This is a genomic window from Curtobacterium sp. MCBA15_013 (genome assembly GCF_001865095.1).
GTDB lineage: Bacteria > Actinomycetota > Actinomycetes > Actinomycetales > Microbacteriaceae > Curtobacterium.
In genome coordinates this window covers 438,653-493,623 of record NZ_MJGQ01000045.1, presented here as the reverse complement: position 1 = coordinate 493,623, position 54,971 = coordinate 438,653, and the positions used below count along the sequence as shown (strand labels likewise).

At 72.1% G+C, this 54,971-nt stretch carries 59 protein-coding genes (1 of these 59 cut by a window edge); 32 read left to right on the top strand and 27 right to left on the bottom strand.

Annotation, left to right across the window (positions count from 1 at the left end; all coding sequences use genetic code 11):
* Positions 1-613: the start of a MocR-like transcription factor YczR gene (yczR, locus tag BIV01_RS16255; RefSeq protein ID WP_071303509.1), read on the bottom strand. It extends 839 nt beyond the left edge of the window; only the first 613 of its 1,452 coding nucleotides appear in the window; the start codon lies at positions 611-613; its stop codon lies beyond the left edge, outside the window.
* A gap of 60 nt (positions 614-673) precedes the next feature.
* Here yczR and yczE point away from each other — a divergent pair, with 60 nt between their 5' ends.
* The 3 genes from yczE to BIV01_RS16240 all read left to right on the top strand — a co-directional run bounded on the left by yczE (position 674) and on the right by BIV01_RS16240 (position 2,890).
* Entirely contained in the window at positions 674-1,339 is a 666-nt protein-coding gene (gene yczE / locus BIV01_RS16250; RefSeq protein WP_071303508.1) for a membrane protein YczE, read from the top strand.
* Between the two features lie 76 nt (positions 1,340-1,415).
* Complete coding sequence (locus BIV01_RS16245; RefSeq protein WP_071303507.1) at positions 1,416-2,312, top strand: DUF4097 family beta strand repeat-containing protein; 897 nt, start codon at positions 1,416-1,418, stop codon at positions 2,310-2,312.
* The gene (locus BIV01_RS16240; protein ID WP_071294482.1) at positions 2,309-2,890 is read left to right on the top strand and encodes a PadR family transcriptional regulator; all 582 of its coding nucleotides are present in this window, start codon (positions 2,309-2,311) and stop codon (positions 2,888-2,890) included. The genes BIV01_RS16245 and BIV01_RS16240 overlap by 4 nt, the downstream gene beginning before the upstream one ends.
* A 69-nt stretch (positions 2,891-2,959) precedes the next feature.
* On the opposite strand, the gene BIV01_RS16235 is transcribed toward BIV01_RS16240, so the two are convergent.
* Positions 2,960-3,748 (bottom strand): MerR family transcriptional regulator, encoded by a 789-nt coding sequence (locus BIV01_RS16235; RefSeq protein WP_071303506.1) that lies wholly within the window; start codon positions 3,746-3,748, stop codon positions 2,960-2,962.
* Positions 3,749-3,878: 130 nt separating this feature from the next.
* On the opposite strand from BIV01_RS16235, the gene BIV01_RS16230 reads away from it, so the two are divergent.
* The 4 genes from BIV01_RS16230 to BIV01_RS16215 all read left to right on the top strand — a co-directional run bounded on the left by BIV01_RS16230 (position 3,879) and on the right by BIV01_RS16215 (position 7,733).
* Positions 3,879-6,092, top strand: coding sequence for an APC family permease (locus BIV01_RS16230; RefSeq protein ID WP_071303505.1), 2,214 nt, complete (start codon positions 3,879-3,881; stop codon positions 6,090-6,092).
* 11 nt (positions 6,093-6,103) lie between these two features.
* Positions 6,104-6,841, top strand: a complete 738-nt coding sequence (locus BIV01_RS16225) for a hypothetical protein (protein WP_071303504.1) — start codon at positions 6,104-6,106, stop codon at positions 6,839-6,841.
* A 78-nt stretch (positions 6,842-6,919) separates the two neighbouring features.
* Complete coding sequence (locus tag BIV01_RS16220) at positions 6,920-7,183, top strand: DUF3072 domain-containing protein (protein WP_071303503.1); 264 nt, start codon at positions 6,920-6,922, stop codon at positions 7,181-7,183.
* A gap of 109 nt (positions 7,184-7,292) precedes the next feature.
* Entirely contained in the window at positions 7,293-7,733 is a 441-nt protein-coding gene (locus BIV01_RS16215) for a DoxX family protein (protein WP_071303502.1), read from the top strand.
* Positions 7,734-7,837: 104 nt separating this feature from the next.
* Here the strand turns inward: BIV01_RS16215 and BIV01_RS16210 are convergent, their stop codons facing one another.
* Entirely contained in the window at positions 7,838-9,001 is a 1,164-nt protein-coding gene (locus tag BIV01_RS16210; protein WP_071303501.1) for an NAD(P)-binding domain-containing protein, read from the bottom strand.
* Positions 9,002-9,159: 158 nt separating this feature from the next.
* Here BIV01_RS16210 and BIV01_RS16205 point away from each other — a divergent pair, with 158 nt between their 5' ends.
* The gene (locus BIV01_RS16205; protein WP_070417000.1) at positions 9,160-9,381 is read left to right on the top strand and encodes a DUF3073 domain-containing protein; all 222 of its coding nucleotides are present in this window, start codon (positions 9,160-9,162) and stop codon (positions 9,379-9,381) included.
* A gap of 429 nt (positions 9,382-9,810) precedes the next feature.
* On the opposite strand, the gene purM is transcribed toward BIV01_RS16205, so the two are convergent.
* Complete coding sequence (gene purM, locus BIV01_RS16200) at positions 9,811-10,905, bottom strand: phosphoribosylformylglycinamidine cyclo-ligase (protein WP_071303500.1); 1,095 nt, start codon at positions 10,903-10,905, stop codon at positions 9,811-9,813.
* A 73-nt stretch (positions 10,906-10,978) separates the two neighbouring features.
* Here purM and purF point away from each other — a divergent pair, with 73 nt between their 5' ends.
* A complete protein-coding gene (purF, locus tag BIV01_RS16195; RefSeq protein WP_071303499.1) occupies positions 10,979-12,436 on the top strand; it encodes an amidophosphoribosyltransferase in 1,458 nt (485 codons plus the stop codon).
* A gap of 86 nt (positions 12,437-12,522) precedes the next feature.
* Here the strand turns inward: purF and BIV01_RS16190 are convergent, their stop codons facing one another.
* Positions 12,523-12,918, bottom strand: a complete 396-nt coding sequence (locus BIV01_RS16190) for a hypothetical protein (protein ID WP_083295078.1) — start codon at positions 12,916-12,918, stop codon at positions 12,523-12,525.
* Between the two features lie 107 nt (positions 12,919-13,025).
* On the opposite strand from BIV01_RS16190, the gene BIV01_RS16185 reads away from it, so the two are divergent.
* Positions 13,026-15,599 carry a helix-turn-helix transcriptional regulator gene (locus BIV01_RS16185; RefSeq protein WP_071303498.1) on the top strand — a complete coding sequence of 858 codons (2,574 nt, stop codon included), beginning with the start codon at positions 13,026-13,028 and terminating at the stop codon, positions 15,597-15,599.
* Positions 15,600-15,973: 374 nt separating this feature from the next.
* Here BIV01_RS16185 and BIV01_RS16180 read toward each other — a convergent pair whose 3' ends face one another.
* Positions 15,974-16,336 carry a sterol carrier family protein gene (locus BIV01_RS16180; RefSeq protein WP_071303605.1) on the bottom strand — a complete coding sequence of 121 codons (363 nt, stop codon included), beginning with the start codon at positions 16,334-16,336 and terminating at the stop codon, positions 15,974-15,976.
* Between the two features lie 57 nt (positions 16,337-16,393).
* On the opposite strand from BIV01_RS16180, the gene purD reads away from it, so the two are divergent.
* Together purD and BIV01_RS16170 are read left to right on the top strand one after the other, a co-directional pair.
* On the top strand, positions 16,394-17,662 hold the full coding sequence (gene purD, locus BIV01_RS16175; protein WP_071303497.1) for a phosphoribosylamine--glycine ligase: 1,269 nt from the start codon (positions 16,394-16,396) through the stop codon (positions 17,660-17,662).
* A complete protein-coding gene (locus BIV01_RS16170) occupies positions 17,659-18,528 on the top strand; it encodes a phosphoribosylaminoimidazolesuccinocarboxamide synthase (protein WP_071303496.1) in 870 nt (289 codons plus the stop codon). Before purD ends, BIV01_RS16170 begins: the two co-directional genes overlap by 4 nt.
* A 441-nt stretch (positions 18,529-18,969) precedes the next feature.
* Here the strand turns inward: BIV01_RS16170 and BIV01_RS16165 are convergent, their stop codons facing one another.
* Positions 18,970-20,163, bottom strand: a complete 1,194-nt coding sequence (locus tag BIV01_RS16165) for a SpoIIE family protein phosphatase (protein WP_071294472.1) — start codon at positions 20,161-20,163, stop codon at positions 18,970-18,972.
* 138 nt (positions 20,164-20,301) lie between these two features.
* Here BIV01_RS16165 and BIV01_RS16160 point away from each other — a divergent pair, with 138 nt between their 5' ends.
* Genes BIV01_RS16160 through BIV01_RS16140 form a run of 5 tightly spaced genes read left to right on the top strand, consistent with a single transcriptional unit; the run spans position 20,302 to position 24,208 of the window.
* Positions 20,302-21,237 (top strand): ABC transporter ATP-binding protein, encoded by a 936-nt coding sequence (locus BIV01_RS16160; RefSeq protein ID WP_071303495.1) that lies wholly within the window; start codon positions 20,302-20,304, stop codon positions 21,235-21,237.
* Positions 21,234-22,004 (top strand): ABC transporter permease, encoded by a 771-nt coding sequence (locus BIV01_RS16155; protein WP_175473755.1) that lies wholly within the window; start codon positions 21,234-21,236, stop codon positions 22,002-22,004. The genes BIV01_RS16160 and BIV01_RS16155 overlap by 4 nt, the downstream gene beginning before the upstream one ends.
* A gap of 23 nt (positions 22,005-22,027) precedes the next feature.
* Positions 22,028-23,251 carry a sensor histidine kinase gene (locus tag BIV01_RS16150; protein ID WP_071303494.1) on the top strand — a complete coding sequence of 408 codons (1,224 nt, stop codon included), beginning with the start codon at positions 22,028-22,030 and terminating at the stop codon, positions 23,249-23,251.
* Complete coding sequence (locus BIV01_RS16145) at positions 23,248-23,874, top strand: response regulator transcription factor (RefSeq protein ID WP_071303493.1); 627 nt, start codon at positions 23,248-23,250, stop codon at positions 23,872-23,874. Before BIV01_RS16150 ends, BIV01_RS16145 begins: the two co-directional genes overlap by 4 nt.
* 10 nt (positions 23,875-23,884) lie before the next feature.
* Positions 23,885-24,208 carry a hypothetical protein gene (locus BIV01_RS16140; RefSeq protein ID WP_139199461.1) on the top strand — a complete coding sequence of 108 codons (324 nt, stop codon included), beginning with the start codon at positions 23,885-23,887 and terminating at the stop codon, positions 24,206-24,208.
* Positions 24,209-24,269: 61 nt separating this feature from the next.
* Here BIV01_RS16140 and BIV01_RS16135 read toward each other — a convergent pair whose 3' ends face one another.
* The 3 genes from BIV01_RS16135 to BIV01_RS20280 form a co-directional block, all read right to left on the bottom strand.
* The gene (locus BIV01_RS16135) at positions 24,270-25,085 is read right to left on the bottom strand and encodes a helix-turn-helix transcriptional regulator (protein WP_071303491.1); all 816 of its coding nucleotides are present in this window, start codon (positions 25,083-25,085) and stop codon (positions 24,270-24,272) included.
* A gap of 121 nt (positions 25,086-25,206) precedes the next feature.
* The gene (gene lepB / locus BIV01_RS20285) at positions 25,207-25,824 is read right to left on the bottom strand and encodes a signal peptidase I (RefSeq protein ID WP_071294468.1); all 618 of its coding nucleotides are present in this window, start codon (positions 25,822-25,824) and stop codon (positions 25,207-25,209) included.
* Positions 25,821-26,384 carry a hypothetical protein gene (locus BIV01_RS20280; RefSeq protein WP_071294467.1) on the bottom strand — a complete coding sequence of 188 codons (564 nt, stop codon included), beginning with the start codon at positions 26,382-26,384 and terminating at the stop codon, positions 25,821-25,823. The genes lepB and BIV01_RS20280 overlap by 4 nt, the downstream gene beginning before the upstream one ends.
* 154 nt (positions 26,385-26,538) lie before the next feature.
* On the opposite strand from BIV01_RS20280, the gene BIV01_RS16120 reads away from it, so the two are divergent.
* Positions 26,539-27,408: a VOC family protein gene (locus BIV01_RS16120; RefSeq protein WP_071294466.1), complete on the top strand. Its 870-nt coding sequence runs from the start codon at positions 26,539-26,541 to the stop codon at positions 27,406-27,408.
* A 42-nt stretch (positions 27,409-27,450) separates the two neighbouring features.
* Entirely contained in the window at positions 27,451-28,017 is a 567-nt protein-coding gene (locus BIV01_RS16115) for a GNAT family N-acetyltransferase (RefSeq protein ID WP_071303490.1), read from the top strand.
* Between the two features lie 137 nt (positions 28,018-28,154).
* Here BIV01_RS16115 and BIV01_RS16110 read toward each other — a convergent pair whose 3' ends face one another.
* Entirely contained in the window at positions 28,155-29,684 is a 1,530-nt protein-coding gene (locus tag BIV01_RS16110; RefSeq protein WP_071303489.1) for a catalase, read from the bottom strand.
* 117 nt (positions 29,685-29,801) lie between these two features.
* Positions 29,802-30,245 carry a Fur family transcriptional regulator gene (locus tag BIV01_RS16105; RefSeq protein ID WP_070417017.1) on the bottom strand — a complete coding sequence of 148 codons (444 nt, stop codon included), beginning with the start codon at positions 30,243-30,245 and terminating at the stop codon, positions 29,802-29,804.
* Positions 30,246-30,328: 83 nt separating this feature from the next.
* On the opposite strand from BIV01_RS16105, the gene BIV01_RS16100 reads away from it, so the two are divergent.
* From BIV01_RS16100 to BIV01_RS16090, 3 genes are all read left to right on the top strand, one after another.
* Positions 30,329-31,120, top strand: coding sequence for an aquaporin (locus tag BIV01_RS16100; protein WP_071303603.1), 792 nt, complete (start codon positions 30,329-30,331; stop codon positions 31,118-31,120).
* Positions 31,121-31,317: 197 nt separating this feature from the next.
* Positions 31,318-32,625, top strand: coding sequence for an acyltransferase family protein (locus BIV01_RS16095; protein ID WP_175473754.1), 1,308 nt, complete (start codon positions 31,318-31,320; stop codon positions 32,623-32,625).
* A gap of 35 nt (positions 32,626-32,660) precedes the next feature.
* Positions 32,661-33,587 (top strand): cytochrome c oxidase assembly protein, encoded by a 927-nt coding sequence (locus BIV01_RS16090; protein WP_254791857.1) that lies wholly within the window; start codon positions 32,661-32,663, stop codon positions 33,585-33,587.
* Positions 33,588-33,801: 214 nt separating this feature from the next.
* Here the strand turns inward: BIV01_RS16090 and BIV01_RS16085 are convergent, their stop codons facing one another.
* Positions 33,802-35,442, bottom strand: a complete 1,641-nt coding sequence (locus BIV01_RS16085; RefSeq protein ID WP_083414090.1) for a DHA2 family efflux MFS transporter permease subunit — start codon at positions 35,440-35,442, stop codon at positions 33,802-33,804.
* Positions 35,439-36,053: a PadR family transcriptional regulator gene (locus tag BIV01_RS16080; RefSeq protein WP_071303488.1), complete on the bottom strand. Its 615-nt coding sequence runs from the start codon at positions 36,051-36,053 to the stop codon at positions 35,439-35,441. The genes BIV01_RS16085 and BIV01_RS16080 overlap by 4 nt, the downstream gene beginning before the upstream one ends.
* Positions 36,054-36,197: 144 nt before the next feature.
* On the opposite strand from BIV01_RS16080, the gene purS reads away from it, so the two are divergent.
* From purS to BIV01_RS16060, 4 genes are read left to right on the top strand one after another with little or no spacing between them, the layout of a single operon-like run.
* The gene (gene purS / locus BIV01_RS16075) at positions 36,198-36,449 is read left to right on the top strand and encodes a phosphoribosylformylglycinamidine synthase subunit PurS (RefSeq protein WP_070417019.1); all 252 of its coding nucleotides are present in this window, start codon (positions 36,198-36,200) and stop codon (positions 36,447-36,449) included.
* A 5-nt stretch (positions 36,450-36,454) separates the two neighbouring features.
* Positions 36,455-37,150, top strand: coding sequence for a phosphoribosylformylglycinamidine synthase subunit PurQ (gene purQ, locus BIV01_RS16070; protein WP_031263015.1), 696 nt, complete (start codon positions 36,455-36,457; stop codon positions 37,148-37,150).
* Positions 37,151-37,197: 47 nt separating this feature from the next.
* Positions 37,198-39,579, top strand: coding sequence for a phosphoribosylformylglycinamidine synthase subunit PurL (gene purL, locus BIV01_RS16065; protein ID WP_254791856.1), 2,382 nt, complete (start codon positions 37,198-37,200; stop codon positions 39,577-39,579).
* A gap of 40 nt (positions 39,580-39,619) precedes the next feature.
* On the top strand, positions 39,620-40,540 hold the full coding sequence (locus BIV01_RS16060; protein WP_071294462.1) for a 2-hydroxyacid dehydrogenase: 921 nt from the start codon (positions 39,620-39,622) through the stop codon (positions 40,538-40,540).
* A gap of 12 nt (positions 40,541-40,552) precedes the next feature.
* On the opposite strand, the gene BIV01_RS16055 is transcribed toward BIV01_RS16060, so the two are convergent.
* From BIV01_RS16055 to BIV01_RS16045, 3 genes are read right to left on the bottom strand one after another with little or no spacing between them, the layout of a single operon-like run.
* Positions 40,553-40,966 carry a GNAT family N-acetyltransferase gene (locus BIV01_RS16055; RefSeq protein WP_071294461.1) on the bottom strand — a complete coding sequence of 138 codons (414 nt, stop codon included), beginning with the start codon at positions 40,964-40,966 and terminating at the stop codon, positions 40,553-40,555.
* Positions 40,967-40,976: 10 nt separating this feature from the next.
* A complete protein-coding gene (locus BIV01_RS16050; RefSeq protein ID WP_071303486.1) occupies positions 40,977-42,080 on the bottom strand; it encodes a lactonase family protein in 1,104 nt (367 codons plus the stop codon).
* Positions 42,077-42,400, bottom strand: a complete 324-nt coding sequence (locus tag BIV01_RS16045) for a chorismate mutase (protein WP_070417024.1) — start codon at positions 42,398-42,400, stop codon at positions 42,077-42,079. The genes BIV01_RS16050 and BIV01_RS16045 overlap by 4 nt, the downstream gene beginning before the upstream one ends.
* 112 nt (positions 42,401-42,512) lie before the next feature.
* On the opposite strand from BIV01_RS16045, the gene BIV01_RS16040 reads away from it, so the two are divergent.
* The gene (locus BIV01_RS16040; RefSeq protein ID WP_083295407.1) at positions 42,513-42,917 is read left to right on the top strand and encodes a DUF1304 domain-containing protein; all 405 of its coding nucleotides are present in this window, start codon (positions 42,513-42,515) and stop codon (positions 42,915-42,917) included.
* A gap of 104 nt (positions 42,918-43,021) precedes the next feature.
* Here the strand turns inward: BIV01_RS16040 and BIV01_RS16035 are convergent, their stop codons facing one another.
* Complete coding sequence (locus BIV01_RS16035) at positions 43,022-44,029, bottom strand: iron-siderophore ABC transporter substrate-binding protein (protein ID WP_071303485.1); 1,008 nt, start codon at positions 44,027-44,029, stop codon at positions 43,022-43,024.
* Positions 44,030-44,088: 59 nt separating this feature from the next.
* On the opposite strand from BIV01_RS16035, the gene BIV01_RS16030 reads away from it, so the two are divergent.
* Positions 44,089-44,952 carry a shikimate dehydrogenase family protein gene (locus BIV01_RS16030; protein WP_071303484.1) on the top strand — a complete coding sequence of 288 codons (864 nt, stop codon included), beginning with the start codon at positions 44,089-44,091 and terminating at the stop codon, positions 44,950-44,952.
* 7 nt (positions 44,953-44,959) lie between these two features.
* Here the strand turns inward: BIV01_RS16030 and BIV01_RS16025 are convergent, their stop codons facing one another.
* From BIV01_RS16025 to BIV01_RS16015, 3 genes are read right to left on the bottom strand one after another with little or no spacing between them, the layout of a single operon-like run.
* Complete coding sequence (locus BIV01_RS16025; RefSeq protein ID WP_071303483.1) at positions 44,960-45,913, bottom strand: SDR family NAD(P)-dependent oxidoreductase; 954 nt, start codon at positions 45,911-45,913, stop codon at positions 44,960-44,962.
* Between the two features lie 29 nt (positions 45,914-45,942).
* Positions 45,943-46,329, bottom strand: a complete 387-nt coding sequence (locus BIV01_RS16020) for a YchJ family protein (protein ID WP_071303600.1) — start codon at positions 46,327-46,329, stop codon at positions 45,943-45,945.
* Between the two features lie 10 nt (positions 46,330-46,339).
* Positions 46,340-46,765, bottom strand: coding sequence for an organic hydroperoxide resistance protein (locus tag BIV01_RS16015; protein ID WP_071294457.1), 426 nt, complete (start codon positions 46,763-46,765; stop codon positions 46,340-46,342).
* Between the two features lie 135 nt (positions 46,766-46,900).
* Here BIV01_RS16015 and BIV01_RS16010 point away from each other — a divergent pair, with 135 nt between their 5' ends.
* The 3 genes from BIV01_RS16010 to BIV01_RS16000 are packed head-to-tail and all read left to right on the top strand — an operon-like array spanning position 46,901 to position 49,071.
* Positions 46,901-47,566, top strand: a complete 666-nt coding sequence (locus BIV01_RS16010; protein WP_071303482.1) for a hypothetical protein — start codon at positions 46,901-46,903, stop codon at positions 47,564-47,566.
* Complete coding sequence (locus BIV01_RS16005; RefSeq protein ID WP_071303481.1) at positions 47,559-48,281, top strand: hypothetical protein; 723 nt, start codon at positions 47,559-47,561, stop codon at positions 48,279-48,281. The genes BIV01_RS16010 and BIV01_RS16005 overlap by 8 nt, the downstream gene beginning before the upstream one ends.
* Positions 48,282-48,330: 49 nt before the next feature.
* Complete coding sequence (locus BIV01_RS16000) at positions 48,331-49,071, top strand: SOS response-associated peptidase (RefSeq protein WP_071303480.1); 741 nt, start codon at positions 48,331-48,333, stop codon at positions 49,069-49,071.
* 9 nt (positions 49,072-49,080) lie between these two features.
* Here the strand turns inward: BIV01_RS16000 and BIV01_RS15995 are convergent, their stop codons facing one another.
* The 4 genes from BIV01_RS15995 to BIV01_RS15980 form a co-directional block, all read right to left on the bottom strand.
* Positions 49,081-49,662 carry a hypothetical protein gene (locus tag BIV01_RS15995; RefSeq protein WP_071303479.1) on the bottom strand — a complete coding sequence of 194 codons (582 nt, stop codon included), beginning with the start codon at positions 49,660-49,662 and terminating at the stop codon, positions 49,081-49,083.
* Positions 49,663-49,773: 111 nt separating this feature from the next.
* A complete protein-coding gene (locus BIV01_RS15990; RefSeq protein ID WP_071294452.1) occupies positions 49,774-50,118 on the bottom strand; it encodes a hypothetical protein in 345 nt (114 codons plus the stop codon).
* A gap of 90 nt (positions 50,119-50,208) precedes the next feature.
* Entirely contained in the window at positions 50,209-50,538 is a 330-nt protein-coding gene (locus tag BIV01_RS15985) for a hypothetical protein (protein ID WP_071303478.1), read from the bottom strand.
* Positions 50,539-50,748: 210 nt separating this feature from the next.
* Positions 50,749-51,525, bottom strand: coding sequence for an AraC family transcriptional regulator (locus BIV01_RS15980; RefSeq protein WP_083403142.1), 777 nt, complete (start codon positions 51,523-51,525; stop codon positions 50,749-50,751).
* Positions 51,526-51,579: 54 nt separating this feature from the next.
* On the opposite strand from BIV01_RS15980, the gene BIV01_RS15975 reads away from it, so the two are divergent.
* Entirely contained in the window at positions 51,580-52,827 is a 1,248-nt protein-coding gene (locus tag BIV01_RS15975; RefSeq protein ID WP_071303477.1) for an MFS transporter, read from the top strand.
* Between the two features lie 94 nt (positions 52,828-52,921).
* Here BIV01_RS15975 and BIV01_RS15970 read toward each other — a convergent pair whose 3' ends face one another.
* Positions 52,922-53,479, bottom strand: a complete 558-nt coding sequence (locus tag BIV01_RS15970) for an arsenate reductase/protein-tyrosine-phosphatase family protein (protein ID WP_071303476.1) — start codon at positions 53,477-53,479, stop codon at positions 52,922-52,924.
* A 2-nt stretch (positions 53,480-53,481) separates the two neighbouring features.
* Positions 53,482-54,780, bottom strand: a complete 1,299-nt coding sequence (locus tag BIV01_RS15965; protein ID WP_070417034.1) for an adenylosuccinate synthase — start codon at positions 54,778-54,780, stop codon at positions 53,482-53,484.
* Between the last annotated feature and the right edge of the window lie 191 nt (positions 54,781-54,971).

Here is a 54,971-nt window from a genome sequence, read left to right as displayed (position 1 = left end):
AGGTCGGGGACTCGACGAGGACGGCGTCGCCCCGGCGGACGAGCACCCGGGCGAGCAGGGCGATCGCGTGCTGCGCCCCGATCGTCACGACGACCTGGGACGGGTCGGTGGGCAGGCCGCGTTCGGTGTACCGCTCGGCGATCGCCGCGCGCAGCCCGGGGTCCCCGACGGTGTCGTACCCGATGCCGGCGAGCGCCGCGGGCACGTGCCGCACCGCGCGCTCGACCGCCTCGGCGATCCCGGGAGCCGCGTGCAGTGCGGCCTTGCGGAGGTCGAGCAGGTCGTCGTCGACGACGCCGCCGAGCCGTTCCGGGTCCGGTCGGCCGATCAGCCCGGCCGGGAGCCGGACCACGCTGCCGGACCCCCGGAGCGACACCACGAAGCCGTCGGACCGGAGCCTCGAGTACGCGTTCGCGACGGTGGTGCGCGAGACACCGAGCGCGGTGGCGAGGCCGCGCTCGGCGGGCAGCCGCACGCCCTGCGGGATCCGGCCGTCGATGACGAGCACGCGCAGCGCGTCGGACAGCGCCTCGTACGCGGGGGCGTCGGTACCGGCGCGCCAGTCGGTGAGGAGGAGCGCTGCGGATCGGGCACTGAGGAGGACCGGAGTCATGGATCCACGGTAGCGGAATTGGCTCTCGACCCGCAGTCCAATCTCCACGACGATCGAGCCATGCCCCGCTCCACCGCCCTCACGCTCCGCTTCGTCCAGCTCTTCGTGGGTCTGTTCCTCTACGGCGCCTCGACGGCACTGCAGGTGCGTGCAGTCGTCGGGGTCTCGTCGTGGACGGTCCTCACGGAGGGGCTCGAGAACGTGGTGCCGTGGTCCTTCGGCGTCATCACCGTGGTGTCGAGCGGCGTCATCCTGCTGTTCTGGATCCCGCTCCGCCAGAAGCCGGGCATCGGGACGCTGCTCAACGCCCTGGCGATCGGACCGAGCGCCGACCTCGTGCTCTGGCTCGTCCCGACACCGTCGGAACTCCTCGGCCGGGTCCTCCTGTTCGTCGCCGGGCTGGTGCTCCTGGCGGTCGCCACCGCGTTCTACATCGGCGCCGGCTTCGGCACGGGCGCTCGTGACGGCCTGATGGTCGGCCTGCACGAGCGCCTCGGCTGGCCGGTGTGGGTGGCGCGGACCGTCATCGAGGTCTCGGTCGTGATCGTCGGCTGGTTCCTCGGCGGCGACGTCGGAGCCGGCACCGTAGTCGCGGCGTTCGCGATCGGTCCGATGGTGCAGCCGCTCATGCCGGTCTTCCGCCGGTTCCCGTGGAGCCCGGAACGGACGCGTGCCACCACACCGGTCCAGGAGGCGCGGGTCGCCGCCGCCTCGGAGGTCGCCTAGAGCCCTTGCGTGCGTCCAGGTCGCGATATAACGTGTCTGCCACAGACGCGATACATCGCGAGTTCGAGGAGGCAACATGGCCCAGGAGAAGTGGCTCGTCGAGGAGCCGAAGGTGATCGACACCGGGATCGTCCGCCGCTTGCGCGTGGGCCTCGCCGGAGGACAGGTGGACGTCGTCGCGCACGACGAGCCGACCGCCCGCGTCGAGGTGCACAGCGTGTCCGGCAAGCCGATGAAGATCGAGCTCGACGGCGACACGCTCACGATCGACCACCCGCAGGTCCGGTGGGACGACCCGATCGGCTTCCTGAAGTCGTTCCGCGGCAAGGCCCACGCCGACGTCAGCGTCCTCGTGCCCCGCGACGCCATCGTCACCCTCGGCGTCGTCTCGGCCGGGGCCCTGCTGTCCGGCACGAACCGCGGCGCCACGCTCAACACGGTGTCCGGCGACCTCGTCGTCGACGACGTCGCGGGTGACGTCACCGTGAACGCGGTGTCCGGCACGACGACCATCCGCGAGCTCGACGGCGCCCTGACGGTCCACACCGTGTCCGGCGACGTCGTGGCGACCGGGGCGATACCGCGGTTCTCGGCCGACGGGGTGAGCGCCGACGTGGTGCTCGACCTGCACGGCACCCCCGACCAGGCCCGCGTCAACACGGTGTCCGGTGCGGTGAGCGTCCGACTCGAGGACGGCGTGCCCTACCAGTGCACCGTCAGCACCGCCTCGGGCAAGCTGCAGTTCGACGACTCGGAGATCCGCGGCGTGCGGGGGTCCTACGTCAAGCAGGGCGGCGAGCTGTCCGGGCAGTGGCTCGACCTCAAGGTGAACTCGGTGTCCGGCGACATCGCGGTGCTGCACGCCCCACCCGTCGCGGAGCCGACGGCACCGACGACACCGACGACACCGACCGCGCCGGCTGCGCCGACCACGCCCGCGGCCCCGGTGAACGACGGCGAGGTGCCCGAATGAGCCCCGTCTTCGCGCACGGCCACCTGCGCCTCTACCTGCTCGTGCTGCTGGCGGACCACCCGATGCACGGGTACGAGGTCATCCAGGCCCTCGGCGACCGCTTCGGCGGCACCTACGTCCCGAGCGCCGGCACCGTGTACCCGCGGCTCGCCAAGCTCGAGGAAGAGGGACTCGTCACGAAGTCCGCCGACGGTCGGAAGACCGTCTACGCCATCACCGACGCGGGCCGTGCCGAGCTCGACGCCCGTGCCGACGAGATCGCCGCGGTCGAGAACGGCGTCAACGACTCGGTGAAGTCCCTCGCCGACGGCGTCCGCGCCTCGGTGGGCGAGGCGATGCGGTCGCTCCGTGCCGACCTCGCGGCGAGCGCGCAGGCACCGCGGGGCCGGACCGCCGACGAGCCCGTGGACGTCCCGTCCGAGGGCGCCCGCGCCCTGCGCGAGGTCGAGATGGTCCTGTCGTCGTTCCGGCAGCAGGTCCGGGCGGACCTCCGCCGTCGGGCGACCCGCGGCACGCTCGGTGCGGACACGGTCACGCGTCTGCGCGACGGCCTGGAGGCGCTGCGCAAGTCCCTCTGACGACCGGCGGCCGACAGACGGTGACGACCCGCGCCTCCAGGCAGTCCACCAGGAGGCGCGGGTCGTCCCTCACAGACCGCGGTCGGCCAGGGCGTGCATCGCGTCCCGCAGGGCGCGGGCGGCACCCGCGCCCGCCCACTCGTAGGCGTGCGTGAACCGCTCGTCCTGCACGTACATGTCACCGAGCGTGCGGAACCGGTCGGCGGTGAGCTCGGCCGGGGGCGTCGCCTCGGCGAGCCAGGCGAACTGACGCCGTGCGAGTGCTGCGCCGGCCTCCGATGCCGGACCCGCGCCCGACGCGGCGAGCGCTGCGGCGTCCTGCGCGATCGCCCGCTGTTCCGCCTGGAAGGCCTCCTTCGCGGCGGGGTCCTTCGACTCCCACCAGCGTGCGCCTCGGTCCCAGGCCGCGGGCCCCCAGCGCTCCTCGACCTCCTGCCGGAAGCGCGTCTGGTCGAACCCGTCGAACGTGTCGGTGGCGTTCATGTCCTGTCCTTCCTCGATCCTCGTGATGGTGGTCCGCACGGCCGCGAGCTGCCGCGCGAGCCGGTCGCGCTCGCGTTCGAGCCACGCGACGTGCGCCGTGAGGGCCGTGACGTCGTCCTGCTCGCCGTCGAGGACCCGGCCGACGTCGGCCAGCCCGAGTCCGAGCCCGCGCAGCAGGAGGATCCGTTGCAGCCGGACCAGCGCGCGGTCGTCGTAGCGTCGGAGCCCGCCCTCGCCGACCGCGGTCGCGGGCAGCAGGCCGATCGCGTCGTAGTGCCGGAGCGTGCGGCTCGACACACCGGCGGAACGCGCCACGTCGGCGATGCCGTGCGGTGCTTTCGCAGCTGCGGCCGCTGTGTCTGTCGAATCCCTCATGCGGGCTACGGTAGAGGTTGACGCAGCGTCAACCGCAAGGGGTTTCCGGGGTGCGCCCGACCCGAACCGGCACGGACGGGGAATACCACCGGGGTCGGCCGTGTTGACTCGCGCCCGGAAATGAGTAGGTTTGCCGCTCGTGACGAACGAGATCCGGTCGTTGAAAGCGCGACTGATCGGGGATCCCCTTCCCTCCGAGAAGCTCGAGGGACAGCTCCTCCCGAAGCACCTGGCACTGCCGATCTTCGCGAGTGACCCGCTGTCCTCCGTGGCGTACGCGCCGCAGGAACTCCTCATGATCCTGCTGCTCGGCGGGATGGCGTTCCTGACGTTCGCCCCGTGGGTCGCCGCCCTCGTCGTGCTGCTGCTCGTCGTGGTCGTCGCGTCCTACCGACAGCTCATCAAGGCGTACCCGTCCGGCGGTGGCGACTACGAGGTGGCGCACCGGAACCTCGGCGAGAAGGCGGGGCTCGTCGTGGCCTCCGCACTGCTCGTCGACTACGTCATGACGGTGGCGGTCTCGGTCGCGTCGGGCGTGGACAACATCATCTCCGCGCTCCCGTTCCTCAACGAGTTCCGGGTCGAACTGGCCCTGGTGTTCGTCGTGCTCCTCGCCGCCGCGAACCTCCGGGGTGTCCGCGAGTCGAGCAAGGCCTTCGCCGTGCCGACCTACCTCTTCGTCGGCAGCGTCTTCGTGATGGTCGTCGTCGGGCTCGTCCGGGCCGCGGCCGGCAACGCCCCGGTCGCGGAGTCCGCCGCCTACACCGTGCAGAACGTCGAGCACACGACGCAGGCAGCGTTCATCCTGCTGCTCCTCCGCGCGTTCGCGTCCGGCTGTTCGGCGCTGACCGGTGTCGAGGCGATCGCGAACGGCGTGCAGGCGTTCCGCCGCCCGAAGATCAAGAACGCGCAGATGACCCTCGTGTTCATGGGGTCGATCGCGATCGTGCTGTTCGTCGGCCTCATCACGCTCGCCCTCATCTCCCGCGTGCACTACGCCGAGAGCGCGTGCGATCTGCAGGGCTTCGCGCAGTGCGCCACGACGCCGCAGCGTTCCCTGATCGCGCAGATCGCGGCCGCGACGTTCGGCGACAACACGGTCCTCTTCTTCGTGATCCAGGCGACCACCGCGGCGGTGCTGCTGCTCGCCGCCAACACGGCGTTCAACGGCTTCCCGCTGCTGGGGTCGATCCTCGCTCGCGACTCGTACGCCCCGAAGGCCCTGTCGACCCGCGGCGACCGGCTCATCTACTCGAACGGCGTGATCGTGCTCGCCCTCGTCGCGGCGGCGCTGCTGATCGTGTACCGGGCGAACGTCACGAGCCTCATCCAGCTCTACATCATCGGTGTGTTCGTGTCGTTCACGCTCGGGCAGACCGGGATGATCGTGCACTGGACGCGGTTGCTGCGGGCGGACCGGGCGGGCACCGCGGACGGTCCGGTCAACCGTGGGCAGGTCATGCGCTCCCGCGCCATCAACGCCACCGGGGCGACCTTCACGTTCGTCGTCCTCGTCATCGTCACGATCACGAAGTTCACGCACGGCGCCTGGCTCGTGTTCCTGATCATGCCGATCCTGTTCGTGCTCATGCTCGGCGTGAACCGGTACTACCGCGACGTCTCGCACGAGATCGAGGCCGACGAGGAGACCCGGTTCGGCGCGACCGGCGACCACGCGATCGTCCTGGTGAACAAGCTGCAGAAGCCCGTGCTCAAGGCCCTCGACTACGCGATCGCCGCGAAGCACGCGAGCTTCGAGGCCCTGCACGTCGCGATCGACGACGCCGATGCGGCCCGGCTCCGGGCGCAGTGGGAGGAGTACGGCATCGAGGTCCCCCTGACCATCGTGCCGAGCCCCTACCGCGACATCTCGATGCCGCTCATCAAGTACATCAAGGCGCACCGGATGGAGCACGGCTCCGAGGTCGTGACCGTCTACACGCCGGTCTTCATCGTCGGCCACTGGTGGGAGACCTTCCTCCACAACCACCGCGGTCGCCGCATCCGGAAGAAGCTGCTGCTCGTGCACGGCGTGACCGTCGCGCTCGTGCCCTGGCTGCTCGACTCCTCCGAGCTCCTGTACGGCCGGCGATCCCGCCCGCTCCCCGGCCAGGAGCGTCGCGGCGAGCCGATCCGCCCCGCACTCCGCCGCTCCCCGCACGGCGTCGTCCAGCACGACGCCGAGGACGACCGTCTGCTCCGGTCGGCCCAGCGGAACAGCCTGCAGCCGCGCCGCGCGACCCGTCCGGCCGGTCCCGCCGAGGGCGTCGACCCGACCCAGTGCACCGGTGAGATGCACGTCCTCGTCCCGTCGCCTCCACGCGGCGACGGTCGCTCGTCGTAGCATCTGTCGTCATGACGATCTCCGACCTGCGCACGTTCGCCACGTTCGACGGGCACGGCGGCAAGGTCTCGAAGCGCGTCGAGGTGCTCGACCACGAGCCGACGCCCGGCGGCCCGCACGAGGGACTCGTCGCCGTCCGCGGCCCGCACCCCCTCGGTGCACTCGACGAGCAGGCGGCCGAGGACTCGACGCACCGCATCGGCTGGGTCGACCCGGCGACGCTCCGCGACTGGTACCGCCCGGACCGCGTGGTGGTCACCCGGATCGAGGCGCGTCGGTCCGGCATCGAGCCCGGCACGTACGCGGATTCACGCGGTCGCGGTCGGGTCCGGATCGACGGCCTGGAGGCGCGGCTCGCCCCCAACGGTCGGCCCGCCTTCCGCGCACTGGCGGGTTCCGCGGACGACCCGGTCGTCGACGTGCCGCTCCCCACGGACCAGGCGGTGCGGCTCGTGGCGGTGCGCGCGGTCGACGAGGGCCTCGAGATCGTGACCACCCCGGTGTCGCCGTTCCTGTCGCCCGGTCGGTACCCGGCCTTCGGCGACGACGTCGTGGGGCTGCCGCCGCGCTCGGGCACCGGGCACGTCCTGGTCCGCGCTGCCGTCCTGATCGACGGCACCCTGCACGAGGTCGAGCGGATCGACGAGCGTGCCGCGACGATCTGGATCCGCCGCGAGGACCGGTCGGTCCCGATCGCGGTGAGCTCGGTCGGTCCGGACCTGGTGCGGTACACCGCGGTCGCGGACTGACCGCGGACGTGGGTGCCGTGTGTCCGGGGGACGCCACGGTGGGCGTTCCGGTCGGGGGTGCGGCGTAGCGTCCACGCCATGAGTGACGCAGACCCGATCGACGACCGTACCGACCAGCCCGAGACCCTCGGCGGCCCCCGACCCGACCCCAGCACCGACGCCAGCAAGGACCCCGAGCAGTGGGTCACCGGTGACGAGCCCATGACCGGGCCGCAGCGCAGCTACCTCGACACCCTCGCCCGCGAGGCCGGCGAGGAACTCCCGGCCGACCTCACCAAGGCCGAGGCATCGGAGCACATCGACCGCCTGCAGCAGCAGACCGGGCGCGGCGCCGATTCCTGAACGCCGGTCCGCGCTTCTGCGGACCCGCGCCTGGGCATGTTCTGGTGATGTCCGGGAAGTCCCCCGGACGCGGGTGGATGATGACGCGTCACCGGTTAGCTTCGACGGCATGCGAACGACATCGACCTCCATCGGCCTGACCGCGCTCCGCATCGTCCTCGGCGTGGTGTTCATCGCCCACGGCGCCCAGAAGTTCGCGCAGGGGATCGGCTCCGTGTCCCAGGGCTTCTCCGGCATGGGCGTCCCCCTCGCCGAGGTCGCGGCGCCCCTCGTCGCCGGGCTCGAACTCGTCGGCGGGGTCTTCCTCGTGCTCGGCGTCGCGACCCGGATCGTCGGCGTGCTGCTCGCGGTCGACATGGTCGTGGCCGGCCTGCTCGCGCACGGGTCCGCGGGGTTCTACTCGCAGGACGGCGGGTTCGAGTACGTGCTCGTGCTCGCGGTGGCGTCCCTCGCGGTGGCGCTGACCGGGCCGGGGCGGTTCTCGCTCGACGCCGTGTTCCTGCTGGCCTCGCGCCGGCGTCGTGGCGTCGAGGAGCCCCTGCCCGTCTGACGCGTGCGCCAGTGTGCGAGGTTCCGCGCTCCGTGGGACGGCCTGCGCCCCGCACCGGGCGCGGAACCTCGCACGGTGCGTCGGCGAGGTCGCACCGTGCGAGGTCAGTCGGACCCGACCGCCGGCGTCGATCCCGCATCGTCACCCGCGAGCACGTCCATCACCTGCCGGGCGATCCGCCGCCCGGCACGGTTCGCTCCGATCGTCGACGCCTGCGGTCCGTACCCCGCGAGGAACAACCGCGGCTGGTCCACCGACCGACCGTCCTCGACCACGATGCCCCCGGCCGCGGTCCGCAGGTGCAGCGGCGCGAGGTGCCGCAGGTCCGCACGGAACCCGGTCGCCCAGATCACGGCGTCGGCGTGCACGTGCTCCCCGTCGGCCGTGACCACACCGGTCTCGTCGAGCCGGGTGAACATCGGCGAGTCCTGCAGCACACCCCGCTCGAGTCCGGCACGGATCCGGCGCGACACGGGGACACCGGTGCCGGAGACGATGCTCGGCAGGGTCTCCCCCGCCCGTGCGGCCCGGTCCTGCTCGTCGACCGCCGCCACCGCGGACTCGAGGTCGAGCGCCGCCGACTCCGACCACACCACCGGCCGCCGGGTGAACCACCGGGTCCGCGCGGCGACGCCGTCGAGCTCGAGCAGGAACCCGATCGCGCTCGTGCCACCGCCGACGACCACCACGTCCTGACCGGCGAACTCCGCCGCGCTCCGGTACTCCGTCGTGTCCAGCTGCCGACCCCCGAAGGCATCGCGACCCGGGTACCACGGGACGAACGGCGTGCCCCACGTCCCGGAGGCGTTCACGACGACCTCGGCGCCGATCCTGCTCGTGCGCCCGTCGGCGGTCCGGACGGTGACGCACAGGCCTCCGGACGCTCCGGGGCTGTCCCCGATGCGCGACACGGACGACACCGAGACCGGACGGCGGACCCGCAGGTCGTAGCGCTGCTCGAAGCGCCGGTAGTACTCGCCGACGACGTCCCGCGCCGGTCGCGATCGGTCGGCGTCGTCGAACCGGAGCCCCATCGCGTTCATCCCGGGCAGGTCGTGCACGCGGTGCGCGGCTCCGAGGCGGAGGGCCTCCCACCGGAACTGCCAGGCTCCACCCGTGCTCGGCGCCCGGTCGAGCAGCACCAGATCGCTCCCCGGCGTCAGGCCGAGCCGACGGAGGTGGTATCCCACGGAGAGGCCGGCCTGACCCGCGCCGATCACCACGACCCGGGCGTGCTGGTCGGCCGGGGCCTGCGCGTCGTCTGTCATCACTTCGATTCTGCTGTGGGCGGGGCCGTCGCGGCGACGTCCAGATCGGGGTACATGGTAGAGTGATCGGCAGATTTCAAACCACGAAACCGTTCGGTTCCCCGGGTGACTCCTCTCCCGCCAGGACCGGACCAGAGCCGATCACGAGGGGGTCACGCATGGGGCGCGGCCGTCAGAAGGCGAAGCACACCAAGGTCGCCCGGGAACTGAAGTACTTCAGCCCGGAGACGAACTACGGTGCGCTCGAACGAGAGCTCTCCGCCGGGCAACACTCGGACGAGAACTCCTACGTCGACCGCTGGGCAGACCAATACGGTGATGACCAGCTCGAAGAAGACGACGAGTTCGAACCGCAGCAGGACCAGAACAAGTCCGCCTGACCCAGGCTCGATGACGACGCCGCGCACCCTCCGGGGCAGCGCGGCGTTTCGTCGTGCGTGCCGCCCAGTGCCGCCCAGTGCCGCCGTGCCGCCCGCGTCTGACGTCGGCCGGGGCCCCGCGGACTCGGAACGACATCCTCGACGTCGTACGACAGCGACGATGTCGCACCCGCGCGCCCGCAACGACCCGCGCACGCAACGAACGACGAATCCGACGTCGTACGACAGCAACGATGTCGCACCCGCGCGCCCGCAACGACCCCCGCACGCAACGGACGACCAACCCGAGGTCGCACGACCTGCCGCGCCCGTTCTGCCCCGGTCGCACGAACTGCCGCCCGGAAGGAGTCCGGACGGCAGTTCGTGCGACCTCGAGCCCGCGCGGCCCGCGCGGCCCGCGCGCGGCCCGCGCGCTCCGGGCGCCCGCGCTCAGCCCGCGTACGCCCCCACGAGCCGCACCGCGCCACCGTCGACGCCCTTCGCGCCCTGCTCGAACCCGTCGAGGTCACGCGCCGACGTCGAGATCGTCCCGACCGCCCACGACGGCAGCCCGGCAGCCCCGAGCGACGCGATGACGTCCGACGCCGCAGCGGCCGACACGACCGCGAGCATGCCGATGCCGAGGTTCCAGGTGCCCTCGGTGTCCTCGATGGGAGTGCCCGCCATCGACGCGAGCACACGGAAGACGGGGAGCGGCTCCCACGTGGAGCGATCGACCTCGACCCAGGACCCGACGGGCAGCACGCGCGCCAAGTTCGCCGCGATGCCACCACCCGTGACGTGTGACAGCGAGTGCACGGCGCCCGGGTGCTGCTCGATGAGCGACAGCAGCGGCGACGTGTAGAGGCGCGTCGGCTCGAGCAGGGCTTCCCCGACGAGGCCGCCGAGCTCCGGCAACGAGTCGGTGTACCCGACGCCCCGCGACGACAGGATGTGCCGCACGAGCGAGTACCCGTTGGAGTGCAGCCCGGAGGACTCGATCGCCACGACGACGTCGCCGTCCTGCACGAGGTGCGCGCCGAGCTGCGACCCGGCCTCGACCGCACCGACCGCGGCACCGGCCACGTCGTAGTCGTCCGGCCCGAGCAGCCCGGGGTGCTCCGCCGTCTCGCCCCCGACCAGCGCGGTGCCGGTCTCCGAGCAGCCGCGGGCGATGCCGGCGACGATGTCCGCGATGCGCCCGGGGACGACCCGGCCGCAGGCGATGTAGTCCGTCATGAAGAGCGGCTTGGCGCCGACCACGACGATGTCGTCGACGACCATGCCGACGAGGTCCTGCCCGATCGTGTCGTGCTTGTCGATCGCCTGCGCGATGGCGACCTTCGTCCCGACGCCGTCGGTGGAGGTCGCGAGCAGCGGCCGTGAGAAGTCCTTCAGGAACGAGACGTCGTAGAGCCCGGCGAAGCCACCGACGCCGCCCAGGACCGACGGGGTGTGGGTGGCCGCGACTGCGGACTTCATGAGTTCGACGGCCAGGTCACCGGCGGCGGTGTCCACTCCGGCTTCGGCGTACGGGTTGGGCATGCTGAGTCCTTCGCGGTGACATGGCAGACTTGTTCGGTACCCCCCGATTCTACGGTCTGGAGCACACCCGCGAATGTGCGGCATCGTCGGCCTCGTTGCACAGGGCCCCGCCAACCAATCCATCTACGACGCACTGCTCCTCCTGCAACACCGGGGACAGGACTCGACGGGCATCGCCACGGTCGAGGGTCACATCCACCACATGCACAAGACCCGCGGTCACGTGCGGGAGTCCTTCCGCACCCGTGACATGCGCGCCCTGCTGGGCACCATGGGCCTCGGGCACGTCCGGTACGCCACCAAGGGCGCCGCCAGCAACGAGGAAGAGGCCCAGCCGTTCTACGTGAACGCGCCCTACGGCATCGTCCTCGTGCACAACGGCAACCTGACGAACACGCGGGAACTCACCCGTGAACTGTTCGACATCGACCGGCGGCACCTCAACACGAGTTCCGACACCGAGCTGCTGGTGAACGTGCTCGCGCACGAGCTCCAGGGCCAGGTGCGCGGCAAGGACCTCGACCCCGGGCAGGTCTTCGACGCCGTCGAGCGCGTGCACGAGCGGGTCGAGGGCTCCTACGCCGCCATCGCGACCATCGCCGGGCACGGGCTGCTGGCGTTCCGCGACCCGTTCGGCATCCGCCCGCTGATCCTCGGGCACAAGTTCGACGAGGCCGGCAAGCCGGAGTGGGTCGTCGCCTCCGAGTCCCTCGTGCTCGAGTCCGGCGGCTACGAGATCGTCCGCGACGTCGCCCCCGGTGAAGCGATCTTCATCGAGATGAACGGCCAGATGCACGCCCGTCAGTGCGCGAGGAACCCGCGCCTGGTGCCGTGCTCGTTCGAGTACGTCTACCTCGCCCGTCCCGACTCCGTCATGAACGGCATCTCGGTGTACGACGCCCGCCTCCGGCTGGGCAACCGTCTGGCGGACACGATCGCGCAGTACGCCCCCACCGGAGACATCGACGTGGTCATGCCGATCCCGGACTCGAGCCGCCCGGCCGCGATGCAGGTCGCGCAGAAGCTCGGCATCGAGTACCGCGAGGGCTTCTACAAGAACCGCTACGTCGGCCGCACGTTCATCATGCCGGGGCAGGCGGAGCGCAAGCGGTCGGTGCGCCAGAAGCTCAACGCGATGTCGTCCGAGTTCAAGGGCAAGAACATCCTCATCGTCGACGACTCGATCGTGCGCGGCACCACGAGCCGCGAGATCGTCGAGATGGCCCGCGCCGCCGGTGCGAACGAGGTCACGTTCACGAGCGCCGCTCCCCCGGTCCGGTACCCGCACGTCTACGGAATCAACATGCCGACCCGCGCGGAGCTCATCGCCCACGACCGGAGGATCCCGGAGATCAACAAGGTGCTCGGCAGCGACCACCTGATCTACCAGGAGATCGGCGACATGCGCGACGCGATCATCGAGGGCTCCGACGTCACGGACCTCGAGATGAGCTGCTTCACGGGCGAGTACGTCACGGGCACGGTCAGCCCGGAGTACCTGTCCTGGGTCGAGGCCAACCAGCTCAGCTGAGCGCAGGTCGCGAACGCGACGGCCTGACGGACGGGAGGCGCGGTGCCAGCTGGCACCGCGCCTCCCGTCCGTTCGTCCGGTCGCGTCTACCGCGCCTGGTCGCCGTGGTCCTCGATCTCGCCGTCCACCGTCTCGGGCGGCAGCTCGACCTCGACGCGCTCCGCCGTCAGGCGGGCCGCACGGCGCGAGAACACGCGGTCCAGGACGACGGCGACGACCGCGCCGACGAAGGCGCCGATCGTGACGCCCCACAGGCTGAAGTACCCCACCAGGCTGCCGAAGCTCGCGGTCTCCTGCGTGTCCCCGCGGTCGATGTCCATGGTGAGCGACACCACGATGAGGGTCGCGATGAAGCCGAGCACCGCACCGCCCACGATGAAGACGCCGAACTTCGGGGCGCGGCGGATCGTCACCTCGTCGGAGGAGGAGACGGCGTTCGGCGCCGGAGCCGGTCGTTCGTCGGGTCGATCGGTGTTGCTCACGGTCCCATTGTCCCCCACTGTGGGACGTGCTCCGGTCTGTGCGGCCAGGTCGATCCGGGAGAGGATGGTCCCTACCGATCGGTATCCACGGGGAGGAGGTACGGCAGATGCGCGAACGGACCACTCGTGGTTCCCGGATCCCGGCGCGGATCGGCTGGCCGATCCTCCAGCGTCGCGAGGAGGACCGAGCCGTCTCGGTCGTCGCCGAGCACCGGTGGAGCGTCGCGCTCGTCGGGGCTCCCGGTCTCGGCAAGAGCTCGGCGGCGGTGCGGGTCACCGACCGCGTCTCCGGGCGTGACGCCTCCGGGCGCACCCTCGTCGTGCCGATCACCGCCGTCGCCGCCAGCCGCTCGATGCCGTTCGGCGCGGTGGCCGAGCGCTTCGGGGAGCTGCCCGGGTCGCTCGCCGAGCTCGTCGGTGCCGGCGGTGCCGAGCAGCGCCTGCGCGAGAGCGAGGAGCTCACCGACCGCGACGTCCTCCTGCGCGTGGACGACGCCGACCACCTCGACGCGATCTCGGCGCGGTACGTGGCGTGGCTCGTCCGCGAGCAGGGCGCCCGTCTCGTGCTGACGTGCCGCGACTTCACCGCGCTCCCCGAACCCCTGCGCGCCCTGTGGCAGGACGACCTGCTGGAGCGCATCGACCTCGAACCGCTCGACCTGCACGAGACCTCGTCCCTCATCGCCGAGGCGCTCGGTGCCCAGCTCGAGACGGCGTCGGCGGAGCGGGTGCACCGCGCCACCGCCGGCAACCCGCTCTACATCCGCGAGGTCGTCAGGTCCGCACTCGCCTCCGGTGCCCTCGACCAGACCGCGACGGGCTGGTACTGGCGGGGCCGGGTGACGGCGTCGAACAGCCTCGCCGACATGTACCGGACCGAGCTCGGCTCGCTGCCGGAGGACCTCCGCGACGTGGTCGACATCGTCGCCCTCGCGGACCCGATCCCCCTCGCGCGGCTGATCGGGCTCGTCAGCGGCGGGGACGTCGACCGGGTGGTGGCGCTCGGCCTCGTCCGCATCGACTCGCTCGACGACGGCGCCGCGGTCGTCCGTCCGTCGCACCCGCTCGTCGGCGAGGTCGTCCGGGCACTCGTCCCGGTCGCCCGGCGCACGGCGCTGTTCGCCCGCGCCAACGCGTTCCGCACCGACCGCCCCGAGGGCGCCCCGCCGGCGGCCCGGCTCCGTGCCGCGCTGTGGTCGCTGGAGTGCGGCGTGCTGCCCCCGGTCGACCAGTTGCTCGACGCCGCCCAGGTCGCCGTCCGGCTGCAGGAGCACGAGAGCGGCATCGCCCTCGCCTCGGCGGCCCTGCGCACCACGCTCAGCCCGAGCGAACGGGTCGCCGCGCACTGCCTGCGGTCGCTCGCGCACTCGTACAGCACCGGTCGCGAGGCCGGTCGCGCCGACGCCGAGGCCGCCTGGGCCGTGGTGTGCTCGGCCCCGACCGAGGTCGACGACCACGCCGTGATCGAGGCGTGCGAGACCCTCGCGAACATCCGGCAGTTCCACGACGACGACGTCCTCGCCGCGGTGGCCCTCACCGACGTCGCCGCACGGTTCGTCTCCGGCGACGCCGTCGAACGGCTCCGGCTGCTGCGGCTCGCCCACCTCGGCTGGGGCGGCAGCTTCGACGAGGTCCGCGCCGAACTCGAGCGCTCGGGCATCGTGCACGCGGCGACGGTGCCGTTCGCCTTCCTCTGCCTGGCGCCGTGCGCGGTGATGGCCCTCGCGACCGGGGGTCGACTGGACGAGGCGGCGGCGTTCGGCCGGGCCTGCCTGGCGACCGCGGTCGAGCACCTCGAGGACGCCCCCTGGAGCGTCGGCGAGATCGTCTCCGTGCTGCACCAGCTGCAGGTCTGGCGGGGGGACATCGCCGACCTCATCACCGAGGTCCCGGTCCGACGCTCCAGCCCCTACCTGAAGTACGACTTCACGCTCGAGCTCATCGGGGAGGGCAACCTCGCGCTCGGCCAGCGGCGCTGGGACGACGCCATCGCCGCGTTCTCCGCCGCCTGCGAGCGGTACGACGTGGCGGACCACGGCGGGTTCGCGGCCTACCCGTGGGCACGGCTCGCGATGTCGTACGCCTACGCCGGCCGCGCCGAGGATGCGTCCGCTGCGCTCGACCGCGCCCGCTCGACGCCACTCCGGGCGATGCGGATCATCGGCGAGCAGGTCGCGGTGACGATCGCGTGGACCGAAGCGGTGCTCGGCAACCCGGCGGGCCTGCGGCACGCGGACGACATCATCGAGCGCGGGACGGCGAGCGGGTCCTGGACGCACGTCATGTACGCGCAGACGCTGCACTACACGAACGACATGCTGAACGGGCGGGACTCCGCCGCGTCCCTCGAGCGGATGCGCGACGCTGCCGCACGGGTCGACGGGCCGCTCGCGGGAGCCATCGTCGAGTACGCCGAGGCGATCCGCGCCGACGAACGGACCCGGATCATCGCGGCCCAGGGCGTGCTCGCGTCGCACGGGATGGCGGTGTCGGCCGGACGGGTGAAGCCACCGCTGACCAACCGCGAGTACGAGGTCGCGGAGCTCGCCGCGCAGGGCATGAGCAACCGCCGCATCGCCGAGGTGCTCGGCCTGAGCGTGCGCACGATCGACGCCCATCTGTCGCGGGTGTTCACGAAGTGGGACCTGCACGCGCGCACGGAGCTCGCCGAGCTGCTCTGATCGGCGAGTCGTCCGGGCGCAACCGCGCCTCCGGAAGCCGCAGGGTCGTTGCGGAATGCAGCACGACTCGCCGGAACGGTTGACAGGATGTACGGAATGTCGCGTACCTTTGACTCTGTCGCCGGGTTCGGACCCGTTCGGGTCGGGTCCGAATCCCGGCGACTTCTACGGTATTCGCCGGGTCGGTGACGTCACATCAGTAGGTACTACCTAATTCGGTGAGGCCGTCTAAGTACTTGCGTCCGTATGGACCAGGAGGCGCGGGGCGGGCTGGCACCGTTCCTCCCGTCCGGCACACGCGACCGTCTGCTGTCCGCGCCGGGCCGTCTGCTGACCCGCGTCTCGACCGCCTGTGGTCCGTGTCGGCGGCCGTCTCAGACGGCCAGACGCACCGGCAGGAAGTCCGTCAGGTCCGCACGTGATCCGGACGCGCTGACGCGCGACTGCGCGACGGCCTCGTCCCAGCGCAGCACGCCGGTGGCGAGCGCGAGCCACGTCGCCGCGTCCGTCTCGACCACGTTCGGCGGCGTCCCACGGGTGTGTCGGGGGCCGGGGACGGCCTGGACCGCCGCGAACGGCGGGACCCGCACCTCGACGCTGTTGCCGGGCACGTCCTCCGCGAGGCGCTGCAACGACCACCGCACCGCGGTCGCCAGGGTCGGCCGAGCGGTGGCCCCCTGCTGCACGGCGGTGAGCGCGGCGCGGCCCTCCGCGTCCTCGATCCTCCTGGGTGGCATGTCCACAGGCTAGCCGTCGCATCGCAACGGGCGAGTCGGGATCGGTAGGGTGATCGGGTGCGAATCCTCGTCCTCGGTTCCGGTGCCCGCGAGCACGCGATCATCACGGCCCTCCTCGCGGAGCAGGCCGGTCACGTCATCACCGCAGCGCCGGGCAACGCCGGCATCGCGGCCGACGTCGAGACCGTCTCGATCGACCCGACGAACGGTGCCCTCGTCGCCGAGTACGCGCTCGAGAACGGTGTCGAACTCGTCGTCGTCGGGCCCGAGGCGCCGCTCATCGCCGGTGTCGCCGATCCGGTCCGCACGCGGGGCATCCCGGTGTTCGGTCCGAGCAAGGCCGCCGCGCAGCTCGAGGGCTCCAAGGCCTTCGCGAAGCGGATCATGTCCGAGGCGGCGGTGCCCACCGGGCGCCCGGTGTACGCCGGCACCGTCGACGAGGCCGTCGCCGCGATCGACGAGCTCGGCGCCCCCTACGTCGTGAAGGCGGACGGGCTCGCCGCCGGCAAGGGCGTCCTCGTGACCGAGGACCGCCAGGCAGCGATCGACCACGCCACCTACTGGCTGCAGCACGGCCACGTCGTGGTCGAGGAGTTCCTCGACGGCGAAGAGGTCTCCCTGTTCTTCCTGAGCGACGGGCACGACGTCCGACCGCTCAGCCCTGCACAGGACTACAAGCGACTGGGCGACGGCGACGTCGGGCCGAACACCGGCGGCATGGGCGCGTACTCGCCGCTGCCCTGGCTCGCAGACCGCTGGGCGTCCGAGCAGGCCTTCGTGGACGAGGTCACCGACCTGGTCGCGCTCCCCACCGTCCGCCAGCTCGAGCACGAGGGCACGCCGTTCGTCGGCCTCCTCTACTGCGGGCTCATCGTCACCGAGCAGGGCGTCCGGGTCATCGAGTTCAACGCGCGCTTCGGCGACCCGGAGACCCAGGTCGTCCTCCCCCGCCTGGCGACCCCGCTGAGCGGGCTGATGCTCGCCGCGGCCACCGGGCAGCTCGGGGGCACCCCGGCGCCGTCGTTCCGCGACGAGGCCGCCGTGACGGTCGTGCTCGCGAGCGAGGGCTACCCGGAGAACCCGCAGACCGGTCGGCCGATCACCGGGATCGACGCCGCGAACGCGCGCGCGGGGGTCTCCGTCGCGCACGCCGCCACCGGGGTCCTCGACGACCAGCTCGTCGCGACCGGCGGGCGGGTGCTGAGCGTCGTCGCCACCGGGTCCTCCTTCGCCGAGGCCCGCGACCGCGCCTACGCCGGCCTGGGTGACATCACGCTCGCGGGAGCGCAGTTCCGCACCGACATCGCCGCGAAGGTCGCCCGATGAGCCCGGCGCCCGTCCTCGACGGCTGGCAGCACGTCTCCTCCGGCAAGGTCCGCGAGCTCTACGTCCCCACCGGCACCGCCGACGTCGCGAGCGCCACCGAGCTGCTCCTCGTCGCGTCCGACCGGGTGAGCGCCTACGACTTCGCGCTCGAGCCGCCGATCCCGGGGAAGGGCGAGCTCCTCACCCGGCTGTCCCGCTTCTGGTTCACCCAGCTGGCCGACGTGCCGAACCACCTCATCGCGCCGTCTGCCGGCGGGACCCCGGTGCCGTCGTCGGTGGCGTCGCGCTCCATGCACGTCATGCCGCTCGAGATGTTCCCGGTCGAGTGCGTCGTCCGCGGGTACCTCGTCGGCAGCGGGTGGGTCGAGTACCAGCAGTCCGGCAGTGTCTGCGGCGTCCCCCTCCCCGCTGGTCTGTCGAACGGCGATCAGCTGCCCGAACCGATCTACACGCCGGCGTACAAGGCGCCCCAGGGCGAGCACGACGAGAACATCTCCTTCGAGCAGACGGTCGACCTCGTCGGGTCCGACGTCGCGACGCAGCTGCGGGACCTCTCGCTCCGCGTCTACTCCGAGGCGGCGGCGATCGCGCTCGACCGCGGGGTGGTCATCGCGGACACGAAGTTCGAGTTCGGGCGTGATGCCTCGGGGCAGATCCGGATTGCCGACGAGGTCCTGACGAGCGACTCCAGCCGCTACTGGGACGCCCGGTCGGGGAACCGCACGGAGTCGTTCGACAAGCAGATCGTGCGGGACTGGCTCAGCGCGAACTGGGATCGGCAGGGGACGCCGCCGGTGCTGCCCGAGGCGATCGTGGCGCGGACGGCCGAGCGCTACCGCGAGCTCATCGAGCGCCTGGGCGCGTAGCGCCCGCGCCGGGCGGCCGCGGCCGCGAGGGGGCACAACACGCCGCTCACGTCCGCCGAGGGCGCACGAAGTGCCGCCCGCCGCGCGACCGCCGGGCGGGAGGAGCGGCGCCAGGCCGACCCGCGCCTCCAGGCCGCACGCACGCCGGACGACCCGCGCGCGGGCACAACACGCCGCTCACGTCCGCCGAGGGGGCACGACGTGCCGCCCGCCGGTGCCGAGCGCGACAGAACGTGCCCTCTCGGCGCCTGACCCGCACTCGCGCCGGACGGGAGGCGCGGCGCCAGGCCGACCCGCGCCTCCAGGCCGCACGCACGCCGGACGCCGCCGCGAGCGGGCACGACACGCCGCTCACGTCCGCCGGGGGCGCACGAAGTGCCGCCCGCCGGCGCCGAGCGCGACAGATTTTGCACTCTCGGCGCCCCCGCCCGCCCGCGCCCGTCAGTCGCGCGCGACGACCACGACCGTCAGGTCGTCCCCCGGGTCGTGCGTCGCCGCACGCGCCCGCACCCGCCCGAAGAACACGTCGAGCTCCGGCGCGTCCCGCCACATCGCCCCGAGCGCACCGAGGGACGCGAGCGTGGAGTCCCACAGCTCGAGCGCCCCGTCGCTCACGACGATGAGGACGTCCCCGCGCTCCAGCTCGAGCGTCCCGGTGACCCGCGCGGCACCGACCGGGTGCAGCCCGATCGGCAGGTCGTACGAGCGCAACACGGTCTCGGTGCCGTCCGCGTGCAGGTGCAGCACGAGACCGTGCCCGGCGTCGGTGAACTCCATCCGCCCGGTCGAGGTCGTCAGGCGGCCGTGGAACAGCGTCGCGAAGGACTCGGCACGACCGAGGTCCGGGGCGACCTGGGCCTCGAGCGCCGCCACGGCATCACGGGACGACGACGTCCCCCGGGCGAGCAGCGCTCCACGGATGGTCGCGGCGAGGAGCCCGGCGGACATCCCCTTGCCCATGACGTCGGCGACGGTCACCGAGAGCGACGCCCCGTCGACGTGCCAGTCGTGGAAGTCACCGGACACGACCCCGTGCGGCTTGGACATGCCGCCGACGCGGTACCCGGGCAGGTCGACACCGGCTGGTTCGAGTCCGGCGAGCACCGAGCGGAGACGGTCCTCGTCGGCGCCGGCGGCGAGCTCGCGCTCCGCCCACACGCCGAGCTCCTGCAGCAGCGCGAGGTCGTCGTCGTCGAGCGTGCGCGGTGCCGGGTCGATGAGGCAGAGCGTGCCGACCTTGACGTCGTCGTCGCCCACCCGCAGGGGCACCCCGGCGTAGAACCGCACGTTCGGGTCGTCGACGACCATCGGCATGTCGGAGTACCGGACGTCGGCGCGGGCGTCGGGGACCACGACGGGACCGTCGACCGCGAGGGTCCGGCCGCAGAACGTGTCGTGCAGCGGGATGGTCGGGCCGAACACCGTGTCGCTCTGCTGCGACTTGATGAAGACCTCGGACTCCCCCGCGAGGTTGAGGAACGAGCCGGTGACGCCGAACGCTTCGCGCGCGATCCGCGTGATCCGTTCGAAGCGTTCCTCGGGCCCGCCCTCGACCACGTCCAGCGCGGCGAGGAGCGCTGCCCGCCGGACGGCGTCCGTGGCGGGTCGGTCGGTGACGACGGGCTCGTGGTGCATGCACCCACGCTAACGCGCCTACCGGACAGTGGCCGTCCCCAGTACGGAGGACGCCGGGGTCGGCCGTGACAGATGTCATGCCCGCTCCGTGACGCACGGCAGAGGGCCGCGAACCCACCTCGCGCCAGGCTCGGAGCCATGAACGACACACCGGTCATCCAGCTCCGCGACCTCCGCAAGCGCTTCGGCGCCGTGGCCGCGGTCGACGGCGTCGACCTGACGATCCGTCCGGGCGAGGTCGTCGCCCTCCTCGGCCCGAACGGCGCCGGCAAGACCACGACCGTCGACCTCGCGCTCGGGCTGTCCACGCCGACGACCGGCCAGGCCCTGCTCTTCGGCGAGGAGCCCCGCGCCGCGGTCGTCGCCGGCCGGGTCGGCGCGATGCTCCAGGGCGGCGCACTCCTGCCGGACACGACGGTCCGGGACGCGGTCGCGCTCGTCGCCGCGGCACACCGGCGTCCGATGCCGGTCGACGATGCCCTCCGGCGAGCGCGGTGCACCGAGATCGCCGGACGCCGGGTCAACAAGCTCTCCGGCGGGCAGCTGCAGCGCGCACGGTTCGCCGTCGCCGTGGTCTCGGACCCGGACCTCCTGGTGCTCGACGAGCCGACTGCGGCGATGGACGTCGAGGCCCGGCACACGTTCTGGTCGTCGATGCGCGAGTTCACCGACGCGGGGCGCACGGTCGTGTTCGCGACGCACTACCTCGACGAGGCCGACACCTTCGCTGACCGCATCGTCATCATGCGCGCCGGCCGGATCGTCGCGGACGGCACGCCCGCCGAGATCAAGGCGATCACCGCCACGCGCGCGGTCCGGTTCTCCGGGCTCGGCACCGACGCGCACGTCGCGTTGCGCGGTCTGCCGGGAGTCGTCTCCCTGGAGGCGCGGCACGACTCCGTCACGCTCCGCTCGGACCGCAGCGACGACACCCTCAGGGCCCTGCTCGCCACGTTCCCCCAGGCGCACGACATCCAGGTGGTCGCCTCGACCATGGACGACGCCTTCCTCGCGCTCACCGCCGACCCCGCCGCAGCTCCCACCGACACCGCTCCCGAAGGAGCCCTCGCATGACCACCGCCACCGCCTCCGGCCGCCTGCCGATCCGCTACGTGTACCTCGAGACGAAGCGGCAGCTCCGCAACGTCCGCGCGATGGTCTTCACCTTCGCCGTCCCGGTGATCATGCTGCTCGTGTTCGGCTCGGCGTTCGGTTCCCAGACCGATCCGACGACACACCTGCAGTACCTCACCGTCACGACGCTGCAGATGGCGTCGTACGGCGCGATGATGGCCGCGCTCAGCCAGGCGTTCGCGATCGTCAACGAACGGTCGATCGGCTGGAACCGGCAGCTCCGCGTGACGCCGCTGTCCGGGTGGGGCTTCATGGTGTCGAAGGTGATCGCCGCGATGGCCTTCTCCGCGGTGTCGATCGTCATCACGGTGCTGGTCGCGACCGTGGTCCTGCACGCCTCGCTCGACCCGCTGCACTGGTTCGCCGCCGGGTTCGGCATCTGGTGCGGGGTGATCCCGTTCGCCCTCATCGCGATCCTCATCGGGCAGTTCGCGAAGCCGTCGTTCGCGCAGCCGCTCTTCATGGTGGTGTTCATGGGTCTGGCGATCCTCGGCGGCCTCTGGGTCCCGCTGTCGGTGATGCCGGGCTGGATGGGGAGCGTCGCGCACCTGCTGCCCTCGTACTGGCTGAACCGGATCGGGCAGATGGGCGCCGGGGCGACCGGGTCCTCGGGCATGACCGAGCCGGCGATGGTCCTGGCGGGCTGGGCGATCGTCCTCGCCGCGGTGATCGTGTGGCGCTACCGCCGCGACGCCGCACGACAGTGACCGACGGTCCTACGCTGGCACCGATGTCCGAGGCGACCAGCACGACCGAGGCGCGTGGTGCGGAGCACGCACCACGCGCCTCCAGGTCGTCCCGCCCGTCACCCCGATCGTTCCCGTGGGCCGTCCCACCGGGCGCGAGCGACGACGACATCCGCGTCGGGCGGCGCCGCTGGTACACCGGTGCGGTGTTCGCGCTCCTCTGGCAGGTGCTCGAGATCATCGCGGTCTGGGGCGACGGCCGGAGCCTCCGGGCGCACGTCCTCTCCACCGTGGCCCTCGCCGTCGTCTACGCGGCGTACCTGTTCGCACCGGAGCTGATGTGGCGGCGGAGCCTGCGCGGACGAGTCGTGGTCCTCGCCGTGGTTGCCCTGCTCGCGGGGCTGCTGCTGTTCGTGGTCGGGCCGCTCGCCGTCTGGACCTGGCTGCTCGTCGCCGCACTGTCCGGGTTCGTCGCGGAACGGTTCTGGGTCGCCGGCGTCGTCGTGCTCGCGATCCTCGGCGCACAGTTCCTCGTCGCCGCGAGCACCGGCTGGGACACGGCGGTGAACAGCGGCATCCTGTTCGCCCCGGTCATCACCGTGTCCGTCGGAGCGTCGATGCTCTTCTTCGGCCGGCAGCGCGAAGCGGAACAGCGGCTCGGCGTCGCGCAGGACGAGATCACCCGGCTCGCCGTCGTCGAGGAGCGCGCACGGTTCTCCCGCGACCTGCACGACGTCCTCGGCCACTCGCTCACCGTCGTGGCGATGAAGTCCGAGCTCGCCGCACGGCTGGTGGACGTCGACCCGGCCCGGGCGAAGGCCGAGATGCAGGACGTCGAGCGGCTCTCCCGCGAGGCCCTGCATGGGCTCCGGCGCGCGGTGAGTGGCTACCGGGAGGCCGACCTCGACGCCGAACTCGTGTCGGCGCGGGCGGCGCTCGAGGCCGCGGCGATCGACGCGGTGCTCCCCCGCGACGGCGACGCGGCGGCCGACGATGTCCGGAGCCTGTTCGCGTGGGTCCTGCGCGAGGGCGTCACGAACGTCATCCGCCACGCGGCCGCCAGCCGGGTCCGGGTCACGCTCGCCCGGTCCGCCCTGACGATCGAGGACGACGGCACGGGCCTGCTCGACCCGGACGCCGCCTCCACCACCCCGGGCAACGGGCTGCGCGGGCTCCGCGAGCGCGCCGACGCCGTCGGGGCGACCCTGACCACCGGCACGAGCGACCTGGGCGGCTTCCGGCTGCGGGTCGAGAGGAACCGACGATGACCGAGACCATCCGTGTGCTCCTCGCCGACGACCAGGCGCTCGTCCGCGGTGCGCTCGCGTCCCTGCTGTCGCTCGAGCGGGACATCGAGGTCGTCGCCCAGGTGGCTCGCGGCGACGAGGTACTCGAGGCAGCACGGTCGTCCGGCGCCACCGTCGCACTGCTCGACGTCGAGATGCCCGGCGCCGACGGGCTCAGTGCCGCCGCTGCCCTCGCCCGCTCGCTGCCCACGTGCCGGTCCCTCATCGTGACGACGTTCGGCCGGCCCGGGTACCTCCGGCGCGCGCTGGAGGCCGGGGCCGCGGGCTTCGTCGTGAAGGACACCCCCGCCGAGCAGCTCGCCGACGCCGTCCGACGTGTCGCGGGCGGGTTCCGGGTCGTCGACCCCGTGCTCGCCGCGGAGTCCCTCGCCGCCGGCCCGTCCCCGCTCACCCCGCGGGAGACCGACGTGCTCATCGCTTTCCGCACGGCGCCGACCGTGGCCGGGGTCGCCGGGTCGCTGCACCTGTCGGAGGGCACGGTCCGCAACCACCTGTCGTCCGCGATCGGGAAGACCGCCGCGCGCAACGCGACCGAGGCGCTCCGGGTCGCGGCGGACAACGGCTGGCTGCTCGGGACGGCGTAGCCTTGCCGACGTGCTCCGACGTGTCGCCCCCGTGTTCGTCCTCGGCGTCGCCGCGGCCCTGACGCTCACCGGCTGCGGTGCGCACGACTCCACCGGCCAGCTGTCCGTGACCGTGTCGGCCAACGCCGCGGACCACCCCTACGAGGTGAAGGTCTTCACCGCCGAGACCGGGAAGCTCTCCGAGCACCAGCGGGTGTTCCCGGGCGGCACCGCGGACTTCGCCGGGGTTCCGCTGGGCAAGGTGACCGTGCGGGCGAACGAGCTCTGCCCGCAGGAGGCGACCGTGTCGAACGGCGAGGTCGCGACGGTCACGCTGACGACGACGGGCTGCTGACGCACAGGAGGCGCGGTGCGGGTCGGACCCGCACCGCGCCTCCTGGACGGGGTCCGGCTGGTCAGCCCTCGGATCGGCCCGACCGTCGGAGCGTCTGGTGCGGACTCTCGCCGAACCGCTGCCGGTACGAGGCCGCGAACCGGCCGAGGTGCGCGAAGCGCCAGCGCCGGGCGATGTCGCGGACCGTCACGACCCCGCCCCGGCGGGACGTGAGTTCGAGGTGCACGCGGTCGAGGCGCACCTCGCGGAGGTACCGCATCGGCGTGACCGCGAGCCGTCGGCGGAAGAGGTCCTGCAGACCCCGTTCGCTGAGCTCCGCACTGGCGGCGATGTCCGCGACCTCGAGGTCTTCGTCCGCGTGGTCGTGGACGAAGCGGATGGCGCGACGCAGCCGGTGCTCGACGTCGGAGCGGGACCGGGTGAACGTCGACAGCACGACCGTGGCCACCCGCCGGTTCAGCGCTGCCCGCTCGGCGGCGTCGAGGTCGGGGTCGAGGATGCGGTCGGTCACCTCGCGCAGCAGGGTCAGCAGGGGCTCGACGCCGGGGTCGGCGGCGTCCGGTTGCACGAACTCCGACGGCTCCTCGGCGTCGCCGAGCATCGCGGGCGCGACGTGCAGGAGCGTCATCGCGGTCGCGTCGGTGTCGAACGCGTACGCGACGGGTGCCGACAGCATCATCGGTCGTCCGGGCCCGACGTCCCACTCGCTGCCGTCGTCGGCGGTCAGCGTCGCCCGTCCGTTGGCGAGCACGAAGACGACGTGGTCGGGGCGGGGGCCGATCGTGCCGGCCTGCGGCCCACCGGTGCGGATCTTCCGGAGGGAGACGTGCTCGTCGCCGCCGGAGCGGTAGTCGAACGGCTGGTCGGAGGACGTCACGAGAGCCTCCGTTCGACGATCCGCGCGCCGGGTCCGGCGGGCCACCGAACGCTACCGTGACCGTCCGGCGCACGCGAGACCCCCGTCCGCGTCGCGCAACGGGTCGGCCGTTCGCCGTCGATCACCGGTCCGGGACCGCGTCCCAGACGTCGCCGTGCCGTGACAGCACCGTCCACCGCGACACCGGCCAGGTCGTGACGAACGCCCGACCGACGACGTCCGACACCGGGACGGTCCCGTGCGCCCGGGAGTCGGCGGAGTCGTACCGGTTGTCGCCCATCACCCAGAGCCGGCCCTTCGGCACGGTCACCGAGAAGTCGGTCAGCGCGACCCGGTCGGAGCCGGGCTGCAGCACGACGTACGACTCGTCGACCGCGTGACCGTTCACCGACAGGCGCCCCTGCGCGTCGCAGCACGAGACGGTGTCGCCGGGCAGGCCGATCACCCGCTTGATGAGGTCGTTCCCCTGCCCGGGCCCGAGCCAGCCGCCCGGGTCCTCGAAGACGACGACGTCGCCGCGTCGGAGCGGCACCACTCCGGGGACGAGTTCGTTGACGAGCACCCGGTCGCCGACCAGGAGCGTGTTCGCCATCGACAGTGAGGGGATGAAGAACGACCGGACGAGGTACGACTTCACCAGGAAGGACGCCAGCAGCGCGACGACCACGATGATCGCGAGGTCACGGAGGAACTTCCAGCGGGCACGCCTGCGGGGCTCGGGGACGGCTTCGTCACTCAATGCGTCAGCACCACCTTGACGACACCGATGACGAACGCGACGGCGGCGAGCACGATGCCGCCCCAGAGCCCGAGGAACGTCGGCCGCTTGCCGCTGAACCGCTGCATGAACACACCGACCATGCCGATGCGGACCACGAGGATCACGAGCGCGGCCGTCTGCGCCCACGACGCGGGCAGCCAGCCGATCCACGCGACGGCGTACAGCACCGCGGGGATGAGGCCGGACGTGGCGATCGGGTTCGCGTTGCGGACGATGGTGACCACGGACTCGCGACGGACGTCGTCGGACGCGTCGTCGTCCCCGAGCCCGTGCGCGACCAGGTGCGACAGCACGTGCGCGAGGTACGTGAGCACCGCGGTGCCGAGGACCGCCCACACCGCCGAGCCGTGGTGGATCGCGGCGGGGTCCACGGCGATCGCGGCGGCGAGCACGGTGATGTTGCCGTAGACGTACGACGACATCCGGTCGCGCATCTGCTCGATCGGCAGGTCGCGGCGGTCCGGACGGCCACCACCGCGCCCGTCCACTCGGTCCGGCAGTCGTCGTGTGCGTGGCATCCCTCCATCTTGGCCCTGCCCGGGGCCGCGCAGCCGACAGGACACCGAGTGCGATGGCACACGCCGTGCTCGCGATGGCACGCGCCACGCTTGCGATGGCAGACGTCACGCCCATTTGGTTGACGCGTCAACCAAATGGGCGCACACTGGTCGCATGACCACGCAGGACCTCCTCGCCGCCGACACCTCGATGGGCGCCGTGACGCTCCGGGTCGCCGACCTCGACCGCATGATCGGCTACTACCGCGACGGCGTGCGGCTGTCCCTCCTGTCGAACGAGGGCGGTGTGGCGGTGCTCGGGCGCGGCACGACCCCGATCGTCATCCTCGAGCACGCGCCGTCGATGCAGCACGCCGGGCCGCACGACGCCGGCCTGTTCCACACCGCGATCCTGTTCGACACGAAGGCCGACCTGGCCGCCGCGCTCTACTCCGTCGCGACCCGGTACCCGCAGACCTTCACGGGCAGCGCCGACCACCTCGTCAGCAACGCCTTCTACTTCACCGACCCCGAGGGCAACGGCGTCGAGCTCTACTGGGACCGCGACCGCACCGAGTGGTCGTGGACGCACGGCATGGTCGACATGGCCACCATCTCCGTCGACCCGAACGCCTTCCTGCAGGAGCACCTCACGCAGGACGCCCTCGACGGCGCAGCAGCACGCCCCGGACGTGTCGGCCACGTGCACCTGTCGGTCGGGGACGTCGCCACCGCCGAGGAGTTCTACGTCGACCGGCTCGGCTTCGCGACCACGGCCGGTTGGGGTGAGGCACTGTTCGTCAGCGCCGGCGGCTACCACCACCACATGGCGATGAACACGTGGAACTCGCGCGGGGCCGGACGTCGCCAGCTCGCGCTCGGACTCGGTCTCGTCCGGATCGAGGTCCCCGGTGCGGACGACCTCGGCGCCCTGGTCGAGCGGATGCACGACTCCGGGGTGCGGTCGGCGGACGACGGCCGGACGGTCGCCTTCGAGGACCCGTGGGCGAACCGGATCGAGGTCACGGCGCCGGGTCGCGGCTGACCCCACCGCGCCGGGACGGACGGTCTCCGGCAGGATGGACCCGTGACTGAGGACATCCGGTGGGAGGTGGTCGAGGAGAGCACGCTGTCGCTCCCCGACCACGAGGCGATCGCAGCGCTCCTGGGGCAGGCGTTCCCCGACTGGTCGCACTGGTACGTGGGCGGCCGCAGCTGGGCGGGCATGCAGCCCGAGCGGCGCGTGCTCGCCCGTGACGCCGACGACGTCGTCCTCGCCCACGTCGGGATCCGCCGGATGTTCATCACCGTCGGCGGCCGGGACGTGCTCGTCGGCGACACCGGCCTCGTCGCGGTGTCGCCACGACTGCAGGGCACCGGCAAGGGCCGCGACCTGATGGAGCGTGCGCACGCTGTGCTCGAGGGGCTGGCGGTGCCGTACGGGTTCCTCGGTGCCGGTGAGAACCGGGTGCCGTTCTACGCGAACCTCGGCTGGCACGTGTTCGACGACGTCGTCGCGGACTACACGGCGTTCACGGCCGAGGGCGCCGGGCTGCCGATGACCGACCAGGGCGGCTGGATGGTGCTCCCCGTGGCCGAGCGGCTCGAGGACTGGCCGGCCGGCCCCATCTGGCTGAACGGCCAGCAGGTCTAGGAATCGCACCGGACCTGCGCAGCAGGACGACGACTGCACGCGGTGGACCGTGCGCAGTCGTCGTGGGACCGCGCACAGACGGGAGGCGCGGTACGGGTTCGACCCGCACCGCGCCTCCCGTCTGGTGAGAGCGGGGCTTACGCCTCGACCGCGACCTTCTCCGGGTCCTCGTTCGAACCGGGCGCGCTCGGCGTGACCGCTGCGCGCACGCGCGCGCCGAGGTCGGCGTCGACGTTCGTCCAGTAGGCGAACACCCGCTCGCGCAGGTCGTCGCGCGTCACCTTCGAGACGTGCCCGGCGATGTTGCCGACCAGGCGCTCACGGGCGGCGTCGTCGAGGACCTCGCGCACCAGGGTGCCGGCCTGACCGAAGTCGTCGTCCTCGGGGTGGAGGGTCGCGGCGGAGCGCTGCAGCGCGCCGTCGGACTCCCAGCCGGGGGTCTCGTCGGTCGCGGCCGGGTCGGCGTGCGCACCGCCGAGGGAGTTCGGCGCGTAGACCGGGACCTCGGACTGCTGGAAGTCGAAGCGCATCGCGCCGTCCTTCGAGTACGAGTGCACCTCGTTCTTCGGGGCGTTCACGGGCAGCTGCGCGTGGTTCGTGCCGACGCGGTAGCGGTGCGCGTCCGCGTAGCTGAAGATGCGCGCGAGGAGCATCTTGTCGGGGCTCGCCGCGATGCCGGGGACGAAGTTCGAGGGGGCGAAGGTCGCCTGCTCGATCTGCGCGAAGTAGTTCTCCGGGTTGCGGTTGAGCTCCATCGTGCCGACCTCGATGAGCGGGTAGTCCGCGTGCGGCCACACCTTCGTCAGGTCGAACGGGTTGAAGCGGTAGCCCTCGGCGTCGGCGTAGGGCATGACCTGCACCTTGAGGGTCCAGCGCGGGTTGTCGCCGCGCTCGATGGCCGCGTGCAGGTCACGGATGTGGAAGTCCGCGTCCTCGCCGGCGATGCGGTCGGCGTCCTCCTGCGTCAGGGTCTTGTGGCCCTGCTCCGTGAGGAAGTGGTACTTCACCCAGAAGCGCTCGCCCTCGGCGTTGATCCACTGGTAGGTGTGCGAGCCGAAGCCGTCCATCTCGCGCCAGGACGCCGGCAGGCCGCGGTCGCCCATCAGCCACGTGACCTGGTGGGCGGACTCGGGCGACAGGGTCCAGAAGTCCCACTGCATGTCGTGGTCGCGCAGGTGCGAACCCGGCAGGCGCTTCTGCGAGCGGATGAAGTCCGGGAACTTGATGCCGTCGCGGATGAAGAACACGGGGGTGTTGTTGCCGACGAGGTCGTAGTTGCCGTCTTCGGTGTAGAACTTCAGCGCGAAGCCGCGCGGGTCGCGCCAGGTGTCCGGGGAGCCCTGCTCGCCGGCGACGGACGAGAAGCGGGCGAGCATCTCGGTCTGCTTGCCTGGCTGCAGGAACGCGGCACGGGTGTACTTGCTGATGTCCTGCGTGACGGTGAAGGTACCGAAGGCACCGCCGCCCTTGGCGTGGACGACCCGCTCTGGGACGCGCTCACGGTTGAACTGGGCGAGCTTCTCGACCAGGTAGTGGTCGTGCAGCGCGAGGGGGCCGTCGGCGCCGACACCCATGGAGTGCTGGTCGCTCGACACCGGCGCGCCGGAGTTGGTGGTCGTGGTGGGGGTGCCGGCCGGCTGGCCGGGCGTCGTGTTCTGGTCGGACACGGTTCCTCCTTGGGTGGAACGGTTGGTTCGGTCAGGGGTGCTCGGGTTGCTCGTGGTCCCGGTTCGGTGCCGGGAGCGGGAACGACTGCGGTCGTCCCCGGGTCGGGGTGTCGGCGGTCAGGCCGGGACGGCCACGGTGTCGTCGCGTTCGGCGGCGGCACACTGTTCGCAGATGCCCCAGTAGGTGACCTCGGCCGTGGTGACGGCGAAGCCGTGCGTCTCGGACGGGGTGAGGCACGGCGCGTGGCCGACGGCGCAGTCGACGTCCTCGATCGCGCCGCACATCGTGCAGACGATGTGGTGGTGGTTGTCGCCGGTCCGTCGCTCGTACCGGGCGGGGCTGCCCGCGGGCTCGATGCGCCGGACCAGTCCGACGCCGGTCAGTGCTGCGAGGACGCCGTACACCGCCTGGTGACTCGTGGTGGGCAGCTCGGCGGCGAGCGCGGTGACGATGTCGTCGGCGGTCGCGTGCGGCATGGTCTCCGTCGCGCGGAGGACCGCCAGCCGTGGTGTCGTGACCCGGAGACCGGAGGCGCGGAGCAGGTCGGCGTCGACGTCCATGCTGAGCCTTTCTTTTGCAGAGATCAAGACAACACCGCCACTGTACACCAGGCGATCCGATGGTCGAGCGCGAACGGTGGGGCATGACAGATGCACCACCAGTCGCTCCCGCCCCAGCCGCGCTCCCCTCCCGCCTCGTCGCCGAGGCCGCGGGGAGCTTCCTGCTCGTGTTCGCCCTCGTCGGCGCCGCGACCTCCACCGCCGTGTTCCCCGACGAGCACAACACGCTCGGGATCGGGCTGCTCGGTGTCGCGCTCACCCTCGGCCTCGTGGTGATGATCGGCGCGAGTGCGTTCGGTCCCGTCAGCGGGGGACACTTCAACCCCGCGGTGACGATCGGCCTCGCGGTCGCCGGCCGGCACCGGTGGGCGGACGTCGTCCCGTACCTCGTCGCTCAGTTCGTCGGCGGCACGGCCGGGGCTGCCGTCCTCGTCCTGTTCGCCGGGCTCGGACCGGCCACCGCCCTGCAGAGCACGCTCGACGGCGGCTTCGCCTCGAACGGCTTCGACGCGCAGAGTCCCGGCGGTTCCAGCCTGCTCGGCGTCGCCCTCGCCGAGACGATCGCGACCGCCGTCTTCGTGACGGTGATCCTCCGCGTGACCGGAGCCCGCGGGAGCGCGGTCCCGGCGCCCGTGGTCATCGGCGCGACCCTCACGATCCTGCTGCTGACGCTCATCCCGATCTCGAACGCGTCCCTGAACCCGGCGCGGTCGTTCGCCACCGCGGTGTTCGCGGGGCCGGACTGGCTCGCGCAGTGGTGGGTGTTCCTGGTCTTCCCCGTGCTCGGCGCCGTCGTCGCGGGAGCGATCGGTCGGATCGGACGGACGTCACGCGCGGACGACACGACAGTGGAGCTGGACGCACCGCGGGCCTGAGCCGACCCGGGGCGCGGGTGGGCCGGTCGACCGGCTCGACCCGCGCCTCCCGGCCCTCGTGCGCGCCGACGCGACGTGCGGGACGCATGCCGGACGCTGCCGGACGCATGCCCTTGGCGGAATACGATGTGTCACGATCCGATCGCGATCGGCTGGAACGACGCTGGGAGGGCGGGAACCCGCGCTACCGTCCCGCCATGTCCATGCAGCAGGGCCTGCCGCAGCAGGCGCACAGCGCTCAGGACGCCCGGGGGATCATCGCGCAGCGGGACCTGGTCGTCGACCTCATCCGGACGGCCTGCGTCGTCCTCGTCGTCTTCGTGCACGTCACGATGGTCGGTGTCGCCGTGGGGGCGGGCGGCATCGCGGTGACGAGTCCGCTCCAGGAACTCCCCTGGTACGTCGCCGCGACCTGGATCGGCCAGGTGATGCCGCTCTTCTTCGTGGTCGGCGGCTTCGCCAGCGCCGTGGGGTGGCGTTCCACGGTCGCGCGCGGCGGCGGCGCGCGGGACTTCGTGGCGACGCGGCTCGTGCGGCTCTTCCGGCCGGCGATCCCGCTCTTCGCGGTGCTCGCGCTCGGCCTGGGCGTCGCCACGCTGCTCGGCACGCCGCCGGGGCTCCTCGCCGAGGTCGCGTTCGGCATCGGCTCCCCGCTCTGGTTCCTCGCCGCGTACGGGATCACCCAGTGCTGCGTGCCGGTCATGATGCGACTCCACGAACGCGCTCCGTGGCGCACGCTCGGCGCACTGCTCGTGCTCGCCGCGGCCGTCGACGGCGTGCGCTTCGCCACCGGGTCGGCAGAGGTCGGTCTCCTCAACCTCGGCCCGGTGTGGCTCTTCGCGCAGCAGCTCGGCTTCCTCTGGGCCGACGGCTGGTTCGCCCGACGATCGCGCGTGCTGCTCGTCGCCGTCGCCGCGGCCGGGTACGGCGTGCTCGTGCCCCTGACGTCGATCGGGCTCTGGGCTCCGGACATGCTGCAGGACCTCAACCCGCCGATGCTCCCGCTCGCCGTCCTGGCGATCGCCCAGGCCTGCCTCGTCCAGGTCGTGCACGCCCCGCTCACCCGGCTGATGCGCACCCGCGCGGCCCAGGGCGCCGTCTTCCTGCTCGGCCGGGACGGGATGACGATCTACCTCTGGCACCTGCCGCTGTTCATCGCGCTGAACGGGGTCGCCCTGCTCGTCGGCGTGCCGTTCCCGGCGCCGGGGTCGCCGACGTGGTGGGCGACCCGTGGGGTGGCCCTCGTCGTCCTCCTCGCGGTCGCCCTCGGCACCGCCCGGGCGCTGCGTCGGTTCGACCGGCCGCTCCCCCGGCTCGTCCCCGGCACCGATCGCCCGGCCTGGCCCGTGCTCGCCGTCGCGGCGCTCTGCACGATCGGGCCGGCCTTCGCGGTGATGCAGCTGCACCTGTCGTTCGGGGTCGCCCTGCTCGGTGCACTGGCCGTGCCGGTGGGGGTCCGGCTCCTGACGAGGACCGTGCCGACCCGGAGCGCCGCCCGGATCTGAACCGGTTCTCACCGGCAGGGGCTGCTCCGGGGCGCGTGCCGGGCGGAGGATTGTCGTCGGCCGCACGATCCTCGAGGAGGCACCCCACGCCGTCGACACCCGAGTTCTGGAGCACGTGGCACCTCGACCCGCTCGCGGCCGTCCTCATCGCCGTGGCCGCGGTCACCTACGGCTGGTGGGTCGTCGGTGCCGCCAGGCGGGGCACCCGGTGGCCGTGGTGGCGGACGCTCGCCTTCGTCGGGGCGCTCATCTTGTTCGGCATCCTGCAGTTCGGGATCGTCGGCATCCACGACCAGGACCTCCGGTGGGCGTTCGTGCTGCGGTTGGCCCTGCTCTTCTTCGCGGTCCCCACCTTCGCCGCGTTCGCCGCGCCCGTCTCGTTACTCCGCTCGGGAGGCCCGGCTCGCCTCGCGCAGGCAGCCTCCGCAGCGCTCGCATCGCGTCCGGCACGGGTCCTCGGCAACGCGGTCGTCTCGCCGCTGATCGCCCTCGCGCTGTTCTGCGTGCTGCTCACCCCGTTCTCGGCGACGATCCGCGAGTCCCCGGTCTGGGCGACGGCGATCACGGTGTTCGTGCCGATGCTCGGGTTCGCCCTGCTGACCCCGCTGTCCGAGCCGGGGATCCTCCGCTCGTCGACGTTCGTCACGATGGAGTTCCTGCTCGCGTTCGTCGAGCTCATGGCGGACGCGATCCCGGGCATCGTGCTCCGGATCACGAACCACGTGCTCGACGGATCGGTCACGGCGGCGGTCGGGCAACCGTGGTTCCCGTCGCCCCTGCGCGACCAGCACCTCGCCGGGGACCTGCTGTGGTTCATCGCCGAGGTCGCGGACGTGCCGGTGCTCATCTCGCTGTTCATCCGGTGGCAGCGGTCCGACCGCCGCGAGGCCCGCACCGTCGACGCCCTCACCGACGAGGAGATAGCGGAGCTCACCCGGGCGCACCTGCAGCGCCGCGGGTGACGCGGGGGGGTCGGTGTCGGTCGTGACGCCGCGACATCGACATCGTGCCGGTCGATCGACGGGTGTCTTGTCGACCGATGTACACGCAGTGGATGCACGCGCAGAGAACGACGTTCCACGAGTCGATCACGACGTGTCTTGTCGCGAAGTCGCCCCGCACGCGACGGAGCCCCGCGCCGCACGAGTGCGACACGGGGCTCCGGGCTGGCTCGGACTAGGCGTCGGCGTGCCGCCCGTGGTGGTCGGTCGCGGCGAGCTCGGCCTCGGCGGTCTCCGGAGCGGGCGCCGCGGCGTGGACACCGTGACGCTGCTCGGACCCCACCACGCTGCCGTCGGACGCAGACGCGGGCGACCCGTCGGACGTGCCGCCGGTCTGCTGCCACGCCACGGTCTGCTTCGGCTTCGCCAGGAACAGCGCGGCGACGATCCCGATGCCGAGCACCACGGCGGGCAGGACGAGCGACTGCCCCATAGCGGTGGCGAACGGCTGCTGCAGGAAGGCCGGGAGCGCCCCGACCTGCTGCTCCGCACCGCCGGCGCTCGTGCCGCCGGTGGACGCCGGGAAGTTGGCCGTGATCCGCGCCTCGATCAGCGCCGCGATGCCGGCCGAGCCGAGGACGGCACCGATCTGCCGCGTGGTGTTGTAGACGCCCGAGCCGGCGCCGGCGAGCTTCGGCGGCAGGTTGCGCGTCGCGGAGACCGAGAGCGGCCCCCACATGCAGGCGTTCGCGAGGCCGAGGAGCGTCGACGGCAGGAGCACCCAGCCCCAGTCGGCACCCGATGCCAGGAGCGACCCGAACCAGAACAGCGCGCCGGAGAAGCAGGCGAGGCCGAACGCCGCGACCCAGCGGAGGCTCCACCGGTTGAGGTTCTTGCCGACGAGCGGGGCGAGGCCGGCCGAGAGCACGGCCTGCGGGACGAGGAGCAGCGCAGCCTGGGTCGGGCTGAACGTCAGCACGTCCTGCGCCCAGAGCATGATCGGCAGGGCGAACGACGAGATGGCGACGCCGACCGCGGTGATGGCGATGTTCGCGAGCGTGAAGTTGCGGTCCTTGAAGAGGCCGAGCGGCAGGAGCGGCTCACCCTTCTGCACGCCCTGCCACACCACGAAGGCGATGAGCACGACGATGCCGGCGATGATGAGCGACCAGACCGAGATCGGGCCGGTGATGGTGCCCCAGTCGTAGGTCTCGCCTTCCTGGATGCCGAAGACGAGCAGGAACATGCCGACGGCGCTCAGGACGATGCCGAGGGTGTCGAAGCGGTGCCCGTGCCGGTCGAACGACGGGACGAAGCGCTGCGCGAGCACGAACGCGACCACACCGACCGGGACGTTGACGAAGAAGATCCACTCCCAGCCGAAGCCGTCGACGAGCAGGCCGCCCACGATCGGGCCCACGAGCGAGGCGACACCGGCGACGGCACCCCACAGACCCATCGCCGCGCCGCGGTTCTGCGGCGGGAAGATGCGCGTGATCACGGCCATCGTCTGCGGCGTCATCATCGCCGCACCGAGCCCCTGGACCACACGGGCGACGATGAGCACCTCGATCGAGCCGGCGAGCCCGCACCAGAGGCTCGAGAGCGTGAACACCACGAGCCCGATCTGGTACATGACCTTCGGCCCGAAGCGGTCACCGAGCCGGCCGGTGATGAGGAGCGGCACGGCGTAGGCGAGCAGGTAGGCGCTCGTCACCCAGATGACGGAGTTGATGCTGGCGTCGAGCTTCGCGGCGATGGTCGGCGTCGCGACGGACACGATCGTCGAGTCGACGAGGATCATGAAGAAGCCGACGACGAGGGCCCAGAGGGCCGGCCACGGCTTCTTCTCGGTGGTGGTCGAGACGGAGGTCATCGAGTGGGTTCCTTGCTGTTCGTGGTGGTGCCTGTGTCGGTGGGGACGGCCGGGCCGTCCCAGGGGATGTCGCCGCTCGCGATCCGGTCGGCCGCGGCGTCGAGCCACTCGATCTGCGCGGTGAGCATGGCACGGACGTACGACACGTCCAGCCAGAAGCGGTCCGCGAGACGCTTGGCCTGGAGGCCCGTGGCGGCTTCGTCGTACTGCTCGCGTTCCGTCCGGAGTGCGCGGGCGCGGGCGCGCAGGGCGGTCGCCGCGTCCTCGGCGCTCAGGTTGTCGACGTGCGAGACCGCGAGTTGGAACTCCGGGTACTCGTCGGCGGGTTCGGCGATCATGCGGCGAAGGCCGTCCTCGAGCGCGGTGCGCCCGTGGTCGGTGATCGCGTAGGTGGTGCGTTCCGGTCGGTTGCCCTCCCGCGCGGTGCCGAGCGCCTCGGCGTAGCCGAGGTCCACCAGGCGACCGATCTGGTGGTAGAGCGTGCCCGGTCGGACCTTGACGTTCTGGTCCTCGCGACGCTGCAGCATCGTCTGGAACATCTCGTAGGGGTGCATGGGTGACTCCGCGAGGAGCCCGAGCGCGGCGAACGCGAGGGGCGTGAGCGACGCCATCCGTGCCTCCTGGACTGGTCCGTACCGATTATTCCAAGTGGAATGTACGCCTTCGAACAACCGAGCGCAAGCGCGTCCGACGCGCCGCGCGCGCCCCGTAGACTGTTCGCGTCCCACCCATCCCCGAAGTGCTGGAGTGAACACGTGCCAACGATCGTCGTCGAGGTCATGCCGAAGGCCGAGATCCTCGACCCCCAGGGCAAGGCGGTGGGCAACGCCCTCGCCCGTCTCGGCAAGGCAGACCTGACCAACGTCCGCATCGGCAAGCGCTTCGAGGTGGCCGTCGACGGCCCGGTCGACGACCAGAAGCTGGCCGAGGTCCGCGAGATCGCCGCCGACGTCTTCTCCAACGCCGTCATCGAGGACGTCGTGTCCGTGACGGTCGAAGGCGAGTGACACCGGTGCGCATCGGCGTCATCACGTTCCCGGGCTCGCTCGACGACCGCGACGCCCAGCGCGCGGTCCGCCTCGCCGGCGCCGACCCCGTCGCGCTCTGGCACGGCGACCACGACCTGCAGGGCGTCGACGCGATCGTCCTCCCCGGCGGGTTCTCCTACGGCGACTACCTGCGTGCCGGTGCGATCGCGGCGAAGGCCCCGATCATGGCCGAGGTCATCGACGCCGCCGGCAAGGGGATGCCCGTGCTCGGCATCTGCAACGGCTTCCAGATGCTCGCCGAAGCACGACTGGTCCCGGGCGCGCACACCCGCAACGCACACCAGCAGTTCATCCGGCGCGACCAGAAGCTCCGCGTCGAGACCACCGCCACGGCGTGGACGAGCGGCTTCACGGCCCAGCAGGAGATCACCATCCCGCTGAAGAACGCCGACGGCCGCTTCGTCGCGGACGCCGACGAGATCAAGCGCATCGAGGACAACGGCCAGGTCGTGTTCCGCTACGTCGGCGTGAACCCGAACGGGTCGATCGACGACATCGCGGGCGTCTCCAACGAGCGCGGCAACGTCGTCGGCCTGATGCCGCACCCCGAGCACGCGACGGAGCCCGGGTTCGGCCCGGACACCCCCGCGGCGATGGCCTCCGGCACGGACGGCCTCACCTTCTTCACCTCCGTGATCGAGTCGACGCTCGTCAAGTGACGACCACGCCGACGAACACGACTCCAGTGACAGGGAACGACACCACCGTGACGACACACGTCCGCCCGAAGCCCGACACCGTCCAGGACGCCGCAGCCACGCCCGACAAGGAGCAGCCGTACGAGGCGCTCGGGCTGAAGGCCGACGAGTACGCGAAGATCCGCGAGATCCTCGGCCGCCGCCCCACCTCGGGCGAGCTCGCGATGTACTCCGTGATGTGGTCCGAGCACTGCTCGTACAAGTCCTCGAAGAACTACCTCCGGCAGTTCGGCAAGAAGGTCACGCCGGAGATGACGAAGAACCTCATGGTCGGCATGGGCGAGAACGCCGGTGTCATCGACGTCGGCAACGGCTGGGCGGTGACCTTCAAGGTCGAGTCGCACAACCACCCGTCCTACGTCGAGCCGTACCAGGGCGCCGCGACCGGTGTCGGCGGCATCGTCCGCGACATCATCTCGATGGGTGCCCGCCCGGTCGCCGTGATGGACCAGCTCCGCTTCGGCGCGATCGACCACGAGGACACGCAGCGCGTCGTCCACGGTGTGGTCGGCGGCATCTCGTTCTACGGCAACTGCCTCGGCCTGCCGAACATCGGCGGCGAGACCTACTTCGACCCGGTGTACCAGGGCAACCCGCTGGTGAACGCCCTCGCGGTCGGGGTCCTCCGCCACGAGGACCTGCACCTCGCGAACGCCTCGGGTGCCGGCAACAAGGTCGTGCTCTTCGGTGCCCGCACCGGTGGCGACGGCATCGGCGGCGCGTCGATCCTGGCCTCCGACACCTTCACCGAGGGCGGCCCGACCAAGCGTCCCGCCGTCCAGGTCGGCGACCCCTTCGCCGAGAAGGTGCTCATCGAGTGCTGCCTCGAGCTGTTCCAGAAGGAACTCGTCGAGGGCATCCAGGACCTCGGTGCCGCCGGCATCTCCTGCGCCACGAGCGAGCTCGCGTCGAACGGCGACGGCGGCATGCACATCTCGCTCGACGACGTCCTGCTGCGCGACCCCACGCTCACCGCCGAGGAGATCCTCATGTCGGAGAGCCAGGAGCGCATGATGGCGGTCGTCCGCCCCGAGAAGCTCGACGAGTTCCTCAGCGTCGTCGGCAAGTGGGAGGTCGAGACCAGCGTCCTCGGCGAGGTCACCGGCACCGGCCGGCTCGTCATCGACTGGCAGGGCCAGGAGATCGTGAACGTCGACCCGCGCACGGTCGCCGTCGACGGCCCGATCTACGACCGCCCCGTGGCCTACCCGACCTGGATCGATGCGCTGCAGGCCGACTCGGCTGCATCGCTCGACCGCCCGGCCGACGGACCCGCCCTCAAGGCGCAGTTCCTGCAGCTGCTCGGCTCCCCGAACCTGGCGTCGAAGAACTGGGTGACGAACCAGTACGACACCTACGTGCTCGGCAACACGGCGCTCTCCTTCCCCGACGACGGCGGCATGATCCGCGTCGACGAGGAGACCGGGCTCGGCGTCACGATCGCGACCGACGCGAACGGCCGCTACTGCCAGCTCGACCCGAAGCAGGGCGCCCGGCTGGCCCTCGCCGAGGCCTACCGGAACGTCGCCGTCACCGGTGCCGTCCCGGCCGCCGTGACCGACTGCCTGAACTTCGGCTCCCCCGAGAACCCCGAGGTCATGTGGCAGTTCTCCGAAGCGGTCGAGGGCCTCGCCGACGGCTGCATGGAGCTCGGGATCCCGGTCACGGGCGGCAACGTGTCGTTCTACAACCAGACCGGCACCACCCCGATCCACCCGACCCCGGTCGTCGGTGTCCTCGGCGTGATCGAGGACGTCGCGCTGCGCGTGCCCTCCGGCTGGCAGGACGACGGCCACAACATCTACCTGCTCGGCACCACGTCGCTCGAGCTCGACGGGTCGGCCTGGGCCGGCACCGTGCACGGACACCTCGGTGGCCGTCCGCCGGCGGTCGACCTCGAGCGTGAGAAGGCCCTCGCGGACCTCCTGCACGCCGCGGCGAACGAGCAGCTGCTCACGAGCGCCCACGACCTGGCGGACGGCGGCCTCGGCCAGACCCTCGCCGAGTCGGTTCTCCGGTTCGGGCTCGGTGCCCGCGTCGTGCTCGACGAGCTCGAGGCCCGCGACGGCGTCGACACCGCCACCGCACTGTTCTCCGAGTCGACCGGCCGCGTCATCGTGACCGTCCGGCGCGAGGACGACGTCCGCTTCCAGGGCCTCTGCGACGGCCGCGGCTTCCCGGTGCTCCGCATCGGTGTCACGGACGCCACGAGCGGGTCGCTCGAGGTCCAGGGTGCGTTCGAGGCGACGATCGACGAGCTGCGCGGCACCCACGGCGCCACGCTCCCGAGCCGCTTCGGGGACGTCATCGTCGAGGACGTGACCGAGGGCTACGTCGGTCGGGGTCCGCTCGACGACCACGGCTCGTTCTCGCCGCGGACCGACTCCTGAACGGGTCGGACCGGAGCGCCACGACGACGGGCACCGACTGATGCCCGTCGTCACCCTGCCGTTCCGTGGACTCGTCGATCGCTTCGGCCCCGTGCCGGAGGGCATCGAGCTCGACGTGTGGGACGTCGAGGCACCGTACGGACGCCCCGACGACGTGGCCATCGCGTTCCTGCCGTTCTACTTCGGTGGCCGGCACCGGTGGCAGTACGTGCACGACCTGCCGAACCTGCGGCTCCTGCAGCTGCCGAGCGCCGGGTACGAGCACGCGGTCCCGCACGTCCCCGGCCACGCGCAGCTCGCGAACGGCCGCGGCATCCACGACGACGAGACCGCCGAACTCGCGGTGGGGCTCGCGCTGACGTCGCTGCGCGAGCTCGGGGCGTTCCAGGCCGACCGTGCGAACGGCGTCTGGGACGCCCGGACCACCCGGTCCCTCGCCGACCGTCGCGTGACCGTGGTCGGCTACGGCGCGATCGGGTCCGCCATCGCGACCCGCTTCGAGGCGTTCCGCACCGAGGTCACCGTGGTGGCGCGGACCGCGCGTGAGCAGGACGGCCGGCAGGTCCACGCGTTCGGCGAACTCCCGGAGCTCGCAGCGACCACCGACGTCCTGGTGCTCATCGCCCCGCTGACGGACGAGACCGAACGGCTGGTGGACGCCGACCTGCTCGCCGCGCTGCCCGACGGCGCCCTCGTGGTGAACGTCGCCCGCGGCAAGGTCGTCGACACCGATGCCCTCGTCGCCGAGCTGCGGTCCGGACGGCTCTCGGCAGCGCTCGACGTCACCGATCCCGAACCCCTGCCCGACGGGCACCCGCTCTGGACGACGCCGAACACGGTCCTGACGCCGCACGTCGGCGGCAACACGGACCTCAGCGTGCCGCGGTCGATCGAGCTGATGCGCCGTCAGGTGGCCGCGCTGGCCGAGGGCCGACCGTTCGAGAACGTCATCGAGTCCTGACCGCCCGGCCGGTCAGTCGGTCAGCAGCGCCATCCCGAGGCTCGGTGCCACGTCGTCGAAGCCGAGCGATCGGTAGAGCCGCTGCCCGGGCGGGTCGCCGACGAGGGTGACGTACGCGCCACGGGGTGCCCGGGAGCGGATGTCCGCGACGAGCCAGGCGACCACCGCACGACCGATCCCCCGGCGTTGGTGCGCCGGGTCGGTCGCGATGTCGGCGATGTGGAAGTACCAGCCGCCGTCGCCGATCGTCCGGCCCATCGCGACGGGCCGCCCGTCGGGATCGAGGACGTGGCAGGCGGACCAGCTGCCGGCGATCGCCCCGGCGCCCTGGTCGGCGTTCTTCGGCGTCAGGCCGGAGTCACGGCGCAGCCGGAGGTAGTCGTCGAGGGGAGGTGGGCCGGGGACGAGGGTGTAGGACGCGTCCATGGGGTCGGTCTCAGACCGGCACGACGACCGGGACGACGCACGCCGGCGTGCCGACCGCGATCTGCGCGACGGCCTCGCCCGGGACACCGTCTTCGCCGAGGGGCAGGACCGCGATCGCGTCGGACATCTGGTTCGCCACGAGGAGGAACCCGGGCACCCGTGCGAAGTGCCGGGGCCACACCCCACCGGAGGACGCCGACCCCACGAGCGACAGCCCGCCGTCGGATGCGTCGAGCACCACCACGAGGTCGCGCCCGCGCACCGCGACGTACACGCGCCCGGCGTCGTCGACCTCGATGTGGCTGAGGAGCGACTCGCCGACCTCGCCGGTGAAGGTCGCCGCGGAGGCCACCGACACGAACGACCCCGAGCCGTCGCGGCGGAGGCGGTGGACCCGGCCGTCGAGCTCACCGGCCACGATGAGGTCGCCCTCGTACCAGGTGAGGTGCCGCGGTCCGACACCCGGGGTGACGTGGTGGACGCGGACCTGCTCGATGCTCGGGGCGCCCGTGATCCGGAACTCGTGCAGGGCGTCGCCGCCGAGGTCCGCCACGAGCACGGTGCCGTCCGGCGTCGCGGTCGACTGGTGGGCGTGCGGGCCCTCTTGCCGGTCCTCGACGGGGCCGGTGGCGTCGGGGAGGACCTCGGTGACGAGCGCCGACGCGGGCACCGTCACCTGGTCGTCGCTGCCGTGCGCGCCGATCAGCCCGTCGCTGCCGAGCACCGACGCGGCGTGCGACTCCGCTGCGGCGAGCGAGACCGCCGTGACGGTACCGGAGACGTAGTTGGTGACGACGAGCGCACCGGACGGGTCGACGCGCACGTGGCACGGGGCGTCGCCGCCGGCCGGAGCGTCCCAGAGGTGCTCGAGCGACGAGCCGCCCAGTCGGAAGGCCGAGACACCGCCGTCGGCCGTCTCGGACACGGCGTAGACCCGGTCACCGGAGACGGCCAGGAAGGACGGGTCGTCGATGACCGCGACCGTGCGAGCCGTCGGCGCGCCGCCGTCCGCACCCCCGACCGGTCCGCCGGGCACGATCGAGATGCCCGTCGCGTTCCCGCCGCCGGTGGCCGTGTACGAGCCGACGAGCAGCGTCGGGAGCGCGTCGCTCACTCGTCGCCGCCGGCGATCTGCTCGTGGTGGTGGATGACCTCGGCGACGATGAAGTTCAGGAACTTCTCCGCGAAGGCGGGGTCGAGGTGCGACTCGGCGGCGAGGGAGCGGAGTCGTGCGACCTGGATCTGCTCGCGCCCCGGGTCGGCCGCCGGCATCCCCGCGGCTGCCTTGAGGTAACCGACCCGCTGGGTGTACTTGAAGCGCTCGGCGAGCATGTGGATGACCGCGGCGTCGATGTTGTCGATGCTCTGGCGGATGCTGGCCAGTTCGGCGACGGCCGCCGGGTCGTACTGGGGCGTGGTGTCGTCGTCGCTCATGCCCCGAGCCTAACGGCCGCGACCGCTCGGCAGGTGTCGGTTACGTCGGCGGCCGGCGACCGGAACCTGAGCGGGAACTGAGCACGGCTTCGGAACTGCGAGAATGGGGACCATGTCAGTCCTGCTCGTGATCTCGTGCGTGTTCGCGGTCCTCGCGGGCCTCGTGCACGTGTACATCTTCTTCCTCGAGTCCGTCGCGTGGACGAGTCCCCGTGTGCGGAAGATCTTCGGCCTGTCGTCCGAGACCGAGGTCCAGGCCACCCGCTCGATGGCGTTCAACCAGGGCTTCTACAACCTGTTCCTCGCGATCGGCGCGATCCTCGGTGTGGTGCTCGCCGTCACGGGCAACGGGGCCACCGGGTGGACGCTCGTGGTGTTCTCGACGGCGTCGATGCTCGGTGCCGCCGTGGTCCTGCTCGGCACGGGTCGCCGGTACCTCAACTCCGCGTTCGTGCAGGGGTCGTTCCCGCTGATCGCTCTGCTCTTCGCGTTCCTCGGTTCGACGTTCGGCGCCTGACCGCAGCGTCGCGACGGGCCGGACGCCGGCTCGCGACGCGACCACAGGACGACGGGAGGCGCGGTGCCAGCCGGCACCGCGCCTCCCGTCGTTCCGCGTCGGCGTCAGCCGAGCTTCGCCTGGAACTCGTCCGGCAGCTTCTCGAGCGCCCACTCGATCGCGGCAGTGGTCCCCATCGAGAACGCCGACGACACGTCCGGGTCGTCGAACACGATGGCGTGCCCGGCCTCGACCGACGGCACCTTCTGGAAGAGCGGGTCGGACTCGGCCTTGGACGCCTCGACGTAGATCGGCAGGATCAGCGTGAGGTCGGCGTCCAGCAGGTCGAGGTTCTCGTCCGACAGGTGCACCGAGAACGCCTTGCCGGCCTGCTCGTCGATCGCCTTCGGGATCGTGAAGCCGAGGTTCCGCATGAACGTCGAGCGGCTGTCCGTCGAGGCGTAGGCCCCGAAGCCCTCGGATGTGTAGGCGCCGACGACCGCCGACTTGCCCGCGAAGTCCGGGTGCGCCTTGCGGGCGGCGGCGTAGGCGTCGTCGAGGCCGGCGAGGAGCTTCTTGCCCGCGGCCTCCTTGCCGAGCGCCTTCGCGATCATCGTGGTCTGCTGCTCGGTCGAGGCGAGGTAGTTCTCGCCGCCCTTCGGGATCGCCACGGTCGGCGCGATCGCGGAGAGCTTCGCGTAGCGGTCCTCGTCACCCGACGACTTCACGTCGAGGATCACGTCGGGCTTGAGCTTGAGGATGTCCTCGTAGCTCGGTTCGAGCGTCTGGATGATCTTCGGCGACTTCGTGTACGCGCCCTTGAGCCACGGCCCGACGCCGTCGCCACCGAACGCGAGCCAGTCGCTCGCGCCGACGGGCTGCACGCCGAGTTCGAGCGCGGTCTCGGCGTCGCCCCAGCCGAGGGCGACGACGCGCTTCGGCTGCGAGTCGATCTTCGTGGTGCCGAGGGCGGTGGTGATGGACACCGGGAACTGGCCGTCGGCGGACGTGGTCGCGGCGTCGTCGGACGACGAACCGGAGCCGGAGGCGCACCCGGCGAGGACGAGGGACGCTGCGACGACGGCGCCGGCAGCGGCGAGCGCTCGGCGGAAGCGGGAGGGAGTTCGGATCACAAAGGTAAGCCTAACCTAAGCGCTCGGCGCGGAACACGCCTGGATAGGCTGACGGGGACATGTACTCCGACCCCTCCCGGACCCGCCTCGCGGTGCTCGGCTCCCCCATCGCCCACTCCCTCTCCCCCACGCTGCACGCAGCGGCCTACGACGTGCTCGGGGTGCCGTTCACGTACGGGAGGCACGAGGTCGCGTCCGGCGGACTGGACGCGTTCGTCGCGGGGCTGGGTCCCGACTGGCGCGGCCTGAGCCTGACCATGCCGCTCAAGCGCGAGGTCCTGCCGATGCTCGACCGGACGACCCCGCTCGTCGACGAGCTCGGGGTCGCCAACACCATCGCGTTCCGCACGGTCGGCGACACCGTCCTGCGGTCCGGCGCGAACACCGACGTCGAGGGGATCGTGCGCCCGGTCGAGGCGCTCGGACACCTCCCGGGCGAGGCGACCGTCCTCGGCGGCGGTGCGACCGCGGCGAGCGCCCTCACCGCGGCCGTGCGGCTCGGGGCGTCGCTCGTGCGGGTGTTCCTGCGCGACACCGCGAAGGCCGGACAACTCGTCCACCTGGCCGTGCGGCTCGGGGTCTCGCTCGAGGTGCTCCCCCTGACCGAGCTGCCGGGGACCCGTCACGGGTTCGTCGTCTCGACGCTGCCCGGGGGTGCGGCGGACACGCTCGACCTCGTGCCGTCGGGGCCGGACGCGGTGCTCTTCGACGTGGCCTACGAGCCCTGGCCGACTGCCGTCGCGACCCGGTGGGCGGACGCCGGCGGGCGCGTGCTGAACGGGCTCGACATGCTCGCCGAGCAGGCCCTCGGGCAGATCCGGTTCTTCCTGAGCGGTGACCAGGACGAGCTCCTGCCGGCCGAGGCCGACGTGCGGAGGGCGATGCGCGCCTCCGTGGGCCTGCCGGAGACCATCGGGGCCTGAGCCTCGGTCAGCGTCGAGCTCGCGCCTCGGCGTCGAGCAACGCGACCGAGACGTCCCAGAGCCGCTCGGCGGCGGCCGGGTCGAGCGCCCACGGGAGCACGCCGTGCAGCCCGTCGGTGATGCGGTCGACGACGGCGGCCTCGTGGCAGTCCTCGAAGTACCGGCCGCTCACGCCGTCGAACTCCGGAGCGGTGGCGAGGAGCACCGACGTCGCCGCGCCCTGCTCCGGGGACTTGACGACGTCCGCCGCGGAGACCTTCGTCGCCGCGAGCACCTCCGGGTCCCAGTGCTTCTGCAGCCCCGTCCAGATCCCTCCGGGCATGCACGCGTTCGCCGTGATCCCGTCGGCGGCCCATCGTCGTCCGACCTCGACGGCGAAGAGGACGTTGGCGGTCTTCGACTGGGCGTAGGCGAGTCCGGGCTCGTACGGGCGACGCCGGAAGAACAGGTCGTCGAACACGACCGGCGAGCTGCCGTGCCCGCTCGACGACAGCGAGACGATCCGCGCACCGGAGGCCGCGGCGAGCGCCTCGTGCAGCCCGATGGCCAGCGCGAAGTGCCCGAGGTGGTTCGTGGCGAACTGCGTCTCCCACCCGGCCGAGGTGTACGACTCCGGGCTGTCCATCACCCCGGCGTTGGCGACCAGGACGTCGAGGGGACCGGACCACGACGCCGCGAACGCTTCCACGGAGGCCGGGCGGTCGAGGTGGAGCTCGGCGACGTCGGGTGCCGTGCGCCCGGTGGTGCGGGCGATGTCCGCCGCGACCCGCTGTCCGGCCTCGACGTCGCGGACCGCCAGGGTCACGGTCGCGCCGGCCCCGGCGAGCGCTCGGGCCGTCTCGACGCCGATGCCCGAGGCGGCACCGGTCACGACGGCGGTCCGTCCTCGGAGGTCGAGCCCCGCCACGACCTCGGCGGCGGTGGTGTGGGCGCCGAAGGCGGCGAGGTCACGGTCCGGCACGGTGTGCTCCTGTCTGCGGACGGAGGCGCTCAGGACACCGTGCCGTCCACGTAGGACCACCGGCCGTGCTCGCGCACGAAGTCGCTCGTCTCCTCGAGTGTGCCCCGCTCGTCGTCGGTGCGCCACCACGCGCGGAAGGCGACGGTGCCGCGAGAGTCGAACGGGCCGCCGGACTCCGTCGACAGGATGTCCAACCGCGTCCAGCGCTGGGCCGGGTCGAGCTCGAGGCTCGCCGGGCGGGTGCGCGGGTGCCACGTCTGCAGCAGGTACTCGGGCAGGCCGAGGGCGAACGCGCTGAACCGCGACCGCATGAGCCGCTCGGCGGTCGGGGCCGCGGCGCCCGCGTGCAGCGGGCCGCAGCACTCGCCGTAGGGGTTGCCGCTCAGGCAGGGGCAGCGCGACTCGTCGGTGACCACGGGCGGCACGCTAGTCGACGATCGAGAGTGCGACCGTGATGTTGCCGCGGGTGGCGTTCGAGTAGGGGCAGATCTCGTGCGCGCGCTCGGCGAGACGCTGGCGCTGCTCGGGTCGGGCGGCCGGAGCGTACACGTCGAGCTCGACCGCGAGGCCGAAGCCCCCGTTGCCGGTGCCGCCGATGCCGACCTCGGCCGAGACCTCGGCGCCGGTCGTGTCGACGTCGAGCTCCCGGCCCGCGGCGTGGAGCGCCCCGAGGAAGCACGCGGCGTACCCGGCGGCGAAGAGCTGCTCGGGGTTCGTGCCCTCGCCGCTGCCGCCCATCTCCTTCGGCGGACGGGTGTCGAGGTCGAGGCGGTCGTCCTCGCTGCGCACGTGTCCGTCGCGGCCGCCTCCGGTGGCGTGGGCGGCGGCGGTGTAGACGATGTCGAGACTCATGGCACGAGCGCATCGTGCGTTCCTGGACGACCGCTGGAGCGGGGCGCAACGGCGGGCGGCGGCGGTCGGTCGACGAGGACGCGTCGGGCGTGTCCGGCCCCACCGCTGTCAGCTTCACGGAGTAGACGGAACCTCGTGTTCAGACTCGGGTGGCAGGTGCTGCGGGAGCGGATCCCCACGGTGGTCGATCCCGCACGCGCCCGTCGTGCCGTGTGGATCGCCGCCGCGTGCTCCGTGGTCGTGCTGGTCGGCGCCGTCGTGCTGGAGCTCGCGTTCGGCTGGGCCGGTACGGGGCCCGTCCGGCCGGTCGTGGTCATCGCGCTCGTGTCCCTCGGCCTCGGCTCGATCGTGTTCTCCGGCTTCCGGACCGACCGTCCGCTCGACCCGGCAGCGACCATCAACGGGCGCCAGGTCCGGCCGGACTGGCAGATGAGCGTGCGGTGGTCGGTGCAGCCCTACCTGGCGAGACGGCAGCTCCCGGTGACCCCTGAGGACCGTGCGGCGGTGCTGACCGACGTCGGACTCCTGCAGCGCGGGCTGGTCCGGCGGCTGACGCGGCTCACCCCGCTCCTCGGCGGGATCGCACTGCTCGGGATCGCGGCCTTCGCGCGAAGCGACGTGCGGCCGATCGCGCTGCTGTGGGCAGCGGTGTACGTCTGCACGCTGCCCGACCTCGTGGTGCGGCTCGGCCGCTCGGAGCGCGCGCGGCTCGCAGCCCTCGCGGTCGATCCGCCGGCCGGAGACGCCGATACGGGGAAGCACGGGGTCGACGGTTCGAAGGTGCGGCTGCCCGGTGACTGAGGCCCGCGAGCAGGAACCCCGGACCGTCTTCCGCACCGGGTGGCAGGTGTACCGCGAGCGGCTCCCCGAGCTCGTCGACCGGCGCCACCACCGCCGTGCCGTCCGCGTCGGGATGGTCGTCGCGGTCGTCGCGTTCGCCGGGCTGCTGCTCCTGGGGGCGTTCGTCGAGCGCCTCGACGGAGCCGTCCCGGTCGCTGCCGGGGTCGTCGTGGCGCTCCTGGTCGCCGCGGGCATCGGGTGCGTCGGTGCCGCCCTCACGCCGATCGGTCCCCGCGGATGGGCCCTCCCGCCCGTGCCCGGCATCGGGTGGCGCACACAGGAGGCGATCGCCCGGTACTTCCGCCGCAACCCGCCGCCGGTCGCGCCGGAGCACCGCGACGCCGTGCTGCAGGGCATGCCGGCGACCCGCGACCTGCTCGTCCGAGCGGCGTACCGCTCGCTGTTCCTCACGGGCGGGTGGATCGGCATCGTCCTCGGCACCCTCGTGTTCGACGTGGCCTCGTCGGTGGGCAGCGACACCGTGATCCTGTTCCCGGGCGTCTGGATCTTCTCGATCGTGATCACGAGCGGCACGGGGATCATCGGCATCCGGACGCTCGGGCGCCAGGAGCAACTCCGCGTCGAGGCCGAGGCGTTGCCGCCCGGCCCGCCCGCGCCGCGCCGAGGCCGCCCCGACAGCCCGAGCGGCAGCAAGCTGGCCCTCCCGGGCGAGTGAGCGCGTGAGCGCCTGAGCGCGTGTCGGTGGCACCGAGCACACTGGGCGCATGTGTGGAAGGTTCGTCGTCTCCGACACCACGGCCGATCTGCTGCCGGAACTGATCGGTGAGCTCGCCGACCGGACCGAGCACGTCGACGAGGACACCGGCGTGGTCGGCACCGGCCTGGTCCCGAGCTGGAACGTCGCACCGACCGACCCGGTCTTCGCGGTCCGGCAGCGGCACGGGCAGCGCGAACTCCCGCAGATCAGCTGGGGGTTCGTACCGAGCTGGGCGAAGGACTTCCAGAAGCAGCGCCCGAAGCCGATCAACGCCCGCATCGAGACCGTCGCGACGAGCGGCATGTTCAAGCGGGCGTTCGCGACGAACCGCTGCATCGTCCCCGCCCAGGGCTACTACGAGTGGGTCGTGCGCGAGGACGGCAAGGAACCGCACTTCGTCCACGAACCCGGCGGTGCCCTCGCGATGGCCGGCGTCGTGAGCGCGTGGCCCGACCCCACGAAGCCCGACGGCGACCCGGACAAGTGGCGGCTGTCCCTGGCGATCATCACGCGGGACGCCCACGTGGCCCCGGGCGAGGTGCACGACCGCATGCCGGCGTTCCTCACCCCGGACGGCTACGACGCCTGGTTGGACACCGAGCAGGGCGGCCTCGGACAGGACGACCTGCTCGCCCTGCTCGACCACGAGTCACTGACGGTCGCGGCGGGCCTCGAGCAGTACGAGGTCTCGCGTGCGGTGAACAGCGTCAGGAACGACGGGCCGCAGCTCATCGAGCGGGTCGCCTAGCCACGCCGCTCAGCAGACGTCGGACCCCGGCGTGGTCATCCCCACAGTCACGTCCGACACTTCCTGGGTCCGCAGGGTCCCCAGCGGCCCGGTCGTCGTCACCCGGAGCCCGGTCAGGTGTCCGCCGTGCGCCAGGCTCCTCGAGCGCATCTCGGCGACGACCCGGACGTCGTGGTGCGGCGCGATCACCGTGCCGTCGGCGTCGAGGACCTGCGCGCCGTCGACGACGCTCGCGGTGTCGCCCATCAGCGCGCCCGTGCCGGACCCCCGGACCTTCTCCGCGAGGACGACGCGCACCGAGCGGAGCCCGGAGTCCCACGTCGCACGGACGCCCCGGAGCGTGACGGGCCGGTCGGACGGGTTCCGCAGGACGAACCCGGCAGACATCCGGGTCTCGTCGCGTCCGGCCTCGTCGTCCGACCACCCGCCGCAGACGCCGCTCGCGCCCAGCGCGCGCAGCGGCGCGGGCGACGAGGTGACGACCACGAGCCCGGCGAGCAGGACGAGTGCCGCGACGACGCACGTCGCCAGCACCGCGCATGCAGACGGGCCCGCTCGGTGCGGGATGGTCGCGTGCTCGTCCGACGTCATGGTCCCCCCGGTCCGGGCCGAGCGTCGGCCCACGTCGAGAGCATGACAGACAGGAGGCCCGGATCACGTCAGCCGATCGGCTGACGTGGTCCGGGCCCGCAGTCCAGAGCGTCAGGCGCCGTCGCGACGCACGTCCGGCAGGAGCACGTGGAGCCGCTCGGCGAGCCGCAGCTGGGCTTCCTCGAGCGACCGGAAGTCGCCGACGTACTGCCCGAAGGTGTCGGACACGAAGTAGTGCGCACCCTGGCGGTCGACGGTCCCGCCGTAGTAGCCGCCGTAGTTCGCCGCCCAGAGCCCCGTGTCGGGCCGCGACCAGAGGATGCGCGGGTGGACCGGCTCGTCGACGTCGGTGTCGACGACGAGGTCGACGTGGGCGTCCATGCCGGTGATCGCGACCATGGTGGCGGTGTCGACGGTCACCTCGGTGTGCTGGTGGTGGTCGACGGGCGTGCTCATGGTCGTGCTCCTCTTGGTGCGTGCTGCTGTGGTGCGGCGTTCCGTGGTGCGGGTGGTGCGGGGTGGTGCGGTGCTCCGGGGAGCGACGTGCTAGTCGACCGGGCGGATCACGGACGGCAGCATCACGTGCAGCTGGTCCGCGAGCTTCGCCTGTGCCTGCTCGAGCGACGCGAAGTCGCCGACGACGAGGCCGAACGTGTCCGAGGCGACGTAGCGGTCGTGGCGCTTGTCCACCGATCCGCCGAAGTACCCGCCGTAGTTGGCGACCCACTCGCCGTCGTCCTCCTGCGTCCAGGTGAGCTTGGCGCGGGCCGGGCGGGCGTGCGGTTCGGCCTGGGCTTCGAGGATGGCGATCGTGTCGACGGTCTCGGTGTCGAGCGTGACCTCGGCTCGGGTGTCGGTGCTGACGGTGGTGCTCATGTCGCTCTCCTTCGCGATCCGGGGTACATCGGCTGACATGAGAACGCTACGAGACCGACCCCTCCACCCGCCAGCGACGCCCGCCGATTCACGGGTTCCGTCAATGCGTCCCATCGGCGAAGCCCGGGTTTCCGGGGTCGGGCGTCGCACTTCCGGGGTACAGGGGACAGATCGGGGTACTCGTTCTCCGGCCAATCCGATGGAGGACCGTCAGGCGCTCGTTCGGCCAGCAGCCCGGCGGTACGTCCCCGGTGTCATCCCGGCCAGCGGCGTGAACTGCTCGATGAACTGGCTCGTCGTCGCCCAGCCGCAGGCCGCCGCGACGTCGGTGACGCTGTGTCCTCCCGCGAGCAGCACGAGCGCACGGTGCACCCGGAGCTGCAGGCGCCACTGCCGGTACCCCGTGCCCGTCTCCTGCCGGAACAGCCGGGTCAGCGTCCGTTCCCCGAGCCCCGCCCAGGCCGCGAGCTCGGCGAGCGACAGCGGGGTCGACAGGTCGCGCTCGACCCGTCGCACCACCCGGCGCAGCCGGGGGTCGCGCGGCTCCGGCAGGTGCAGCGGCTGCTCCGGCGCGGACGCGACCTCGTCGACGACGACCGCACGGAGGTGGGACCTGGCCGTCTCGGAGCGCGGCGCCGGTGTCGTGAGGGCGAGCAGCGCCTCCCGTGCGAGCGGTGAGACGGACAGGACCGCAGGGCCGGACGGGAGGCGCGCGGCGGCCTCCGCGGACAGGTACACGATCCGCATGTCGGTCACCCCGTGGGCCCGGTGCCGGTGCTCGGCACCGGCCGGCACCCATGCGACCCGGTTCGACGGAGCGATCCACGCACCGTCGGCGGTGATGAGCGACAGCACGCCCGTCGCCGCGTGCACGAGGTGACCGAGCGGGTGCGCGTGGGGCGGGACCGTCTCGGCGTGCTCGAAGCGGTACGCCGCCTCGGTGCGGTCGTCGACGATCCGCTCGTGGGCGTGGCTGGAAACCGACATCGAGCGGCAGCATACGTGTTCCGGGCCGGTCCCGCCGGGTGGTGGGATCGGAGCATGACCACCGCTTCCACCACCGTGCCCGACACGAGCCCCCGCCGGCGACTCCTGGCCGCCTGGTACGTCGGCGCCGGACTCCTGCTCGTCGCGCTGAACCTGCGGATGGGCGTGGCGTCGGTGGGTCCGGTCCTCGGTACCGTCGAGCGCTCCCTGCACCTCGGGCCCTCGGCGGCGAGCCTGCTCACCACGATCCCGGTGTTCGCGTTCGGGGCGTTCGCGTTCCTGACGCCGCTGCTGACCCGGCGGATCGGGCTGCACCGGCTGCTCGGCCTGACGATGGCCGTGCTCGCTGTGGGCATCGCGCTGCGGATCGAGCCCCACGGCTGGGCGCTCTACGGCGGCACCGTGCTGGCCGGCGCTGCGATCGCGGTGGCGAACGTCCTCATGCCCGCGGCGATCAAGAGCGACTTCGCGCACCGGGTCGGGCTGATGACGGGGCTGTACTCGACGGCGCTGTTCCTCAGTGCCGCGATCGCCTCGGCGGCCGTCGTCCCGCTCGCGACGGCGTTCGGGTCGTGGCGACCGGCACTGGCGTTCTGGGCGGTGCCGGCGGTCGTCGCGTTCCTCGTCTGGTTGCCGCGGGCGCTGCGGAACCCGGGGCACACCGGGCGCTCGCGGACGGTGGACGACGCTCCGGTCCAGGCCGCCGACGAGCCGACGTTCGCCCGCCTGTTCCGCGACCCCGTGGCGATCGCGGTGACCGGGTTCATGGGGTTGCAGAGCCTGTCGTACTACGCGTTCCTCACCTGGGTGCCGACGGTGTTGCAGGACGCCGGGGTGACCGCGCACGATGCCGGTCTGATGCTCGCGTACTCGAGCCTGCCCGGGATCGTCACCGGGGTGACCGGGCCCGCGATCGCGCGGCGACTGCGACCGACGTGGGTGCCGGTCGTCGTCGTGGTGGTGCTCTGCGCGGTGGGGTTCGTCGGGCTGCTCGTGGCTCCGGCCGCCGGGGCGTGGCTGTGGATGACGTTGCTCGGGCTCGGGCAGGGCGGCGCGATCAGCCTCTCGTTGAGCTACATCGTGTGGCGGTCGCCCGATGCCCGGCACACCGCGCACGTGTCGACGATGGCGCAGGGGACGGGGTACCTGCTCGCGGGGCTCGGACCGCTCGGGATCGGGTTGCTGCACACGGCGACCGGGGGCTGGACGGTGCCGGTCGTGGTGCTGCTGGCGCTGCTGGGGGTGCAGCTCGTGGCGGGCGTCGCCGCGAGTCGCGAGCGGCAGGTGCTGGCGCGGCGCTGAGCGGCGGGCGGCCGGGGCGCAGGGCGCCCGCGCGTCAGCGCCCGGCGCGCAGTGTGCCCGCGCGTCAGCGCCCGGCGCGCAGTGTGTTCGCGCGTCAGCGCACGGCGCGCAGCGCGTCCGCGACCACCACGAGCGCCGCGGCGATCTCGTCTGCCACCCGCTCGTGCGTCGCCATCGACCGGCGGTACGGGTCGTCGACGTCGTCGTCCGCCGGGTCCGCGAGCGGCGGCACGGTCCCCCGCAGTCGGGCCACGAGTGCGACGAGCTCCTCGGGCGTGGACACGCCGGCGAGCTCGGCCGGCTCGAGCCCGTCGAGCACCCGGGCGAACTGCTTGACCGTGAACGCGCGCTTCGCCGTCCGGGGCGCGAGCGAGACCACGGCCGCACGGTGCGAGCGCTCGGCGGTGAGCACGAGGTCCGCCGACCCCGCGATCGCCGCGGTGAGGTACCGCGCACGGTGTCCGTCGGGCGACCCGCCGAGCCGCACGGACTGCGCTGCGGCGGCATCGTCCATCGGAGCGCCGTCCTGCGCGATGGTGCCGGCGGACTCGACCACGAACGCGGGTGCGTCCGGGCCGAGCCGCGCCGTGAGGACCTGTGCGCCGAGCGGCGAACGGCAGATGTTGCCGCTGCAGACGAACAGGACCCGCATCGTCAGGCTGCGGTGTCGCCGAGCAGGTCGTGCCGCACGACGATGGCGTCACGCCCGGGGCCGACACCGATCGCGGAGATCCGCGCCCCGGACATCGCCTCGACCGCGAGCACGTAGTCCTGCGCGTTCTTCGGCAGGTCCTCGAACGAGCGGGCACCCGTGATGTCCTCGGTCCAACCGGGGAACTCCTCGTAGACGGGCTTGGCGTGGTGGAAGTCCGACTGGTTGACCGGGACCTCGTCCACGCGGACGCCGTCGACCTCGTACGCCACGCAGACGGGGATCGTCGACAGCCCGGTGAGGACGTCGAGCTTCGTCAGCACGAAGTCCGTCACGCCGTTGACGCGCGCCGTGTAGCGGGCGATCGGGGCGTCGTACCAGCCGCAGCGGCGCGGGCGACCCGTGGTGGTGCCGAACTCGAAGCCGTTGGCCCGGAGGAACTCCCCCGACTCGTCGAACAGCTCGGTCGGGAACGGACCGGCGCCGACGCGGGTCGTGTACGCCTTGACGATGCCGATGATGCGCTCGAGCTTGCCCGGGCCGATGCCCGAACCGGTCGCCGCGCCACCCGCCGTCGCCGAGGAGGAGGTCACGAACGGGTAGGTGCCGTGGTCGACGTCGAGCATGGTGGCCTGGCCAGCCTCGAACAGGACGGTCTCCCCGCGCTCGAGCGCACGGTGGATCTCGAGCCCGGTGTCGGCGACCATCGGACGCAGGCGGTCCGCGAAGGACAGCAGCGACTCGACGACCTCGTCGGCGTCGATCGCGCGCCGGTTGAAGACCTTCACCAGCAGGTGGTTCTTCTGGTCGAGGGCCGCTTCGACCTTCTGGCGCAGGATGTTCTCGTCGAAGATGTCCTGGATGCGGATGCCGACGCGGTTGATCTTGTCGGCGTAGGTCGGGCCGATGCCGCGACCGGTGGTGCCGATCTGGCGCTTGCCGAGGAACCGCTCGGTCACCTTGTCGATCGTGCGGTGGTAGTGCGTGATGACGTGGGCGTTCGCCGACACGAGCAGCTTCGAGGTGTCGACGCCGCGGGCCTTCAGCGCGTCGAGCTCCTGGAAGAGGACCTCGAGGTCGACGACCACGCCGTTGCCGATGACGGGCGTGACGCCCGGCGTGAGGATGCCGGAGGGCAGCAGGTGCAGGGCGTACTTCTCGCCGCCGACGACGACCGTGTGCCCGGCGTTGTTGCCGCCGTTGAACTTCACGACGTAGTCGATGCGGGACCCGAGGAGGTCGGTGGCCTTCCCCTTGCCCTCGTCGCCCCACTGGGCTCCGATGATCACTGCAGCGGGCATCTGGTTCTCCTCACGTTGGCGGAGGACCTCACACGACCAGTCGGGCCGGTGGTCCACCCGAGTCTATCGGACGGCCACCGGCACGCTACCTGCCGGTCGCCCGGCGCTGCCGTCGCAGCGCCCCGCCGTCTGTCCGACGGAAGGTACCGGAGACGGACTGGAGGCGCGGTGCCAGCCGGCACCGCGCCTCC

Bases quoted from the DNA above. Each gene is read 5' to 3' on its own strand.
- BIV01_RS16150 (WP_071303494.1), top strand. From the start codon at position 22,028: ATGTCCGAGGCGACCAGCACGACCGAGGCGCGTGGTGCGGAGCACGCA.
- BIV01_RS16040 (WP_083295407.1), top strand. From the start codon at position 42,513: ATGTCAGTCCTGCTCGTGATCTCGTGCGTGTTCGCGGTCCTCGCGGGC.
- BIV01_RS16015 (WP_071294457.1), bottom strand. From the start codon at position 46,765: ATGAGTCTCGACATCGTCTACACCGCCGCCGCCCACGCCACCGGAGGC.
- BIV01_RS16060 (WP_071294462.1), top strand. From the start codon at position 39,620: ATGCCCGTCGTCACCCTGCCGTTCCGTGGACTCGTCGATCGCTTCGGC.
- BIV01_RS16180 (WP_071303605.1), bottom strand. From the start codon at position 16,336: ATGCCACCCAGGAGGATCGAGGACGCGGAGGGCCGCGCCGCGCTCACC.
- BIV01_RS16105 (WP_070417017.1), bottom strand. From the start codon at position 30,245: ATGGACGTCGACGCCGACCTGCTCCGCGCCTCCGGTCTCCGGGTCACG.
- BIV01_RS16000 (WP_071303480.1), top strand. From the start codon at position 48,331: ATGTGTGGAAGGTTCGTCGTCTCCGACACCACGGCCGATCTGCTGCCG.
- BIV01_RS15975 (WP_071303477.1), top strand. From the start codon at position 51,580: ATGACCACCGCTTCCACCACCGTGCCCGACACGAGCCCCCGCCGGCGA.
- BIV01_RS16055 (WP_071294461.1), bottom strand. From the start codon at position 40,966: ATGGACGCGTCCTACACCCTCGTCCCCGGCCCACCTCCCCTCGACGAC.
- BIV01_RS16145 (WP_071303493.1), top strand. From the start codon at position 23,248: ATGACCGAGACCATCCGTGTGCTCCTCGCCGACGACCAGGCGCTCGTC.
- BIV01_RS16095 (WP_175473754.1), top strand. From the start codon at position 31,318: ATGTCCATGCAGCAGGGCCTGCCGCAGCAGGCGCACAGCGCTCAGGAC.
- BIV01_RS16185 (WP_071303498.1), top strand. From the start codon at position 13,026: ATGCGCGAACGGACCACTCGTGGTTCCCGGATCCCGGCGCGGATCGGC.
- BIV01_RS20280 (WP_071294467.1), bottom strand. From the start codon at position 26,384: ATGCCACGCACACGACGACTGCCGGACCGAGTGGACGGGCGCGGTGGT.
- BIV01_RS16245 (WP_071303507.1), top strand. From the start codon at position 1,416: ATGGCCCAGGAGAAGTGGCTCGTCGAGGAGCCGAAGGTGATCGACACC.
- BIV01_RS16085 (WP_083414090.1), bottom strand. From the start codon at position 35,442: ATGACCTCCGTCTCGACCACCACCGAGAAGAAGCCGTGGCCGGCCCTC.
- BIV01_RS16120 (WP_071294466.1), top strand. From the start codon at position 26,539: ATGACCACGCAGGACCTCCTCGCCGCCGACACCTCGATGGGCGCCGTG.
- BIV01_RS16215 (WP_071303502.1), top strand. From the start codon at position 7,293: ATGCGAACGACATCGACCTCCATCGGCCTGACCGCGCTCCGCATCGTC.
- BIV01_RS16165 (WP_071294472.1), bottom strand. From the start codon at position 20,163: ATGCACCACGAGCCCGTCGTCACCGACCGACCCGCCACGGACGCCGTC.
- BIV01_RS16205 (WP_070417000.1), top strand. From the start codon at position 9,160: ATGGGGCGCGGCCGTCAGAAGGCGAAGCACACCAAGGTCGCCCGGGAA.
- BIV01_RS16045 (WP_070417024.1), bottom strand. From the start codon at position 42,400: ATGAGCGACGACGACACCACGCCCCAGTACGACCCGGCGGCCGTCGCC.
- BIV01_RS16220 (WP_071303503.1), top strand. From the start codon at position 6,920: ATGAGTGACGCAGACCCGATCGACGACCGTACCGACCAGCCCGAGACC.
- BIV01_RS15995 (WP_071303479.1), bottom strand. From the start codon at position 49,662: ATGACGTCGGACGAGCACGCGACCATCCCGCACCGAGCGGGCCCGTCT.
- BIV01_RS16170 (WP_071303496.1), top strand. From the start codon at position 17,659: ATGAGCCCGGCGCCCGTCCTCGACGGCTGGCAGCACGTCTCCTCCGGC.
- BIV01_RS15980 (WP_083403142.1), bottom strand. From the start codon at position 51,525: ATGTCGGTTTCCAGCCACGCCCACGAGCGGATCGTCGACGACCGCACC.
- BIV01_RS16210 (WP_071303501.1), bottom strand. From the start codon at position 9,001: ATGACAGACGACGCGCAGGCCCCGGCCGACCAGCACGCCCGGGTCGTG.
- BIV01_RS15965 (WP_070417034.1), bottom strand. From the start codon at position 54,780: ATGCCCGCTGCAGTGATCATCGGAGCCCAGTGGGGCGACGAGGGCAAG.
- purF (WP_071303499.1), top strand. From the start codon at position 10,979: ATGTGCGGCATCGTCGGCCTCGTTGCACAGGGCCCCGCCAACCAATCC.
- BIV01_RS16030 (WP_071303484.1), top strand. From the start codon at position 44,089: ATGTACTCCGACCCCTCCCGGACCCGCCTCGCGGTGCTCGGCTCCCCC.
- BIV01_RS16225 (WP_071303504.1), top strand. From the start codon at position 6,104: ATGACGATCTCCGACCTGCGCACGTTCGCCACGTTCGACGGGCACGGC.
- BIV01_RS15985 (WP_071303478.1), bottom strand. From the start codon at position 50,538: ATGAGCACCACCGTCAGCACCGACACCCGAGCCGAGGTCACGCTCGAC.
- BIV01_RS16100 (WP_071303603.1), top strand. From the start codon at position 30,329: ATGACAGATGCACCACCAGTCGCTCCCGCCCCAGCCGCGCTCCCCTCC.
- BIV01_RS16080 (WP_071303488.1), bottom strand. From the start codon at position 36,053: ATGGCGTCGCTCACGCCCCTCGCGTTCGCCGCGCTCGGGCTCCTCGCG.
- BIV01_RS16155 (WP_175473755.1), top strand. From the start codon at position 21,234: ATGACCACCGCCACCGCCTCCGGCCGCCTGCCGATCCGCTACGTGTAC.
- BIV01_RS15970 (WP_071303476.1), bottom strand. From the start codon at position 53,479: ATGCGGGTCCTGTTCGTCTGCAGCGGCAACATCTGCCGTTCGCCGCTC.
- BIV01_RS16235 (WP_071303506.1), bottom strand. From the start codon at position 3,748: ATGAGGGATTCGACAGACACAGCGGCCGCAGCTGCGAAAGCACCGCAC.
- purM (WP_071303500.1), bottom strand. From the start codon at position 10,905: ATGCCCAACCCGTACGCCGAAGCCGGAGTGGACACCGCCGCCGGTGAC.
- yczE (WP_071303508.1), top strand. From the start codon at position 674: ATGCCCCGCTCCACCGCCCTCACGCTCCGCTTCGTCCAGCTCTTCGTG.
- BIV01_RS16160 (WP_071303495.1), top strand. From the start codon at position 20,302: ATGAACGACACACCGGTCATCCAGCTCCGCGACCTCCGCAAGCGCTTC.
- BIV01_RS16240 (WP_071294482.1), top strand. From the start codon at position 2,309: ATGAGCCCCGTCTTCGCGCACGGCCACCTGCGCCTCTACCTGCTCGTG.
- BIV01_RS15990 (WP_071294452.1), bottom strand. From the start codon at position 50,118: ATGAGCACGCCCGTCGACCACCACCAGCACACCGAGGTGACCGTCGAC.